The following is a 57,671-nucleotide window of genomic DNA, read 5'->3' as shown; positions in this document are numbered from 1 at the left end:
ACGCGACCATCGCAGCCTTTTCTCATCTTGATGCCCTGAACCGCATCGGCAATCCCGAGACCTCGAAAGAAACGATTGATGGACCGCGCCGCATCCGCATGAAGGCAGGGGCCGCCTATATGGAGCAGCTTGCACCGAAATATCAAAAGCCGACGGACTGGAAAGAGGCTGGCGTGAGCCTTGAGGCTGTCCTCGCTTCTCTGGGCCTTGAGGAAGGCGCGCTGGACCCGACTTTCCCCTCGGTGCTGGTCAACACGGGCAACAGCTTCATTGTCCTTGCGGTCAAAAGCGGAAAACAGCTTGCGAGCCTGAAGCCTGACTTCGCGGCGATTTCCGATATCAGCGAGCGGCTGGATCTGATCGGCTACTATATTTTTACCACCGACCAGAGCGCGACCAAGCGCGACGCCACGGCGCGAATGTTCGCTCCACGTTATGCGATCGAGGAAGAAGCCGCCACCGGGATGGCTGCCGGGCCTCTGGCCTGCCTGCTGCATGATTTCGGCCCGAATGCCAAAGAGATTTACGATATCGAGCAAGGCACGTTCATGACACCGGCATCGCCCAGCCTTATTCATGTCGAACTGGAGACCAAGGGCGGCAAAATCACCAGTCTGATGGCTGGTGGCCAAGGTAAGGTAATGCGGTCTCTCACGGTGACCATCTGACGCGCATCCATGGCACGGTACCGCGCAACAAAAAAAGCCTCTCCCCCGGTGGGGAAGAGGCAGCATGAATTCAGTCCAATCCGGTTAGGGATTAGGAAGGCAGTTTCCAGACATCCGGAGCTGCTTCGAAGCGGGCTTCGAACTTGGCCAGTTCTTCCGAGATTGCCACTGGCAAACGGTCGCCATACTTCTTGAAGTATTCTTTCAGCTCAGCTGCTTCTTCCAGGCCACCGGCTTTTTCAACGTCGGTGATGGAAGCATACTGCTCTTTGGAGAAGTCCAGACCAGCCCATTCCAGATCGTCATAGGTTGGCATGTAACCGAATGGGCTTTCGACGGCATCCACTTTGCCTTCGACACGATCAATAACCCATTTCAGGACGCGCATATTGTCGCCGAAGCCAGGCCAGATGAACTTGCCGTTTTCGTCTTTGCGGAACCAGTTGGTCCGGAAGATTTTTGGCAGTTTCAGATCGCCGCGTTTGCCCATTTCGATCCAGTGGTTCCAGTAGTCGCCCATGTGGTAGGCCATGAATGGCAACATGGCGAATGGGTCGCGACGGATACCGGACACGCCGATGGCGGCAGCGGTGGCTTCAGAGCCGATGGTGGCAGCACAGAAGACGCCATGGTTCCAATCGAAGGATTCATAGACCAGTGGGAAGGTCTTGGCCAGACGGCCGCCGAACAGGAATGCAGAGATTGGCACGCCATTCGGATCTTCCCAAGCAGGGTCGATGATTGGGCACTGATCAGCAGGGACGCAGAAGCGGCTGTTTGGATGAGCGCCTTTTTCGCCGGACTCTGGGGTCCAGTCGTTGCCTTTCCAGTCGATGCCATGTGCAGGTGGCTCGCCGTCCATGCCTTCCCACCATACGTCGCCGTCATCGGTCAAAACAACGTTGGTATAGATGGCATTGCCTGGTTCCAGGCTCTTCATCGCCATTGGGTTGGAATCGTAGGAGGTACCCGGAGCCACGCCGAAGAAGCCGCGTTCTGGGTTGATTGCACGCAGGGTGCCATCAGCAGCAGGCTTGATCCATGCAATATCGTCACCAACGGTGGAGACTTTCCAGTCGTTCATTTCTTCTGGAGGCGTCAGCATGGCGAGGTTGGTCTTGCCGCAGGCAGATGGGAAAGCAGCTGCCAGATAGTCTTTTTTGCCTTCTGGGCTTTCCAGGCCAAGGATCAGCATATGCTCAGCGAGCCAGCCTTCGTCACGCGCCATGGTGGAAGCGATACGCAGAGCAAGACATTTCTTGCCGAGCAGAGCGTTGCCGCCATAACCGGAGCCATAAGACCAGATTTCGCGGGTTTCTGGGTAGTGAACGATATATTTGTTCTTGATTTCGCCTTCACAAGGCCATGGCACATCTTCCTGGCCTGGCTCGAGCGGAGCGCCAACGGAATGGACGCAAGGGATGAAGTTGTCTTCGCCAAGAACGTCGAGTACCGGCTGACCCATACGGGTCATGATTTTCTGGTTGACCACCACATATTCGGAGTCGGTGACCTGTACGCCAATCTCAGCGATTGGGGAGCCAAGTGGACCCATGGAGAATGGAATGACATACATGGTGCGGCCCTTCATGCAACCGTCGAAACGGTCTTTCAGGATCGGGCGCATCTCATTGGGGTCCATCCAGTTGTTGGTTGGGCCTGCGTCGATTTCTTTCTCGGAGCAAATGAAGGTACGTTCTTCAACACGCGCTACGTCACTCGGGTGGGAGCGAGCAAGATAGCTGTTCGGGCGCTTCTCTGGGTTCAATCTGGTAAAGACGCCGGCGTCAACCAGTTTCTGACACAAACGATCATATTCTTCGTCAGAACCATCACACCAGTGAACCTGATCCGGCTTGCAAAGCGCAGCCATTTCGTCGACCCAAGCAAGCAGCTTTGCGTTCTTGGTATTGCTCATGAATTACCTCGATGTCGTTGATTGTGGACCACTCCGCTGCCCCATTGAAACAGCGGGGAAGAGGACGTTACCCCGCTTCTAGCATGTTAGAGATAACCTCCCCTTGATGTATCTCATCCTGCTCAGAAACTGATCGAAAACTACTCTTCTTCACCCCCCACGACAAGCGTATGAACCCTATAAAACGCAGATTCAGCCTCCGTAAGCGTCAATCATGCCTGTTATACCTTAGCCGCATATCAAATTGTGCAAAAACTGCTATGGAAGCGCTGTTTGTAACGATTGAACTGCGTCATTTTGTCCATATTTTCGTGAATTCGCTTCCATTCACGCAGTGTGAGTCTTGCCTCGGCAATCCACTTTGCCCGGATCGGATGGCAGCGCAAACATCGCGACAAGTCAGAGTGTTATAGCGTCCGGGCAATTATATGTGGATTAATGCGTAGGTGCGACCGACCGGCTTTGCCTGCATCCTTTCGTCGTGTTGGCGTCGATTGAACCAAATTGCACCAAGGGCGATCGGATCGCCAACTGGCGGAACAGATCAAACCGGATCAGGGCGACTTTTTCACGCTTGAAAGACGAGATGATTGGCCTTTGTCACCCCTGTCCAGAGACCGCGAGGAGGTGAAGAGATGGCAGGACGATCTTGCCGACGCCGGAAAGGGCGTTTGAAGGGCTGTTGCAGGGCACAAAATACACCTTCGGACCGAAGAGCCTCCGATGCAGCTCAGCGCCATAGACATTATAATATAGGGGCCTGACGCAGACCGCCCATGAAGCCCGTTTGAAACGTGTTAAAATGCCATGATATCGGCACCGGATCGGGGGCCCAATGACGGCGCACACTTTATTATATATAGAGAGCTGTGTGTGGTGGGGCTCACGCACGGCGAAAAATCACGCTCAGATTGTTGGCGGGCATCTCGATCACGGCATCAAGCGCAAGGTCGTTGGCCTTGGCGCAGGCAATGACGTCGTCCAGTTGCCGAATGCCCCAAAGGGGATTGCGGGCCTTCAGGCTCGCATCAAATGCCACATTGCTTTCCACGAACGACACGCCTTGCTGCCGATAGGGGCCGTAGAGGACCAGTGGAGCACCGGAGCTGAGCAACAGCCCGGCTCCTGCCAGCAAGCCTTCGGTTGCAGCCCATGGACTGATATGCACCATATTGATGGCCAGAATGGCGTCTGCTTTGTCCAGAGGCCAGGTATCAGTCGATGCGTCCAGATCAAGTGGTGGCAGGATGGTCTCGAGTTTTTCTTCTGCAATGCGGGCTGAGATGGAAGACCGGGCCTCGGGGGAGGGGTCCGAGGGTTGCCAGATCAAGTCGGGCAAATGGCTGGCAAAATGCACCACATGCTCCCCGGATCCGCTGGCAATTTCCAGTACAGTGCCAGATGCGGGCAGGTGGTCCCGCAAAACCTGCAGGATCGGCTCGCGGTTGCGCAGGGCCGACGGGCTTGTCAGCTTTTGATCTTGATCGGTCATTATAAGTCCCCCTCCATTCGTGGCGTTTCCCGCCTTATCTTACCGCCTAACATGCCTTGATATCGTTGCAAAGACAAATGGCTGACGATTCGCCGCAGACAGCAACAGGCGGCCCGAAAGCCGCCTGTTTTGAAGCAGCAAAGATGGAGAGGCTGCTGGGTGAAAGATGTCTCGGACCCGGATCAGGCACTTTCCGGTGTAAAGGTCATGGCGACCCCGTTGATGCAATGGCGTTTGCCTGTCGGCTGGGGTCCATCGTCAAAGATATGCCCCAGATGGCCGCCGCAATTGCTGCAATGGACCTCTGTCCGGGTCATAAAAAAGCTTTTGTCGACGCTGGTGCCGACTGCATCGGGCAGGGCTTCGTAAAAACTCGGCCAGCCGGTGCCACTGTCATATTTGGTCTTGGAGGAATAGAGCGCCTGATCGCAGCCGGCGCAATGGAACAGGCCAGTGCGTTTCTCGTCGTTGAGTGGACTGGTAAAGGCGCGCTCAGTGCCGTGATCACGCAACACGCGATATTGCTCATCAGACAGGCGCTTGCGCCACTCCGCGTCGCTCAAGGTCAGGGGAAAGCTGCCGGCTTCAGTCGCGTGAGACTGACTTCTTATCAACAGACCTGACGCGCCTGCGCCTAATAGGGCTGCCGCACCGGACAGAAGAAAGGTCCGTCTCTTCATGATGATCTCCTTTGTTGATTTCGAGTGTTGCCGTCTCCCAGACTTGTCATGGAGGAAACGGCCACTGTTCCAAAGATAGGGATCCCGGCAATCAACCGCCAATCACATTGATGACAACACCGATAGACCCGCAAGGCTGAGGGAGCCGCCAATCTCCCTATCAAGTGCAAGGATATGTGACGCGCATCAGGCCCGCTCGAACGGATCCTCACCGATGGTCCGCTTGACACTCATGCGAATTACTAGATGGAAATATCTCAATCTTAACGCAAACTTGTCTTGCTATCAGCGAATTTGCGCATTTCTAGAAAGTTTGAACGAAAATTTGTGAATTTTAAAAATTGCGCGCGTAAAAAAAATATGGTTACCTGCATAGGTTACCAACACGACGAAGGCACCATGATCAGAACACCGAAAATCCGCAACATGGAACAATTCGCCGAGGCGAGTGGTTTGTCCCGCCCGACGGTCTCCAAATTCTTCAACAATCCGGACAGTGTGCGGCCCTCAACGCGCAAGAAGATTGAAGAAGCTCTGGAGCGCTTCGATTATCGACCGAACATTTATGCCATTAATCAGAACCGCCGTCTGACCAAGACAATTGGCATTGTCGTACCCTATTTGACGGACCCCTTCTTCGGCGAAATTGCCCGTATGCTGGCCGCCAAATGTGTGGCCGAAGGCTATTCGCCCTCGATGTTCAGCTCGAACGGCACTGCGGAGCAGGAATGTGAAATCTTCGACAATTTGCGCTCCATGAAGCCGACAGGCGTGTTGCTTGCGCCCCTTGGACGGCTGTCTGATCAAAGCGCGGTTGCAGCCTTCTGCAAGGATGTGCCTACTGTTCTTTTTGATAGTAATATCAGAGATTTGGGTCTTTCTTTTGTTGGCTCAGACAATACCCAGTTCACCGCGCTGATGGTTGAGTATCTGCATCGAACCGGCGAACCTCCGGCCTTGTTGGAAATGAAAACGCCACCAAACCCGAACGCGCGAAAACGCCGTCAGGGCTATGTCTCGGCGATGGAATATCATCGTCTGGCGCCGGAGATCGTCCAGATTGATGGTGAGGGCTGGCGGCTGGAAGATATCGGCTATGCGGGTGGTATGAAGGCCTTTGCCGACAAGGCGTTCAAGTCCCGAACCGTGCTCTGTTCCAACGATCGCCTGGCCATTGGCTTCCTGGCCGCCTGCCATGAAAAGGGTCTCAAAGTGGGCATTGGTCCCGATGTGGACATTCGTGTTGCCGGGCAGGATGATCATCCCTTCTCGCGCTTCACCTACCCGCCCTTGACGACGATCGCTCAGGATTATGAGTCGATTTCCAAGCGCGCAGTTGAGGCGCTGCTCGATGCTGTGAAGGAGGAGCAGGTTCCGACCGAGCGGCCAGATATCTTTTTTGAAGGCAAACTGATCATGCGCAAATCGGCGTAATCTCTATAAAATTTACGCGCGTAAAAAAATAGTTGACCGCGCGATATGGATGTGTTTTCATTTCCCCCAGACGAAAAGCAATCTAGGGAGGAAGAATAGATGCTTTACAAAAACGTCCTGGGCCTGACCACGGCCCTGACCATGCTTGCAACTGGTGCAATGGCGGCTGATACCACCTTGACCATCGCGATTGTGAACAACGGTCACATGATCAACATGCAGAAAGTTGCAGAAGCTTACACCGAGAAAACCGGCGTAAAACTCAACTGGGTCTCCCTCGAAGAGGGTGTCCTGCGTGAGCAGGTCGCATCTGATACCGCCACCGGTGGCGGTCAGTATGACGTGATCAATATTGGTATGCAGGAAACCCCTGTCTGGGGTGCCGCTGGGTGGATCGAGCCTCTGAAATTTGGGGCAGACTACGATGTCGACGACATGCTGCCTGCCATTCGCAACGGCCTGTCCCATGAAGGTCAGCTCTATGCTGCGCCTTTCTATGGCGAGTCTTCGATGGTCATGTATCGCAAGGATCTGACCGATGCTGCTGGCGTGACCATCAAGGACAACGACAGCTGGGAGAACATCAAGAAGGCTGCTGCTGCGATCCACAATCCGGACAAGGGTGTCTATGGCGTCTGCTTGCGCGGCAAGCCGGGTTGGGGTGACAACATGGCGTTCCTGACCGCCATGATCAACTCTTTCGGCGGCGCATGGTTCGACAAGGATTTCCGTCCGACCATCAACACCGAAGAGTGGAAAAAAGCCATCAGCTTCTATGTTGATCTGCTCGGCACCTATGGCCCTCCAGGCTCCGAAGGCAACTCCTTCAACGAAATCCTCGCCCTTTACAATGAAGGCAAATGCGGCATGTGGATTGACGCCACGATTGCAGCGTCCTTCCTGAAGGTCGATGGTGTTGACTATGCTCAGGCTCCAAATGCCGGCAACCCGGTTGGCGCCAACTGGCTCTGGGCTTGGGCAATGGCGGTTCCTGCCGGCACCCCACAGAGCGAAGAAGCAAAAGCCTTTATCGAATGGGCAACCTCCAAGGATTACATCCAGGCTGTTGCCAGCCATCCGGACTTCGGCTGGGGATCTGTTCCAACCGGCACCCGCAAGTCGACTTATGCTCAGCCAGAATTCCAGAAAGCTGCCAAATTTGCAGCAGCTGAGCTGAAAGCCATCGAAACGGCTGCACCAGAAGCAACCGATCTGAAGCCATATGTCGGTGTTCAGTTCGCTGCTATTCCGGAATTCCCGGAAGTTGGCTCCGCTGTGGCTCAGGAAATGGCTGCTGCTTTGTCCGGCGCAAAATCTGTCGAAGAAGCCCTTGAAGCTTCGCAGGAAGCTGCTGAAGCGATCATGAAAGAAGCTGGCTACTTCGAGTAAGCTCTCCCAACTCCCAGACAAGAGGCTCGGCTCTATGCCGGGCCTCTACCCAAATCGGGTAGGTGATTGGCCCCGTTGGCCACGTCTCGTCATGGGACGAGAGCTTGACACCCCACAAGTATACCGCAACGTGGACGGTGACTGAAACAGGTCGCAGGAGCGTTACCGATATGAATAATCGAAAACTACCACGCCTTCTTCAGACGCCGGCCGTATTGCTGTTGCTTGTCTGGATGTTGGTGCCTTTGAGCATGACGCTGTTCTTCTCGTTCATTCGTTATGTTCTGAACAATCTGCGTCGCCCCGAATGGACCTCGCCTTCAATCGACAACTGGCGCGGCTTTGGCAACTATGATTTCGTGCTGCATTCGAAAGACTTCCTGTTCGCCATTCAGAACAGCCTGTTCATCGTTGGCAGCATCCTGTTTCTGACGGTGATTCTGGGTGTCCTGATCGCGATCCTGATCAACAATGCCTTTCCGGGCCGCGGCATCGTTCGCGTGCTTTTGATTTCGCCATTCTTCGTCATGCCTGCCGTGAATGCAGTGCTCTGGATCAACATGATTTTGGATCCTGTGCTGGGTTTGCAGGGGATCGCCATCGAAGGCATCAATGGCGTGATCATGAGTTTGAAGGATGCGCCCATCGTTGGCTGGTTCTTCTCGCTATGGCCGACATTGGAGCCGATTTCCTTCCGCGCAACGCAAACCTCCGCCTATGCCGTGATCATCATGGTGACCTGGCAGTGGACGCCCTTTGCCGTCCTGATCTTCATGACCTCCTTGCAGTCTGAAGACCAGCAGCAGAAGGAAGCTGCAGTTCTGGATGGTGCTGGTCCATGGTCGCAATTCCGGTTCCTGACCCTGCCGCATCTGGGTCGACCGATTGCCATCGTGGTGATGATTCAGGCCATTTTCCACCTGTCCCTCTATGCCGAGATCGAGATTGTCAGTCGCGGCAACGGGAACAAAAATCTTCCCTATCTGATCGGTGAATTTGCCAACAACAACATTGGCGCTGCCAGCGCTACGGGCATCTTTGCGGTCATTCTCGCCAACATTGTCGCGATTTTCCTTCTGCGCATGGTTGGCAAAACTCTGATGGAATGAGGAGCGGATCAATGGCTATTGTTGCACAATCCTCGACACTGGGACGCTCAAGCCGCATGCTGCTGGCTTGGGGCGTGGGACTGACCTTCTTCTTTCCGATCTTCTGGATGGTCCTGACCAGCTTCAAGACCGACGCCGACGCTGTGAAGCCTGAATATCTGTTCTACTTCACGCCAACGCTCGAAAACTACACCAACATGACCGAGAATTACGACTATTGGCGCTTTGCCGCCAACTCGGTCATCACCTCTGTCTTTGCGACCCTCTTCACCCTCACGGTGGGGATTCCCGCAGCCTATGCAATGGCATTCAATCCGAGCCGCCACACCAAGGATGTCTTGATGTGGATGCTCTCGACCAAGATGCTGCCAGCGGCTGCCGTGCTCTATCCGATGACCTTCCTGACGAAAAACTTCCTCGGGATTTTCGATACACACTTCCTGCTGATCATCGTGCTCAGTCTGATCAACCTGCCAATTGTGGTCTGGATGCTCTTCACCTATTTCAAGGAGATCCCCAAAGAGATCATCGAAGCGGGCAAGATGGACGGTGTTGATACATGGGGCGAAATCAAGGAAATCCTTGTGCCACTTGCATGGGGGGGCATCGCTTCAACGGCCCTTCTCTGTTTCATCTTTTGCTGGAACGAAGCTTATTGGACCGTCCGCCTGACGACGACGGACGCGGCCACCCTGTCCAAACTCATTGAAGGCAACCGTGCCCCCGAAGGCTTGTTCTTCGGTCGCCTGTCGGCGGTATCCGCGGCAGCCGTGGGTCCGATCATCGTGCTCGGCTGGTTCTGTCAGAAACAATTGGTCCAGGGTTTGACCTTTGGCGCTGTGAAGTAGGAAAAGATCATGGGACGTATTAAACTTGAAAACGTGACCAAGAAGTTCGGCGATCTCGCGGTCATTCCAGAACTCAACCTGACCATCGAAGATGGGGAATTCACGGTCTTTGTCGGCCCATCGGGCTGTGGCAAGTCGACCCTTCTGCGCCTGATTGCCGGTCTGGAGGATGTCACGGCCGGCCGGGTGCTGATCGATGGGGAGGATGTCACCGAGATCCCCCCTTCCAAGCGCGGTCTGGCGATGGTGTTCCAGACATATGCCCTCTATCCGCACATGACCGTGCGCAAGAATATCGCCTTTCCGTTGCGTATGTCCGGCATGAGTGAAGCCGAGCAGGAAAAGCGTATCGAGGCGGCTGCCAAGGCGCTCAACCTGACCGACTATCTCGATCGCAAGCCGGGCCAGTTGTCCGGTGGCCAGCGGCAGCGTGTCGCCATCGGTCGAGCCATCGTGCGCGACCCGACCGCCTTCCTGTTCGACGAGCCACTCTCCAACCTCGATGCCGCTCTGCGTGTTGGCATGCGCCTTGAGATCAGCGAGATGCACAATCGTCTGGGCACCACGATGATTTATGTGACCCACGATCAGGTTGAAGCCATGACCATGGCAGACAAGATCGTCGTGTTGCAGGCCGGTGTCATCGAGCAGGTCGGCTCACCGCTTGAGCTTTATCGCACCCCACGCAACAAGTTCGTTGCCGGCTTCATCGGATCGCCAAAGATGAACTTTCTCGAAGGCGAGGTGGCAGCCAAGATGGGAGCCCATACGATCGGCGTTCGTCCTGAGCATATTCGTGTTGCGTCTGAACCGAGCGAAGGCTGCTGGAAAGGCACGGTCGGTGTGGCAGAACATCTCGGCTCGGACACCTTCATCCACGTGCATGACGTGCCCGGCTGTGACCCCATGACCGTTCGCATGGGCGGTGATATGGAAATCAACAATGGTGACAAAGTCTATCTGACGCCTGAAGCAGGCCAGATTCACAAGTTCGATAAAGAAGGGATGCGGGTCCAATGAAACGTCTTGCAGGCAAAAATGCGTTAATTACGGGTGCAGCGCGCGGCATCGGTCGCAGCTTTGCCGAGGCCTATATTCGCGAAGGCGCAAAGGTCGCCATCGCGGACATTGACCTGGAAAGAGCGCAGCGCTCCGCCGCCGAACTGGGCGACAATGCGATTGCCATCAAAATGGATGTCACCAGTCAGGAAAGCATCGATGCGGGCGTTGCCCAGGCCATCGATGCCTTCGGCCAGATCGATATCCTGATCAACAATGCCGCAATATTCACCGCCGCCCCGATCGTCGAAATCGACCGGGACGACTTCCAACGGGTTTTTGACATCAATGTCAGCGGCACACTGTTCACGCTGCAGGCCGTCGCCCGCCACATGATCGACAAGGGCATCAAGGGCAAGATCATCAATATGGCCAGCCAGGCGGGACGCCGCGGCGAAGCTTTGGTTGCCGTCTATTGCGCAACCAAGGCGGCCATCATTTCCCTGACCCAGTCGGCCGGTCTCAATCTCATCCAGCACGGCATCAACGTCAATGCCATATCTCCCGGTGTCGTCGATGGCGAGCATTGGGATGGTGTCGATGCCTTCTTTGCCAAATACGAGAATAAGGAACCGGGTCAGAAAAAACGCGAAGTCGGATTGAGCGTGCCATATGGGCGTATGGGCACCGCAGAGGATCTGACGGGCATGGCTATTTTCCTGGCGAGCGATGACGCCGATTACATTGTCTCGCAAACCTATAATGTGGATGGTGGACAATGGATGAGCTAGTTTCCCTTAGCAACGATACGCTTGAGCAAGTGCCAAACGGCGTTGCGGTTCCCAGCTATGATCGCTCGAAGCTGACGCCGGGGATTGTCCATATCGGTCTTGGCAACTTCCATCGCGCCCATCAGGCCTGGTATTTACACCGGCTGATGGAGCAGGGGCTGGCCCATGACTGGGCGATCATTGGCGCAGGCGTGCGCCCGGCCGATGCCGCCCAGCGCGAGCGGTTGCTGGCGCAGGATTGCCTGACCACCCTCGTTGAGCTTGACCCTTCGGGCAAGTCAGCTGAAATCACCGGCGCGATGATCGACTTTATTCCCGTCGAGCCGGACAATGCCGCTCTGATCGCCCGGATGGCGGAGCCTGATATCCGCATTGTGTCCTTGACCGTGACCGAAGGGGGCTACTATTTCGATCCGGCCACCGGCGAGTTTGACTGCAATCACCCGGACATTGTCCATGATGCGGAGAATCCGGCCACACCGAAAACCGCCTTTGGGGCCATCATCGCGGCTTTGAAACTGCGCCGAGCTTCCGGGGCAGGGCCCTTCACCGGTCAATGCTGTGACAATCTGCAGGGCAACGGGGCCATTCTGCGCCGCACAATCGTGTCCCTTGCCCGCATGTCAGACCCGGATCTCGCCGCGTGGATCGATGCCAATTGCAGCTTCCCCAACTCGATGGTGGATTGCATCGTGCCCGCCACCGGTCCAAAAGAAATGGCCATGGCACAGTCCTTCGGCATCAAGGATGCCGCGCCTGTGACCCATGAGAATTTCCGCCAGTGGGTGATCGAGGATGACTTCTGTGCAGGCCGTCCGGATTATGACAAGGCCGGAGCAACCTTCTCCAACGCCGTGCATGATTTCGAGGTGATGAAACTGCGCATCCTGAATGGCGGTCATCAGATGATCTCCATGCCGGGCGATCTGCTCAGCATCATCACCATTTCGGGCTGCATGGAACATCCTTCCATCCATCGCTTCTTCAAAAAGGCGATGCAAGAAGAGGTTCTTGCCAATGTCAAGCCGGTTCCCGGCATGGATCCGGCAAGCTATCTCGACCTGATCGTGACGCGCTTCTCCAATCCGGAGATCGTGGACACCACCAAACGCGTGGCCTTTGACGGCTCCAGCCGTCAGCCGGGCTTCATCATTCCGTCGATCCATTCCGCCCTTCAGAATGGACAGCCAACCGACGGATTGGCTCTGATGAGTGCCTTGTGGCTGCGTTACTGCCTCGCCAAACGAGACGATGGCAGCATCATAGAGCCCAATGATCCGAATTGGGACGCTCTGCAAGCAGTGGCCAGAGAAGCCGAAAAGAACCCGGTTCTCTGGATCGAACAGCAGCAATATTATGGCGACATTGCCAAAAACACCCCATTCAAGGACAGTTTTGTCAAATGGGTGAGCATGCTGGAAGACAAAGGCATAAAAGAAACGTTGGATGCCTATGGTGGTGGGACCGCCTGAGGTCAAGACGACCCCTGTTGATCAAGCAAACTGGGCCTCTCTGTTTCAGAGAGGTCTTTTTGTTTTGCGGCAGGCGTGCGGTTTGTTGCCGCCAGTGACCGGCGTGACGGGGCGACGAGACGTCTCACAGGCCACAAAAACGCGGGCCATAACTTCACCAGCCATTGAACGAAAAAGAGCAATCGCGCGGGCGACTGCTCTATTTGGTATCTGTCGTACGATGGTGGCTGAAACGCTTTGATAAATCTGCGCTCAGGCGCTGACCCGAAGCTTTGATGCCTTTTTCTCGAAATGAGCGACGATAAAATCGGTTGTCTGCGCGGCATCAACTGGCTTGCCCAGATGAAAGCCCTGTCCATAATCACAACCCAGATCCTTCAGGATCGACATCTGTTCCATTTCCTCGATGCCTTCAGCGGTGGTGTGCAGACCAAGGCCTTCTCCCAGCGATAGGATGGTCTTGACGATCCGCATCTGCTTTTCGTCGGTATTGACGCTGGCGATGAAGCTGCGGTCAATCTTGATGCGATCGAAGTAAAGATTGGAGAGCTGCAACAGGTTCGAATAGCCTGTGCCAAAATCATCAAGGGCAATCCGGACACCGGCATTGTGCAGGCTCTTAAGCACGAAGCTTGCGGTCTCCATATCGTTGACCAGCGAGGATTCCGTGATTTCCACTTCCAGACGATGCGGCGGAAGTCCGGCCTCCCCCAAAACCGACAGGATGCGCAGACCGACCAGACGGTCTGACAGCTGCAGCAGAGACAGGTTGAAGGACAAGGTCAGATCCGCGGGCCATGTCTTGGCATCCTTACAAGCCTGCAACAGCAATTGGTCCGACAATTCGGTGATCACACCCATATCTTCGGCAAGCGCAATGAACTTTTCAGGCGAAACCGGACCGTGCCCATTGCGGGTCCAGCGAGCCAAGGCTTCAAACCCGCGCAATTCGCCGGCTTTCAGGTCAAACAGCGGCTGATAATGCGGCTTGATCTCGTTGCGGGCCATGGCTGCCAGCAAATCCTGCTCGAATTGTGAACGCTGAAGTTTCAATTCCAGCATCTCTGGTTCAAACGTGGCAACGCAATTCTTGCCCGACCGCTTGGCGTGATACATGGCGATGTCAGCATTGTTGATCGCACCGGTAAGGTCGCGGCTGTCTTGCGGATATTTGGCCAAACCGACCGACACGCCAATATGGTTGGTGATGCCGTCAATGACAATGGGTTTGAGAATGCTGTTTCTCAGATTCTCGGCGACGGCCTCAAGATCTGGCGTTTCAGCAAGATTGACAACTGCGAGAAATTCATCACCGCCCAAACGGAAGGCCAGTTTGATCGCCTCATTCGAGGTGATGCGTTCTGCCACTTGCTTGAGCAGGCGGTCGCCGCCTGCATGGCCTGTCAGATCGTTTATTTTCTTGAACCCATCCAGGTCAAGGGCGATCAGGCCATAGGATTTGGCTTCGCTTTGTTTTTTCTTCCTGCCAATCCCACGATCGGTCTTGTCGATAAAGCTTTTGAGATAATGGCGGTTGGGAAGACCGGTCAGGCTGTCATGGCGAGACAACCAGTCAAGATCGCTCTCGGCGCGGGCACGGCGCTTGCCTTCCTCGGACTGTTTATAAAGATAGCGGTAATAATTGAAGGCGCCGGCCAAACCAAAAACCACGGCTGCCAGAAACAGTTCATCCAGCTCCCATCCTTCATGGGTTTCCATGAGGGTCACAAGCGATTCAAAGGCATCATGTTGTTCTCCATAGATCCACACCATAACGGCGAGGAGGGAGACCAGTGCAGGCTCGAGATGTTTGGATGAGAGCAGTTTCCGCCACATGATTTTTCTTTGTCCGCTGGATGTATCTCCACCCAAGGATAAGGAGCATAGGTTCCTTTTGTGTTAAACTGCGTAGATGTGGCGGGCGGGCTTTCTTGTTGGTTAACAAGGCGAAAACAATTAAAGCTCCGTGGCCAAAACCGCCGTTGCCTTGCTGCGATCTGACGGCGATCTGGAGCCACATCTCACGCTCTGGCTGGGTGCCAGAAGAAGGGGCTCTCGCACAGTGTGTTAATCAACCGATCGCTTTGCCTTGACCCACAGGGTGAGGCCTGCGAGACCGAAAATCAAACAGATGCCTGCAATGATATCGGCAAGTCGCACCCTTGCATCCATCTCTTCGATGCGTTCGAGCAAAGGGGTGATCTCCCGTGCGACCGCTGTGCGGATCTGCGCTTCCGTGAGGCCGTTCCCGGTGCCCGACGCAGCCGTTTCTTGTGGTGCTGGATGAAGGGAGGATTGTGGCACATGGGAGGGTACTCCCTCGGCTCCAAACCGTTCCGCCTTCAAGGCGCGAGAGGAAACATGGCCGTCACCGCTATTGATCGTGACCGTCAAGGGAGCCGTGACGGTGTGAGGCACAGGGAAGCGGAAAGCGCCCTGATCATCGGTCTTGCCCTCGGCAACAATCTTGCCCTCCATTCTGGCCAACCAGCGCACATTTTGAGGGCGACCTCCGCCAACAAAAAAGCCATAGCCGCGCACCACGTCGCCCTCGACAGTCGCGAACAGTTTAAGGCTATGGGCAATGGCGGGAGCGGACGCGCCAAGGCACATCAACAGCAGGCAGATCAGGCGGACAAGTGGCAGGATTGAAGGGCGGAACATCAAAAGGATCATCCCGGTTTGATCGGTTGGTCGGTGGCTGGATCACCTCTATGACTGCGCGCTTTTACAATGGTGAAGGCGGACAGACAAGAAGCACCAATGGCGCATAGCCGCCCCCGGCCGAAGCCGGAAGCCGCTGGCTGGTTTATCGGAAAGCCCGGATCATTGTGCGGATTTGGCATTCACCCAGATCAGGGCGCCAAGCTCGACCGGTACGCTCTTGCCGTCTGGAGACGTCATCGGCTTGTCGCCATCGATCAGCGCGGCAAAGCCCCACCAGCCGGCAAACGGCATGGCATAGGAGAAGGTGCCATTGGCATCGGCCTTGATTACCTGCGTGATATAGGCATCATTCGGTGCCTTGATGCCCTGATCATTGATCACTTCCACCTCGATTTCGGCAAAGGGTACCGGTTCACCGCCCTTGGTAACAATGCCGGTGAACAGATTGCCGGTCCAAAGGCCGGTCGGATTGCTCAGGGGCACGATCTCGACAGGGAAGCCAACGCTCGCATCCCAGCCATCACCCGAGGCGTAGCTGTCGACGACGACCTTCGAGTAATGGATGATATATTTGCCTTCCGCGGGCTCCCAATAAGGGGCAGGCTCGATATAAAAGATCGAGGCCCCGGGCTCTGCCAACTCGTGGGTAAAGCTGTAAGTCATTGCTTTGCCGACTGGTTTTTCCACAAGCTTGCCGCTCAGATCGCGCTTCTCCCCGTCTTTCAAAATGCCCACCGCAGTCGGCTTGGCCATGGTCATCACCGGGCCGCCTTCGAAGGGATGGGTGAAGACGAGGCTCACATCCACTGTACCGCCATCGGCCAAAATGTCTGCCGATGGAATGATTTCCTGAAAATGAGCGGATGCCGGGAAAGCAACAGGAGCAAGGAGCAAAGCCAACGTGAGGGCGCGGGCAGAAGAGGTCATGCAGAGAGGATCCTTTGTGGGAGGAGGAAAGTGGGTATGAATTATCGGCAGATAAATCATACGGACCCTTTCTGCACAATACGTAGTTTTTTTGCTTCTTCTGATCCAGGCTCTTTACTGGTAAGCTCACCACCGGCTGAAAAGCCAAGAAAACAGCGAAAGGACCGGGGAAGAGATGAAGCGCATCACGATTACGCTTTCCGATGAAATTGCCGCAGACCTAGACCAATATATGGGGGATAGCGGTGCAAAAAATCGGTCAGAAGCCATTCGCGATCTGGTTCGCCGGGCAATGCTTGACCGCCATGACGGCCCGGATGATGCGGATTGCTTGGGAATTGTTTCCTATACTGTCGATCAGACAAAGCGCAATCTGGGTGCCCGGCTGGCCAAGCGGCGGCTTGATGCCCATGACCGTCATTTGACCTCTCTGTCTGTACCGCTGGATCATTCCACCGCGCTGGAAATCGAGGTCACGCAAGGCAAGCTCGGTGACATTGCCTCTGCCGCCGAAACGCTGTTTCTGGAGCGCGGAGTGGCCCACGGAGCCCTGTCTCTGGTGCCAATCAGTGCCAACGGCAAGCATCACGTCCATGAAGATGAAGAGGAAGCGTCTCCCCATCGTCATATACATGTGCAGCAAGCCTTTCAGAAATCGCAGCAAGGCAAATAGCAACAAGGCATTTAGCGTTAAGCGACAAGCGCTTGACCACTGCACGGACATGGTTTGGGGCACCCTGACCCTGACCCTGACCCTGATGGGGGCATGGTAACCTTTGCCTGTGCCTTGCGTGGGCGCAGTTGCGTACCCTCTAGCCCAGTGACCGCCCCACATGCAGCTCAAGATCCAAGGTCAGGATCTTGCCCTGATGCCGTCGGGATATCCGTCCACCCATGGGGTCGGGCAACGGATGCGGCTATGCGCGTTCACACAAGTCTTCCACGTCAAAAATGACATGCTTTCGCCATAAGGCTTGTATAGTAACCATTACGACACTAATTATTAGAGTTGAAATCAACAGCAGGAGACTCTATTTTAATATGTGTGGAATTTGCGGCGAAGTCAGGTTCGATGGCACTCACGTTCCCCTCGAAAAAATCCAGACCATGACAGACCGCCTCGCCTCGCGTGGCCCCGATGCGTCAGGGACCCATGTCGAAGGCCCGTTGGGTATGGGACATCGGCGCCTGAAGATCATTGACTTGTCCGATGCGTCCAGCCAGCCCTTCATTGATGAAGACAATGAGCAAGTCATGGTCTTCAATGGCTGCATCTACAATTATCCCGAACTGCGCGCCGAGCTGCAAAAGGCCGGTCATCGCTTCAAGTCGCATGGGGATACGGAAGTCATTCTCAAGGCCTGGGCTCAATGGGGAGAAGACGCCCTGCCGCGCCTGCAAGGCATGTTCGCCTTCGTCATTCATGAAAAGCGTACTGGCCGGATCATCATGGCCCGCGACCGGTTTGGCATCAAACCGCTCTATCTGAATGAAGGCCCCGGACATATCCGCTTTGCCTCCAGCCTGCAATCGATCCTTGCCGGAGGCGATGTCGATACGTCTATCGACCGCGCAGCCTTGCACAATTACATGACATGGCACGCGGTGGTGCCTGCACCCCGCACGATCCTGAATGGTGTGCGCAAACTGCCTGCAGCGACCCTGCGCATTATTGATGCGAAAGGCAACTCGACTGAGAAGACCTACTGGCAGCCAACCTTCGAGCGCAGTGCGGAAGATGAAGCCCGCTCGGAAGGCGAGTGGTGTGATTTGCTGCTCGAAGAATTGCGCAAGTCCGTTCGCCGCCGCATGGTCTGTGATGTGCCTGTTGGCGTGCTGCTATCCGGTGGGGTGGACAGTTCGCTGATTGTCGGCCTGCTGGCTGAGCAGGGGCAGGAGGGTCTGGCGACCTATTCCATCGGCTTTGAAGATGCCAACAATGAGAAAGGCAACGAGTTCGAATATTCCGACCTCATCGCCAATCACTATGGCACCAACCATCACAAGATCCACATTCCGTCCGCCGAAATGATGGAGAATCTGCCTCACGCCATCAAGGCGATGTCTGAGCCGATGGTCTCCTATGACAATATCGGTTTCTATCTGCTCAGCCGTGAAGTCTCCAAAACCATCAAGGTGGTGCAGTCGGGTCAGGGGGCTGACGAGGTCTTTGGCGGCTATCACTGGTACAAGCCGCTGCAGAGCGCTCCGAACCCGATTGAAAGCTACGCGCTGGCCTTTTTCGACCGCGATCAGAAGCGCATGGCCCGCCATCTCAATCCCGATTATCTCGCCGACCGCAATGAGAGCCTTGCCTTTCTTGCCGAGCATTTTTGCCGTCCGGGTGCATCGGATCCGGTCGACAAGGCCCTGCGCCTCGACACCAACGTCATGCTGGTCGATGATCCGGTCAAACGGGTCGACAATATGACCATGGCCTGGGGCCTTGAGGCCCGCGTGCCGTTCCTCGATCATGAGGTGGTGGAACTGGCCGGGCGGATTCCCAGCAGGCACAAACTGGCCCATGGCGGCAAGGGTGTGTTGAAGGAGGCGTCCAGACAGGTGATCCCGTCGGCGGTCATTGATCGACCCAAGGGCTATTTCCCGGTGCCGGCGCTGAAATATATCGAAGGCCCCTATCTTGAAATGGTCAAGGATGCACTTGGCTCGCAAGCTGCCAAGGATCGCGGTCTGTTCCAGCAATCCTATCTGGATCGGCTGTTTGATGCGCCTTCGGATCACATTACGCCCCTGCGCGGCTCCGAGCTGTGGCAGGTTGCTTTGCTGGAATTGTGGCTGCAAGCGCAGGAGGTCTGATGCAATGAGCACCGACCGGGAAAAACAGAAGCAAACGCCTCAACAGCGTCACGTGGCTCAACACCGGCTGCAGCGCATCAGGCAGGAAGGCATGAGCTCGCTCCATGCCTCCCACGAAATCAGACGCACCAACGTGGCGTTGGATTGCGGCTGGGGTCGCCTGATCTTCGGCAACACCTTTGAAAATGCCGAGGAGCTGATCGAGGTGATGCGAGAAGAGAAGTCTGAGCAGAGAGACATCGCCTTCTATGTCCGCGATCCGCATGTTGTTTTGGCCCAAGCCCCACAGGAGTTTTTCCTTGACCCGTCCCATACCTATCGCCTGGATCTGGCCAATTATCGCCCAGCCCGCGATCGGCGGCAGACCTTCCATATTCGTCGGATATCCACCCAAGCCGACGCCGATGCCACAAACGTCATCCTCGCAGAAAGGGGAATGATTACCATCCCGCCGGAATTTTTCTGGTCACACAGGGATGCTGGCACGGTTACCATGCTGGTGGCTGAAGATGCCCAGACCGGCGACATTCTGGGATCGGTGATGGGAATTGATCACGAAAAGGCCTTTGACGATCCGGACAAGGGCTCGTCCCTCTGGTGCCTTGCGGTCTCTCCCACCGCGCCCCATGCGGGCCTGGGGGAATCCCTGCTGCGCCGTCTGGCCGAACAATTCAAGGCCCGTGGCTCTTCCTATATGGATCTGTCGGTGCTGCATGACAACGAACAGGCCATTGCCCTTTACGAGAAGCTCGGTTTTCGCAGGGTCAATGTCTTTGCCATCAAACGCAAGAACCAGATCAACGAAAAGCTGTTTGTCGGCGATCAGCAGAAGACGGGCCTCAATCCCTATGCCCAGATCATCGTTGATGAGGCGCTCAGACGCGGCATTCATGTCGAGATTCTCGATGCGGCCTATGGCCTCTTCCGTCTGACCTATGGCGGCCGTTCGGTGCGGTGCCGCGAGTCACTGACCGACCTGACCAGCGCTGTCACCTTGTCCATTTGCGACGACAAGCGGATGACCCGCAAGCTGGTTGAACAGGCCGGTGTTGCGGTTCCCGCGCAACTGGATCTTGCCGAAGGGGCCGATATTTCGAGCTTTTTGCGCAATCACGATTCCGTGGTCGTCAAGCCCTCGCGCGGTGAGCAGGGGCAGGGCATTGCAGTTGGTGTCAGCAATTATGACGCGGTTTTGGCCGCCATCGAGCGTGCCCGCAAAGTCTGCCCCGATGTGCTGCTGGAAGATTGCTATGAGGGCCATGACCTACGTCTTGTTGTCATCGATGACAGGGTGGTTGCCGCCGCCCTGCGCCTGCCAGCCAAGGTCATTGGTGATGGCAAAAAGACCGTCCGCCAATTGATCGAAAGCCAGAGTCGCAGGCGCGCTGCGGCGACCGGGGGCGAAAGCACCATCCCGATCGATGCCGAAACCGAACGATGCGTCATCGAAGCGGGTCTGGGCATGGATGACTGTCCTGAACGGGGCCGGGAAATCACCGTCCGCAAGACCGCCAATCTCCATACGGGCGGCACCATTGTCGATGTCACAGAAGAAGTGCATCCGCGATTGATTGATGCCGCGGTTAAGGCTGCCAAGGCGATTGACATCCCTGTCACCGGGATCGATTTTATGGTAAAGGATCATCGTCAACCGGACTATGTCTTCATCGAGGCCAATGAGCGGCCGGGCCTTGCCAATCACGAGCCCCAGCCGACTGCGGAACGCTTTGTCGATCTCCTCTTTCCGCGCTCGATGCCCGCCGCAGTCCGGCAGCAGCAACAGAACCGAGACGCAACCGAATAAGGCCTGAAAGTCATGACATTGCTGGCAATTGATACCGGCTATCTGCAATCCATCCTGTCACAGTTATTGGAAATCCCGAGCCCGACCGGCTATACCGACACCATCGTCCGCTTTGTAACCAAGGAACTGGAGGCACTGGGCCTTGAGGCCGAACTGACCCGGCGCGGTGCCATCTGCGCCATCCGACAGGGATCGCGCCGCAAGGGTGCCCGCGCGATTGTCACCCATCTTGATACGCTGGGTGCGCAGGTCAAGATGCTGCAGGACAATGGCCGTCTGGCGCTGGTGCCGGTTGGCCACTGGTCAGCCCGGTTTGCCGAAGGCGCTCGTGCTACAATCTTTTCCGAAGACGGAGCCTATCGCGGTACCATCCTGCCGTTGAAGGCGTCCGGTCACACCTTCAATGAGGAAATCGATCAGGCTCCGATCGGCTGGGACCATGTGGAATTGCGTATCGATGCGCTGGCCCGCAACCGGGATGATCTGGAAAAGCTGACCATCGATGTCGGCGACATTGTTTCCATCGATCCGCAGGCCGAATTCATCGACAACGGGTTCATTGTTTCTCGCCATCTTGACAACAAGGCTGGTGTCGCTGTGGCCTTGACGGCCCTCAAGGCCATGCAGGATGCCGAATTGCGAACGCCGGTCGACATCCATTTTCTGTTCACCATTGCCGAGGAGGTCGGCGTCGGCGCGTCTTCCGTGCTCACGCCGGAGGTCGCGTCGATGATCTCTGTCGATAACGGCACCTCGGCTCCGGGGCAGAATTCCGACGAGTTTGGCGTCACCATCGGCATGGCCGACCAGACCGGACCGTTCGACTATCATCTGACCAAGAAGCTGGTTGACCTTTGCAAGGAAAATGACATCCGGTTCCAGAAGGACATCTTCCGTTATTACCGTTCGGATTCCGCCAGTGCCGTGGAGGCCGGGGCCGATGTCCGCACCGCTTTGATCACTTTTGGCGTTGATGCCTCCCACGGATACGAGCGGATCCACATGCATGCCTTAAGGTCGTTGTCAGAACTGATCACCGCCTATGTCGGCAGTCCGGTGGAGATCAAGCGGGATTTCGAGCAATATGCCGAAGGCATCACCGGCTTCACCAAACAGAAGACCGACGACGCCGAGCAGGATCTGACCCGTGATGTAGACAATGAGGAACTCGGACCGCAAGCCTGAACGAGGTGCCCGCCAAAGCGAGACGACTGAGGCGGGGCGTGAAGGCTGAAGCGGGAAGGCGTGCGCAGGGAGTGAGTGGGGAGGCTTGCTCTGCTGTGCGCGTTCGTTCGCTCTGTCTCTAGACCACGTTGCGGTCGCGATAGGTCTGGAGAAAATCGCGCACCCTTTGGTCTTCCGGTTCTTGCGCAAAAATTTCTTTTGGTGGCACACAGGTCACCAAACGGCCTGCATCAAGAAAGGCCACCCTGTCGGCCACATGGGCGGCAAAGCCCATTTCGTGGGTCACCACCACCATGGTCATGCCTTCCGATGCCATTTCCTTCATCACGCTCAAGACTTCGCCGACCAGCTCCGGGTCGAGCGCCGAGGTCGGTTCATCAAACAGCATCACCCTTGGTTCCATCGCAATGGCCCGGGCAATGGCCACGCGCTGCTGCTGCCCGCCGGAGAGATTGGCCGGATAGCTCTCTGCCTTGTCGGACAAATGCACCTTGGTCAGGGCTTCATGGGCTTTGGTGCGGGCCTTGGCTCGGCTGAGGCCTTTGACGCTGACGAGCGCCTCGGCCACATTGTCGAGTGCCGACATATGCGGCCAGAGATGAAAATGCTGGAACACCATGCCGATCTGCTGGCGCTGGCTGCGCAACGCCTCGCCCGTCAGGGCCTTGCGCGGGGATGCGCCTCCCTCTTTCCAGCCAATAAGATCGCCATCCAGCCGCACTTCGCCTTGGTCATATTCCTCAAGAAAATTGAGACAGCGCAGCAAGGTCGACTTGCCCGACCCGGACGGACCGATCAGGCACAGGACCTCGGAGCGATGCACATCAAGCGAAATCTCGCTCAGTGCGGCGAAATCATCGAAATGTTTCGACAGCTGACGCACCGCGATGATCACATCGTCGGACGGGGAGGAATAGGGCATGGATGTCTCGGTCAAATCTCTCTCCAATCAGGCGCGGCGCAGGTGACGGGTCACGCGCGCTTCCACCCTTTTGCCCAGCCAGTTGGCCCCCAGCACCATCAGCCAATAAAACAGCGACAGCGCAAGGAACGGCTCGACAAAGGAAAAGGTTTCCGCTGCCATGGTCTGGGTCTCATAGAGCAGCTCAGGCACGGTCACCACGGACAGGATGGCGGTTTCCTTGGTCAGGATAATGAAGAAATTGGTCAGCGGCGCAGTGATCGGCACCAGCATTTGCGGCAGGATGATCCGCCAGAGGATGCGCTTTTCCGACAGGCCAACACAGCGCGCCGCCTCGATCTGGCCTTGCGGCACCGCATTGAAGCCGGAGCGGAAAATTTCGGCAAAATAGGGGCTGCCATAGAGGATGAAGCTCAGGATCCCCGCTTCCACCGGCTCCAGCACCAGCCCGATATAAGGCCCGCCATAATAGAGGATGAACAGCTGGATCATGAAGGGGGTGCCGCGGATCACCTCGACATAGGCATAGATCAGCCAGCCCAGTGGCCGCGGCCCCCAACGATTGAGGCAGGCGAGCGAAAAGCCAAACACCAACCCGCCAAGCGAGCCCACCAACCAGCACAGAATGGTCACCCCGAAGCCGGACAACAAGGCCGGGCCATAGCGGACAAAAAGATCAAGCTCCATATCCGCTCCTATCCGACCTGCAATTTGCGCTCAATCAGACGACCACCGATTGACAGGATCCAATTGATGACAAAATAAATGACCGCTGCCGCCAGATAGATTTCCAGCGGGCGATAGGTCTCGCCAGCGATATTCTGCGAAATACGGGTCAATTCACCAATGCCGACCACGCTGGCCAGCGACGATACCTTGACCAACAGGATCAGTTCATTGACCAGACTGGGCATGCTGATGCGGATGGCTTGCGGCACCAGAATACGTTTCCAAAGGGACAGGCTCGACATGCCAAGGGCATGGGCCGCTTCGCTTTGCCCCGCCGGGATCGCCATCAGCGCACCACGCAAAATCTCTGCCGTATAGGCTGCCGAACACATGCCAACCGCCAAAATGGCCGCCTGCACGGCGGGCAGATCAATGCCGATATAGGGAAGCATATAATAGAACATCAGCAGCTGGACGAGCAAAGGCACGCCGCGAAAGAAGCTGATATAGAGGGCGGCACCATTTGACAGAAGGTGCCCTTTAGACATTCGGCCGGCGCACAGGAAAATGCCCCAGACCAGAGAGATGGCCATACCGGACAGCGAGATCAGCAGAGTCCATCTGGCGGCTGCCAGCAAATAGGGAAAATTGTGCAATATCGTGTCGAACGAAAAGCTCAATTGTTCGGACTCCGCATCGTTGCTCGCAAAAAGGCAAAAGGAAAGAAGCATCCGACAGAGATTTGCCGGATGCATGCGCGTGCTTATTTAACGACCGGCATCTCGGTTGGCAACTCCGGATTGGCTCCGAGCCACTTTTCGTTGATTGCCTTGAGGCGGCCATCCTTGTGCATTTTCAACAGAGCCTCATTGATGGCGGCAACCAGCGTCGCGCTGTCTTCGCCATGACGGGCCACCCAGCCAAAATAGGCTGGCTCACCAAAGGGGGGCAACACCAGTTCAAACAGACCCGGACGCTGGGTTGCGGCATAACCCATCAGGCCCACCGCATTGGCAACGCCCTGAATGCGGCCTGCCGCCAGATCGGCCAGGGCTTCGTCGATATTGACATAGCCGCGCACATCAGCCGCAGGAGAAACGCTGCCAGCCAGCTTTTCCAACTCAGCCAGCTCGGCGGAGCCTTTCTGCGAGCCGACTTTCTTGCCAGCAATGTCTTCAGCCTTCGAGATACTGTCGTCGCCTGCTTTCTTGGCCAGAGCCACAGTGGCGTTGCCCATTGGCAGGGTGAAGGCATAGCGCTTCATCCGTTCAGCGGTCATGGTGACGGGGGCATGGACAAAGTCGAATTTGCCTGCTTCCAGTCCCGGCAGGATCGACTGCCATGGCAAATCGAGATATTCCACTTCGACGCCCAGTTCCTTGGCCACTTCATCAAACATGTCGCGGCAAATACCCTGATATTCGCCATCCTTGAGCATGTCATAAGGGGCATAGTGCATTTCAGTGGCAGCAGTGATTTTGCCTTTTGCCTTGATGTCGGCCAACAGGTCGGCCTGAGCGACAGAGGCAAAGCCAAAGCTGACGGCAGCAGCGGCAACAATGCCAAGAAACTTCATTTTCATATTTGGTGTCTCCCGATTGGATCATGAGAAGTTGATGGCAATAAATTTCGTTTGCTGTCGGAATTCTTTGATCAAAATACCGCCAGAAGGGCGAAAATGGTCTTTTGCACAAGTGATTGCCTGCCTTATGCGCAGGAAGACGTAGCGATTGCACCAAACATGGAGGAAGGATTGGGGTCATGCATCCCCGAATTATGTGTAGCGATATATCCATGGCTGAATTAGGCAAGTTGAGCAGACAAACAAAGATACAATCCGAGACACTTTGATACGGGCAAAAGCGGCTCTGTTCCCATAGTATGAAGGCAATGATATCATGGTTTCGAATATAACTAATTATGGGGATTGATCATGCAAAACTGGACCAAACCGCTCTTTGGCGTCCTGCTTCTGACCGCCAGCAGCCTGCCTGCCATGGCAGGTTTTGATGAGGATGTCGACAAGGCCTATGCTCCTTATCGGGTCGCGCTATTCAAAAGCAATCAGAACGATGCCGAAGCCACGAAGATGGCCATTGGCAAGTTCCTGAAAATCTGGGATGGCACCATCCTGACCAGTTACACCACGGCCCCCGCCCGCTATGAAGGGGAGGCCAACTGGTCAAAGACCCTCACCGATATCAAAGCGATTGCGGTGAAGGCAGACGCCGCCACCAAAGAGGGCAAGGTGGCCGAAGCCCACGAAATTCTCGAAGCGATCCGCGATGAGCTGGACGGCTTGCGGGACCGCAACGGCATTCGTGTTTTCTCAAGTTACATCAATGCCTATCACAGCGAGATGGAACATCTCCTCAATGTGAAGCTTTCCAAGGAGAGCTGGAGCCCGAAACTGGCGGGAGACATCCACGAGCAACTGGGTGTGCTGGCCTATCTCGCCAAGGACATCACCGCGCATGTTCCTGTGGCCTATCAGGATCAGGACGCATTCAAGGCGCTGCTGAATGGCCTGCATCAATCAATCAATGGCTTGCGTGCTGCGCTTGACGACAATGACCCGATGGCGGTCGCCAAGGCCATCAAGAGCTTGAAGCCCGCCTATGCCAAATTGTTCCTCAAATTTGGCTGATTTTTCGTGTTTATGCCTTGCCGGGATTTGTTGCGAAACGCAGCTCGACCAGAGTGAATGTCGAACAAAAAGGGGGCTCTGTGCCCCCTTTTCTTGCCTTTGCATCAGGCAAAGATCACACTGGTCAGCACCACCGTTACGATGCCGCCCAGCACTGGCAAGGCCGTCCGGCGGACAATCTCGATCGGGCTGCATTGGCCCGCGTCGCTCACCGCGATGATGACGCCTGCAACCGGTGACATGGAGCGGGCGAGACCGGCGGTCAACTGCATCGGCAGCAGCATGGCAACCGAGGTTGCGCCAAAGCTCGATGCGATATTCGGCGCCAGATGGCCAAAGGAAAAGAAGGCCGCATTGCCCGATCCGGTAATCACCGCGATTACCGTCACCATCGCACACATGACCAAGGTCATCGCGGTGATGCCAAAGCCAGCCCCCTGGGCACTCTGGATCAGGAAGTCGACCATGCCGATGGTTCTGAGGCCAGCGGCAAAGATCTCGGCACAGACCACCAGCGACACGATGCGGGCAAACATCTGCCCCATACCGTCAAAGAAGGCCATGAAGCCCTTGCTGACCGCCTTGCCGTCGCGATGGCGGATGATCTCACAAACAAGCGCGATCAGCGCGCCGATCAGCATTGCCGTGACCACATTCAGCTTGACCGAGCTGATGACCAGCTTGGAGAAGATCAGGATCAGGGTGAGCGGGATCATTGGCAAAAGCGCATAAAAGGCAGGCGCTGCTGGCTTGTCCGTTGCGCCCTCTGCCTGCAAGCGTGGACCATCTGCGGCAACCACATGCCCGGCTTTGCCATCAAAATAGCGTCCGCTGACATAAGTCAGAATGGTGATGACAGCGATGGCAGCGAGACCGACTGGCAACTGATGCTGGGCGAAATAGACCGCCACATCCAGCTCGGCGGTTTTGGCCGCAAGGTTGGACGCCCCGGACGCTGGCCCCAGATCGAGCACGGCGGTCGTGCCGATCATCGCAGCGGCAGCAGCCCGGCTGACCCCAAGGCGCACCAAGGTGGGGAAAAAGGTGACCAGCAACAGCATGGCAAGGCCCGCTGCACTGGGAATGAAGATGTTGAGAAACTGACCCACCGCATAGCCCAACGCCAAAACCATATAGGGCGCATTGAGCAAGCCCAAAGGGCGAATGGCCACATTGACCATCGCATCGGTCGCCCCGATATGATCCATATATTTGGCAAAGCCACCCGCCGCCATGATGATCATGCCAAGGCCTGCGGCCCGATAAGCCAGAGACCCCCGGACATAGTCGAATATATCAAACAGCGACAGCCCGGTCGACTTTGCCTTCTTGAACAGGATGGATGTGTCCGGGGCCACAAACAGGGTCAGAGTGAGCAGCAACAGACCCGCCAGCAGCAGGACCGTGTGGGCCTGATATTTCTTGATGATGAGCCAGGCCACGCCGATGGTGACCACGAGGCCGATGAGGAAACCTAACATATAATCCTCCCAGAATAATTCAGGTTCGTTGATTGCCAGAAATCAATTGGGCGTCAGCGGGACGGAAGCGATGTCTCCAGAATCGGAGCAAGAACGGCCTCATAGCCTTCCGCATCTTCCAGATAAGGGGCGTGGCCCACATTGGGCAACGTGATATGGGTGGCCTGTGGGGTCAGGGATTTGAGCTCAGCTGACAGATCGGAGCGCACCACCGGGTCCGCACCGCCAAACAAAATCCATGTCGGAAGGCGGATCTGTTTGTAGAAAGGGCGTAAATCGGCAAATTGTAGCATCCGGGTTGCTGAATATAGCCCATCCGCGCGGGTGCCTGCGGCAACATAGGCGGCGAGCTCCAGTGCGAAGGGATCAACCGGATGGGCGACCATATGGGTCGCGCGGCTGCGTCCATAGGCCTCGGCCCCCTGTTGTTTGAGAATGTGGATCCGCTCGACCAGCTTCTCGCTTGGAGGCGTGTCTGCGGGTTCACCATAGCCAGCATGGCTGCAGGAAATGACCAGCCGGTCGAGCAAAGGCACCGGATCCGCCGCAATCCGGGCTGCCAAAGTGCCGCCCATCGAATGGCCGACAAGGGTCAGAGACGGCAGCGCCAGCGCCTTGATGAAGCCGCGCAATTGCTCTGCAAACATCTCAAGATCCGGTTCCATGTCTGCCGACTGGCCATAGCCCGGCGCATCCCACGCAATCACGCGCGCCTTGGCGCTGAGGCCAAGCATCTGAAGCACCCAGCTATCCGCACTGCCAAGCAGGCCATGGAGAAACAAGATGGGCTGGCCTGTCCCCTTGTCGCGGTAGGAGATCGGCAGGCCGTTGACATCGATGCAGCGCCGCTCTGGCAGCTGTTGCATCAGGTCCGTGACAGAAGGGGACCATGAAAGGGTCGCGTCTGGCGACATGATGAGCCTCTTGTGCATTGAATATTGAACTGCCCATCACTATAGGTGTGATCCCATCATATGGATAATGCATAGGTTAAATGATATTATGCAATTTCCTGATAAGGTGAGGAGGGGCAAGGTGAATATCAAAGCACTTCAGGCATTCAACGCGGTGGTTCAGGAAGGCACGGTCAGCAGTGCCGCCAAGCTGCTCAATCTCAGCCAGCCAGCGGTCAGCCGTCTGATCGCGGTGCTGGAGGCGGAATTGCGGCTGACCTTGTTCAAGCGGGAAAGGCAGCGCCTGCATCTGACCGATGAGGGCGTGGCCTTTGACCGCGAAGCGCGGCGCATTCTGGCCGGGTTGCAGGAAATTCCGCGTATTGCCGATGAAATCCGTGCGCACCGCCTCAAACATTTGCGCGTTGTCACCATGCCCCGCGCGGCGCTTTCGATCATGGCCCCGGCCATGGCCCGATTCACCAAGAAGCATCCAAGCGTCAAGGTCTCCCTCGATATTCGCTCCCACCGGGATATCGAAAGCTGGATCAATGGCAGGGAATATGATTTGGGTTTTGGCAATGTGCCGATTGCCCATCGCGCGGCGACCAGCACGCCGCTGGCCCGCGCCGCACTCGAAGTGTTGATGCCAACCGATCACCCCTTTTGCAAAAAAGAGGTGATCGCGCCGGAAGACCTGAGATGCGAGACGCTGATCCAGCAATTTCCCGGTATGCTGCTGCGCAAGCAGACCGACGCTTTGTTTGAAGCCCATGAGGTGAAAATAGAACAGGAAATTCTGACCGGCTCATCGCAAATGGCCCAGCATCTGGTGGCCAATGGGGCGGGGTTGACCATCATCGATCGCCTCAGCATGCTGGCCATGGATGACCGCCGGGTGACGACCCGTCCGCTGAACCCGACGCGCTGGGTGGCCTTTGGGGTGATCCGTCACCGCAGCGATGACCCCGACCCGCTGGTCGAGGCCCTGACGTCTCTGCTGCGAGACGAAATCGAGACACGTGCCGCCGAAGGCTCGATCATTCCCGTCGGACCGGGGGGCGAGCGCTTGGTCGATTGAAGCCCATCACCATGCGAGGTGATGGGACCCCGCCTGATCGGTGCGCTCAAAGCCATGGGCACCGAAATAGTCCCGCTGCCCCTGAATGAGATTGGCTGGCAGACGCGTCTGGCGCAGACTGTCGACATAGCCCTTGGAGGCGGTCATCACCGGCAGCGGAAGGTCCGCAGCCAGACCGGCAAGGATCATCTGCTTGAGGCTTGGCAGTTTGTCTTCGAGCTGTGCTTTGAACCATGGCAGTGCCAGAAGATGAACAAAGTCGTCCGTCCCTTCAATCGCACCTGCAATATGATCGAGCAACGGGGAGGCCAGAATGCAGCCCGCACGCCAGCCGCGTGCAATGGCCGGCAGATCAAGTCCGAACTGATGGTCCTCAGAGGCCGTCTTCATCATTTCCAGCCCTTGGGCAAAGCCGATGATCCGCCCAACCAGCAAACTGTCCCGCATCCGGGTCAGTATCTCTGCATCAAGCGGAAGCGGATCAAGGGAGGGGCTTTCGAAACTGGCAGACAAAGCCGACCGCGCCGTCGTCATGGAGGAAAGGATCCGGGCATCCAGTGCCGCCGTAATGGAAGGCACTCCGACACCCAAATCCAGCGCTGTCTGGGTCGTCCATTTACCGGTGCCTTTCTGACCCGCCCGATCAAGAATGATATCGACCGCCGCAAGGCCCGTTTCCGGATCGTCCTTTTGCAACACAGCTGCACTGACGCCCAGCAGGTATGAGCGATCCTCGCCCTGGTTCCAGCCTTCGAAAATTTCACCGATGGTTCTGGCTGGTTGGCCATAGACGCGGGCGAGCAGGTAATAGATCTCGGCAAGCAGCTGCATTTCGGCATATTCGATGCCGTTATGGACCATCTTGACAAAGTGGCCAGCGCCCTTTGCGCCGATATAACTAACGCATGGCTCCCCGTCTTCTGCCGCCTTGGCTGCCACTTTCTTGAGGATTGGCTCCATCTTGTCAAAGGCAGCCCGGTCGCCACCGGGCATCAGGGCCGGGCCATTGCGCGCCCCGGCTTCGCCGCCGGAAACGCCCATGCCGAAAAAGTGGATCTTGTCCGCTACAAGTCCCTGATGTCGTCGCTCGGTCTCAAGGAAATGCGAGTTGCCACCGTCGATGATGCAGTCGCCAGCAGACAGGAGCGGCTTGAGATCGGCAATGGCCCGGTCAACCGGTATACCGGCTGGCACCATCAACAAGATCTGTCGCGGCACCGAAAGGGTCGCTACCAGATCGGACAAGGTGGCGGCGGTGGTGATCCCGTCCGTCCGCTCACCCAGCCTTGCCAGAGTGGCCCGACGGTCCGCATCCAGATCAAAACCGGCGACGCGTACCCCATTGCGGGCGAGATTTTCCGCCAGTCCCAGCCCCATGACGCCAAGACCGATAACGGCAAAATCAGCATGTTTCATTTTATTTCCACCAAAGAGCGAGTGTCGGGAAGGCGATCAGCAGGGCAACCGCCAGAATTTGCATGGCGATGAAGGGCAACACCGAACGGAAAATGTCGTTCAGCGTGATGCCTTCCGGTGCAACGGACTTCAGATAGAAGGCCGCAGGACCAAAGGGAGGTGACAGGAAGGAGACCTGCATGTTCATCGCAAAGACCACCCCGAACCAGACCGGGTCGTAGCCCAGCTTCATCACGATCGGTACGAATATCGGCATGGTCAGAAGGGCCACGCCCACCCAATCGAGAAACATGCCCAGCATGAACAGGATAGCCATCATCAACAGGATGATCGCCAGCGGCGACCCATCGCCGAAATTGAGGATCAGCGTTTCGACAAAGTGAATGCCACCCATCAGGTTATAGACACCCACCAGCACGCTGGCACCAATGCCGATCCAGATAATCATGCCGCAGGTATTCAGGGTCTGGATGGCGCTCTCTTTGAGCAACTTCCAAGTCAATTCCCCACGGACCCATGTCGAGAACGCGATGCCGAAGGCACCAATGCCTGAGGCTTCCGTCACCGAGGCGATGCCTGCATAGATGCTGCCCAGCACGGACATCGCAATGACCACTGGCAAAGCCACGCCTTTGAGAGCGGCAAATTTCTCCGCGGTGGACATTTCCAGCTCATCGCCGGTGGCAATCGGAGCCATCGCCGGATTGAGATAACAGCGGGTCAGAACATAGATCACGTAGAAGGAGGCCAACATCAAGGCAGGCAGGAAAGCCGCCGTGAACAGATCGGAAATCGAGACATTGGCAATCAGGCCATAAATGATCAACACGATCGATGGCGGCACCATGGTGCCAAGGGTCCCACCTGCGGCAACCGTCCCGATCGCCAGATTGCGATCATAGCCAAGGCGCAGCATTTGCGGCAGGGCCAGCAGACCCAACAGCACGGTTTCCCCGCCAATGATGCCTGACATGGCCGCCAGAAAGACAGCGACAATCAGGGTCTGGACTGCCACACCGCCGCGCAGGCTACCGCCCACCATCCGCATGGCGTTGAACAAATCCCGTGCAATGCCTGACCGGTCAAGGATCGACGCCATCAGCACGAACATCGGCACGGCGACAAAAACGTAAGAGGTGGTGAAACTGAAGACCCGGCTGGCAGTGATCATCGCCGTTTCCGGTCCCACCCAGAAGATGGTGAAGAAGGCGGCAACCAGACCGGTGACAAAGGCCAGTGGCATGCCGGTGGCCAGCAGAGTGAGCATCATGCCCAGCAACAGAATGCTGCCCCAAGCGATGCCAATGGAACTGAGATCGAAAAGTTCAGGCATCAACTTTCCTCCGGATATGATGAACCAGGTGCAGGGCGGTCTGGACGACCATCAGGGCCAGCACCAGAAAGAGAAAACTCTTGATAATTGCCGGGAAGGGCGGATCCCACGCACTGCCGCTGGTCTCCATGCGGAACGCGCCCCAAGGGGTGTAAAGGGCCTCATAGGCGACCAGCCCCGCTGCATAGGCCAGAATGAGCGCATAGATCAGCAGCAGGGTTGAAATCAGGATGTCGAGATAGCGCCGCACCTTGGCGGACACGGTGTCATAGATCAGTCCGATGCGGATATGCTTGTTGTTGGCCATGCAATGGACACCGCCATAGGCAAACAGCAAGGCACACAGGAGTGTGGTTGTCTCATGCACCCAGAAGGTCGGCGAATTGAACACATACCGCGCGACAATCTCGAATATGATGATCAGGCAGGAGACGAAAAACAGCAAACTGAGCGTATGGCCGACTCGAATGATGGCCCGATCCAGCAGGGTCAGAACCGGCGATTGAACCGGGGCAGGGGATGCTGGGTCCCGCTGATTGTCTGATGATGTTTTTTCTGGTTCCATTTGCCTTCCTCCGCCGCAAATTCACTGGCCGAACCCGCAAGGTCCGGCCAGCAATCTCTCGCTCGCCTGTTAGATCAGGCCGGTTTCCTTGAGATATTTGGAAATCACTTCATAGACTTTTTGAGCGTTTGGAGACTTCTGTGCAAAGATTTTCCATTGCTCCTGCGCGATTTTGCGGAATTTTGCCCGCTCTTCCGCAGACCAGTCATGAATGGTGATATCGCCAGACGCGCGGGCTTCTGCCACAGCTGCCAGATCTTGCATTTTCAGCTTCGAGGTGATCTGACGGGCAAAGTCACGCACGGAAACGCGCAGGATTTCCTGCAGATCTGCTGGCATGGAGTCCCATGTCTTCTTGTTCATCGAGACTTCGATGGTCGGCAGGGAGTGGAAGCCCGGATAGACCGGATGCTTGGCCACTTTATGCATGCCTTGCTGGTGGTTGGTCGAGAAGACGGTATAGTCGGCGGCGTCAATCACACCCTTGTCAAGCGAGGTGTAGACTTCGGAGCCGGGCAGGTTCACCGGAGCGGCACCTGCTGCAGCAAAGACCGACTGGACCAGACCTTCAGGCGCACGCAGTTTCAGGCCCTTGAGATCGTCAACGCCATCAAGCGGCACTTTGGAAACAAAGGCTTCAAGACCGGTTGCAGAGGCACCGATGAACTGAACACCATAAGGAGCCAGCAGCTCTTCATACAGTTCGCGACCGCCACCATGCTCGATGAAGAGCAGCATTTCGTTCGGATCGCTCCACGCACCAACCGTGTTGCCAAGAAGGCCAAAGGCAGGGTCTTTACCGGAGAAATAGCCGGTTGCGGTCACATGGCCACTGAGCACACCCGCCTTGATTGCGGTCAGGGTTTCAGTGTGCTTGACGATTGAACCGACCGGCAGCATTTCGATTTCAACACGGCCATTGGTCATGACGCCAACGCGAGAGGCCCATTCCTGCTGGATGACATAGTTCGGGTTGCCCGAATTATCGCTCGACTGGAATTTCAGCTTGTAGCTGTCGGCCGCCGCCACAGGGGCAGCCAGAGTGGCAGCAAAGGCGGCTGCCAGTGCAAGAGTAGAGAATTTCATATCAGTAACCTCCCAGGTTTCTCGATTGAGATAGAATTCAGTGTGATCCGGATCGGATCATGCAATGGACCCGGTCCATGTCTTGACCTGATTTTATGGAGCTCATTCCTCCCGTGTCTGAGCGTCATGTGATAGATGAGGCAGGATTTCCGCAACGGCCTGTTCCACAGACAAAGTCACAGGCACGGTCAGGACCGGTTCATCTTCTGCGGGTTCCTGCAGATCCCTGAACTGGCTATCAAGCAGGCTGGATGGGAAAAAATGCCCCTGCCGTTGCATAAGACGTGGCAGGATCTGATCGCGGGTCCCTGCGATATAAACAAACAGGCCGCCGGATATCCGCTCAAACAGCCGATCCCGATAAGCCCGCTTCAAAGCGGAACAGGCCAGTACCAGCGCCTCGCCTCGGCTTTGATGGTCAAACAGCAAGCTTTCCAGAACCGTCAGCCATGGTTCTCGCATGGCGTCGGTCAAGGGTTTTCCCTCGGCCATGGCGAGAACATTCTCAGCCGGGTGCAAGGCGTCCGCATCCCGAAAGGCGCAGCCCAGTTTATCGGCCAACGCACTTCCTACCGTGGTCTTGCCAGACCCGCTCACTCCCATAACGACGATGATCATGCCTTCTCCGCGCAATGCAGTCGTTCCTCTCCCGTCACCAAAATGATAGCGCTATCATTTTGGGATCATAATAACCGAGCTTCCTCGGCTACCGGAAACTATACACCAAGAAAAATGATAGCGCTATCATTTTGACGACAATCTATCATGCCCCTTTTCTCCCTGTGGATGGAAGGCATATTGCCTAAGCCCCGAGCTACTGTTAGATTGGGTGAGAAGCCTTGCAGATTCAATTCTCTATCGCTGAAGCGAGCGAAGATGCCGCAGGGCTGGAACCAGATCAAGAGACCATGATGGCTGACGAAAGTTCAAGGCGTTCAACGAGAAGAGCCACATTGCAGGATGTCGCCAAACATGCAGGCGTCAGTCCCATCACTGTATCCCGAGCCATTCGACAACCTGACAAGGTTTCGCAGAAGGCACGTGAGCGGGTGAGGGAGGCCGTGGCGAAACTCGGATATATCCCGAACCTCTCGGCCAGCCGGTTGGCCTCGGCGAGAAGCTACACTGTTTGCGCAATCATTCCTTCGATCACCAACATCGTTTTCGCCGATGTCATGCGGGCGATTGATGACGTCTTTTCCGCCACCAACTATCAGGTTCTGATTGGCAACACCCGCTATTCCCCGATTGAGGAGGAAAAGCTAGTCTCCAAGTTTCTCGAACACAATCCCGATGGCCTGATCTTGTCGGGGGTTGATCAGACAGACACCTGCCGCAAGACACTGGAGGCCGCTGGCGTCCCCATCGTCCAGATCATGGACTATGATGGTCAGGCCATCGACATGAATGTCGGCTTGTCACATTATCAGGCGGGCTATGACATCACCCGCCATTTGATCGATCGTGGTCGCCGCCATATCGGCTTCATTGGTGCCCAGATGGATCCTCGCACCCAGAAAAGGATGCAGGGCCACTTTCAGGCGCTGAAGGATGCCGGACTGGACAATATCGAGGGGCGCTCCATCTCTCACGCACCATCCTCAGTCAAGATCGGTGGTGACCTGTTCCATGATCTGCTCTCCAAGCAAGCGGACCTTGATGCGGTTTTCTGTATCAATGATGACTTGGCGATGGGGGCTATTTTTGAATGCCAGCGCCGTCAGATTGCGGTACCTGACCAGATCGCCATTGCCGGTTTCAACGATCTCGAACCCTCGCGCTGCATCAATCCACCTTTGACCACCATCCGCACCCCGCGTTATGAAATGGGTCACAAGGCGGCAACCATGCTGGTCGAATGTATGAATGGCGCCAGCCTGTCGGCTGATGAGGCAAAGATCGACATCGGCTATGAGCTGATCGTGCGATCCAGCACCTGATCAATCCGGCAGCATTCAAACTTTCACATCAACGATATCGCAAAGCCCCGTTCTCTACCGGGGTATTAGCGATGGCGATCTCTCTCTCTTTATTCGGCTGGACGCCTCCATATTGTTCCTGCATAGTCGAGGGCGAAGAGAAGAGGCTCAAACCGGGCTGACCGCAATGCTATGAGGGACCGCGCGTGGCATCTGACGTGTGGATGCCAAGACTTGGTGCCTTCCACAAAGAGACAATCTGTTCCAAGGATAGACATGGCCGATCCGATCTCCGAACTGATTTTTCGCGTTGCCCTGCGTGATCGGTCTGCCTTTGCTGCGCTTTATGAGGCAACCAGTGCGAAACTCTTTGGCATCTGTCTGCGTGTCTTGAAAGACAGGGCTGAGGCGGAAGAGGCGTTGCAGGAAGCTTATGTGAAGGTCTGGAACAACGCCTCGCGCTTTACTGTGACCGGCAACAGTCCGATTTCCTGGCTCGCTGCGATTGCGCGCAACAATGCCATTGACCGGCTCAGGGCACGGCGCCCGGAGACGGTCGAGCTTGATGAGGAACTGGCCGGAGCAGATGACAGCCCCGATCCGGAGCGATTGGTGATCAGTGCCGAAACGGGTGCACGCATCACTGCCTGCCTTGAAGAGCTTGAGACCCGGCGCGCCGATGCGGTGCGGGGGGCCTATCTGGAAGGATACAGCTATCAGGAGTTGGCAGAACAATTCAGTGTGCCCCTGAATACAATGCGGACGTGGCTGCGGCGCAGCCTCATCTCTTTGCGAAAGTGTCTTGAAGCATGACGGTGGACAAGAAAATGGATCGCGATGACCGGCTGCTCGCGGCGGAATATGCCCTTGGCGTATTGCCCCATGCGGAGCGTCAGCGCTTTTCCGCACGTCTGGAGCAGGAGCCGGATCTGCGTGCAGAGGTCGATGTCTGGGAAGGCCATTTCGAACCGCTGACCAACGAGATCGAAGCGACCCCGCCTCCACCGGCCATGTATGGTCTGATCGAGCAACGCCTGTTCGGTGCGTCCTCAACACCCGCCACGCCCAAGGGGCTGTGGTCAAGCATCGGTTTCTGGCGAGGTCTGGCCTTTGCCTCACTGGTTGCCATTGCTGTGATGGCCTCCTTGTTATTTGCCACATTGCGTCCCACGGATGCGCCGGAGGGAACCTATGTCGCCAACCTTTCGGGTGAGACGAATCTGGTCCAGCTGGTTGCGCTCTATGAAGCCAGTTCCGGGCAATTGCGGCTCAACCGGACAAAGGGGGAAGCGGCTGCTGAGCGGGATTTTGAGCTGTGGCTGATCGAAGGGGACAACGCCCCCATTTCCCTTGGCGTGCTGCCAAGAGAGGCGCATGCCTCGCTACAGGTGCCCGCTGCCTTGCGCGCCAAAATGCCCGGTGGTGTGCTGGCAATCAGTGATGAACCGGCAGGCGGATCCCCAACTGGTCAGGCAACAGGTCCGGTTCTGGCGGTCGGTGCTATTTCTCAGATATGAAAATTTTTAAAAAAAGCTGAAACTCATATGACGGGTCTCTCGTGTCTATTGATGTCCGCAAAAAAGCGGTCGTGAAAAAAACATTTTGGAGAGAGACACAATGACCTTTGCACGTACGACGACCTTTCTTGCTGCCACTGCCATCGCCATGACCTCCGCCGTAAGCCTCGCTTATGCGGACGATCACAAAAATCCGATGGTCGGTGGTGCTGCTATGTATGAAACCAAGAATATCATCGAAAACGCCGTGAACTCCAAGGATCACGAAACCCTTGTCGCTGCGGTGAAAGCAGCTGGTCTGGTCGATACTCTGTCCGGCAAGGGGCCGTTTACCGTTTTTGCGCCAACCGATGACGCCTTTGCCGCTTTGCCCGCAGGCACGGTAGAGACATTGCTGAAGCCGGAAAACAAGGATCAATTGACAAAGATCCTGACCTGTCACGTCGTGGCTGCCGACGCCATGTCTGATGCCATCATGAAGATGGTGGATGACGACAAGGGTGCCCACCCGGTCAAAACCGTGGGTGGCTGCACCTTCACTGCCATGTATGATGGCGGCACGGTCATGCTCAAGGATGGCAAGGGCAACGTCGCCAACGTGACGATCGCGGATGTGGAACAGTCCAATGGCGTCATCCACGTCATCGACAAAGTCCTGCTGCCTGCATCCTAATCTGCATGGATCAACCGACCGGATATCAGAGCATCTCCGGTCGGTGCTCGCCTTGGTGCCATTCCCGGCACCACAGGCTGTGCTCTTGACGCACAGCTCACAGCCATCTTCACAGATCAGTCGCCTTGCACCGGGGTGCCGTCACTGTGGGTCGACAGCGGTTCCCAGTCCGGATCCAGACATTCCCTCATTTGCTTTTCGCATCCGTCATCCTCTATCGGATCCAGCAGCATGTCAGGCATGGGAAAGGCACCTTTGTCTATGCAATGCTGATATCCGGTGTCGCAGGTGTCAGACCTGCCAAATCTTTCTTCACACACCGACATTTGGGTTTCGCACAGGGCCCGCTTGGCGACTTCTGCGCTCTCGCCGCCAGCGATAGCCCGTTGGACGAATGGGAATGGCAGCATAAAGGCTGCAATCAGACCCCACAGTAGGGATTTACGAAGAATCATCCACATCATTGCCTCCCGGCTGGTCGTCTGTCTCAACGGTCATCCAAGTGTGCGCTCGTGCTGCAGTCTGGGCAACTGGTACAAATGAAGCGGGACAATTTGCAGCCTTGTTGCAGTCTCACCGCCAGAGCAAAATCGAACCCGATGTGAAGCAACTGTCAACTGAGTGCCAAAGGGAGGCGATTTCATGCTTATACGGTCTGGGTTTATTCTGGTCGCAAGCCTCGCGGTGGTTTCGACCATCTCGTGGTCCGATGCATATGCATGCAAGGACAAAAATGATTGCTCTGCTGGCGAGATTTGCTGCATGAGCCCCATGGGTGGGCGCGACCATCTCTCAACAGGGGGCAAGGTCGTGCAGGGATATTGTGCCAAAGCAAAGGTCTGCGCGCGGGATGACGGAACATCCGTTGTCTATGGTGATGGCGCTGAGTGCCCTCCGGGTCAGAGCGTGAAGGTCAAAACGACCGCATCCGGCGCCAAAATCAAAGGTTGCTTTTAACCGATAGCTCCCGATTGCTTCAGAGATCAGGGTCAGGTATCAGTCAGGCATCAGTCAGGTATCAGTCAGGTATCAGTCAGGCATCTGGAGAAAACAGCCCTGGACGCCCCATCGCCTCAGGGTCAAGGGTAAAGACCCCTATCAACCGGTTCTGATTTCATCCACCGGTATGCCCGTCAGGCTGGCCAAGTGCGAATGATAGCAATTGCCGGCTGCGCGGATGCGTGTGCGCATTCTTTCGTTGCCCACGCGGCAGTGCCCGCCAAAATAGCCCTCCAGAATCACCTGCCACTATCGTTTTCAAAAAAAACTTTATGGTCCTGCTCTCAGACGCCATCTCGACGCGTATGGGGTCGCCATGCTAGACCTCATCGAGGTCAGCCGGGGCATGCTCACGGCGAGCCGCCTCGATCCAGACCCCATCCCAGTGCGCTTTGCACAAACCTCCATCGAAAAGACAACCGGCCAAGAGCCGCATCTGTTGCCCGATCTGGGCGGTTCTCTTGCCAATGACTGGTTTGCAAACGTGCTCGGACTGCCTACAGTCTGGAGTCCCCATCTCTATGCTGCCTGCGGCCAGCATGCGCCAAATGAGCCAATTCTCAAGCCCTGCTCCGCGAAGCCCTTCTGGCGGTGAGGGACTGTTCTGGGATATCGCGCTCAGCAACGACACAATCGAAGAGGACCTGCCTTCATGACACAATTGCTCCCGCTGGTGCTCATTCTGGCCCTTGCCGGCGGCATTGCCGGTATCATTTCCGGCTTGCTGGGTGTTGGTGGCGGGATTATCCTCGTCCCGGCCTTCTTTTATGCCTTTACCAGCCTTGGATATCAGCCTGACCAGCTGATGCAGATCTGTGTGGCGACATCCACTGGCACCATCATCTTCACGTCCCTTCGCTCCGTGATGGCCCACCACAAGAGGGGGGCGGTGAGTTTCTCACTGATCAGAAGCTGGGGGCCATTCATCGCGATCGGTTCGATTCTTGGGGTCTTTGCCGCGGCCTCTCTGCGGTCACAGGAACTTCAGTTTGTCTTCGGGTGCATCGGTGTTCTGATCGGGCTCTACATGTTGCTGGGCAAAAAGGACTGGCGGCTGGCCGATCAATTGCCCGGTCGCATCCTCAGCTCTCTTTATGCGGCAATCATCGGATTTTTCTCGGCGCTGATGGGCATTGGCGGCGGTTCCTTCACTGTGCCGTTGCTCAGCGCCTACAATGTGCCGCCCCACAAGGCTGTTGCAACATCCCCCGGTTTTGGCCTGATGATCTCGATTCCCGCTTTCATCGCCTTTCTGGCCACCGGCTGGCAGATTACAGGCAAACCGCCCATGACCATTGGGTATGTCAATCTGCCCGCCGTCGTGATGATTGTGGCCACGACGATGCTGACCGTTCCGATTGGCGTCAAGATGGCCCACGCCCTGTCACCCAGACAACTGCGTCTGGTTTTTGCCTGCACCATTCTGCTGCTGGCGGGTAACATGCTTCGAAAGGCAATCATGGGATGACCAGCGAACTGCCGCCTTTTGCCAACCAGTCGACATTCGACAAAGCCAAAGCGGCGGAGCCGACGCTTTGGTGCAATCCCAATTATCAACCCTCCAGCGACGGGGAAGCCGCCCAGACGCTGGAACAGGTGCATAAAGACTGGGCCATGCTGGCACCCTTGTTGCAAAAACTGTTCCCGGTCCTTGAACAGAGCGGAGGTCAGATCCAATCCGAGCTGATCGAAGTGGAGAGCCTAAGGGCTCCACTTTGCTATGAGGATCCAAAGTTTGGTCGCCTGTTTGTCAAGGGCGACCACAATCTGCCGGTCGCCGGGTCGGTGAAGGCGCGTGGCGGCCTGTTCGAAGTCCTGATGACCGCGCGCCGACAAGCCCTTGCGGAAGGGTTCCTTTCGGAAAATGATGACATCTGCAAACTGGCGTCAGACGCTGCGCGCGCCTTCTTCTCGCAGCGCACGATTGCCGTGGGCTCAACGGGCAATCTCGGTCTGAGTGTCGGTGTGGCCGCCAAGACCCTCGGATATAACAGCATCGTGCATATGTCATCCGACGCCAAGACGTGGAAGATCGAACGGCTGCGACGCTATGGTGTCAAGGTCATGCAGCATCGCGGCGACTATAATCATGCGGTTGCCGTGGCAAGGGATGCAGCCCGGTATGATCCTCTGGCCTATTTTGTCGATGACGAGCATTCAGAGCTGTTGTTCCAAGGCTATATGGCAGCGGCTGGCGAACTGGACATACAGCTGCGCGAGGCGGGCATTGTTGTTGGTCCTGATCGGCCCTTGTTTCTTCATTTGCCCTGCGGCATCGGCGGAGCCCCCGGCGGCATTGCCTACGGCGCGCGCGGTCTGTTCGGGGCGCATGTTCATTGCTTTTTTGCCGAACCTTGCCAATCTGCCTCAGCCATGCTGCGCATGATGCATGGCCGGGACGCCCGGATCTCAGTCTATGATGTTGGCCTGACCAATCGGACAGAAGCCGATGGCATGGCAGTGGCAACCATGTCGGATCTGGTTGCTGAACGCATGCAGACCCGGCTGGCTGGTGTTTATACGGTTGGCGATGAAGATCTGTTTCGCTGGGTCGCCACGGCCTATCATGGCGCTTCGCTGCAATTGGAACCTTCTGCGACCATCGGCTTCGCGGGGCCGCACTTCATTGCCAACAGTCTGGAGGGACAGGCATTCGCTGATCGGCATCTGCTCAGTAAGCCCCTCTCGAACGCCATTCATGTGGTCTGGGCAACGGGAGGAACCTTTGTGCCGGAATTGAAATTTCAGGCCTTTGTTGACCGGGGTATGGAATTGGGACACCCTACCAGTCTTTCAAAAGAGACTGCGACATGAGCTCCGATCCAGCCAACGCGCTGCCAGTGAGACCAACAATTGTCAGTGAGACCGATAATCGGTTGCGCCTTGATGATTGACGCCAATGGGAAAAGCCCCGTTATCGGGGAACGGGAAGAAAGAAGAAAGACGAACAGGCTATGACCGAGACACTTATCCTCGGAGCGGGCATCGTCGGACTCAGCTCCGCGCTCGCCCTGCAAGAGCGTGGACATTCCGTTGCCCTGCTCGACCGGCAACAGGCCGGTATGGAGACCAGTTATGGCAATGCAGGGATCATCCAGCGAGAGGCGGTTGAGCCTTACAACATCACCCATCATCTGCCGACGTTGCTGCGCTATGGCCTCGGGCTGACCAATGACATTGTCTATCATTGGCGCGATCTGCCCCGACTGTTGCCCGCGTTGGCGACCTATTATCGCTATTCTGAAGCTGGCAAGCATGCAGAAATCTCCAAAACCTACGCCCAGCTTGCCTATCGGGCAACGCGTGATCACGCCCCCTTCATTGATGCGTCAGGGGCGCAAGACCTGATCCGCCGCGACGGCTTTTTCTCGATCTGCCGTGATCAGAAAGCGATGGATGCCAAGGCGTTGGAGGCCGACTATCTTCAGACCCATTATGATGTGCCGTTGCGCGTGATTGATGGCCAGACGCTGGCCAAGGAAGAACCGGCAATCACCACACAGCTGGCCGGTGCGATCCATTGGTGCGACAGCTGGAGCCTCACAGATCCTTTGGCGTTGACAATGGCCTACAAGGCCTTGTTTGTGCGGCGTGGAGGACAGCTGCTGCAGGGCGATGCGATGAGCCTGACCCCGGAAGGGGCGGGATGGGCGGTGACCACCGCCGAAGGCAAAATCACAGCATCCGATATTGTCATCGCGCTGGGCCCATGGGCTCCGGACCTTCTTGAAAGGCACGGCTATCGACTGAAAATGGTCTGGAAACGGGGCTATCACAAGCAGTATGACGTGACGGATGCTCCCACCCGACCCCTGCATGATTTTGCCAATGGCGTTGTACTGGCCCCGATCGGTGACGCTTTGCGCATTGTGACCGGCGCGGAACTGACCAGACGGGATCGAGGCGTCAATCTCAAGCAGCTGCGCCACGGTTTGAACAGCGCCAGACAGATTCTGAAGGTCGGAGAGGAAAGACCGGACGATGTCTGGTTCGGCCATCGCCCTTGCCTGCCGGACATGCTGCCCATGGTAGGGGCCGCTCCGGCCCACAAGGGCCTGTGGTTCAATTTCGGCCATGGGCATCAGGGCTTGACCCTCGGGCCGACGACCGGATTGATCCTCGCCGACATGATGGAAGGCTCGGCTGCGCACTGGACCCGGGCGCTGATGCCACAAGGGCGATCTGTCCTCGCCCACTAGATACCTGTGCACGGCTTCAGAATGTCGGGATCTCAATAGGCCTGACTTTTAGAAGGTGAGCGGGGCGTTGTTCTTGACCTCCTTCATGACGAAGAAGGTGCGCGTTTGGCGCACGCCCGGCAAGGCAATCAGTTGCTCTCCGTGCAACTTGTTGAAATCGTTCATATCGCGGGCTCTGATCTTGAGCAGATAGTCAAAGTCTCCAGCCACCAGATTGCAGTCCAGAATGACGGGCATCCTGTTTGCGGCCTGTTCAAACTCGGCGAAGCTTTCTGGCGTGGAGCGGTCAAGAACCACGCCCACCATGACCAATGCCCCCATGCCGACCTGTTCGGGATTGATGCGTGCACTCACCCCTTCGATATAGCCATCGTCAAACAGGCGTTGGGTGCGACGATGGCAGGTCGCGGGACTGACATTGACCCGGCTTGCAAGGTCCGCATTGGACAGGCGACCTTCCTCTTGCAGCGCTCGCAGGATGTTTCGGTCTATCCGGTCCAGTTCTGGCATGAAAGAATCTTCCAAATCTGTTCAATTTATGGAGAAGATCTGAGAATATGGATAAAAATTCGATAGTTCAAGGAAATTTATGAGGAAAATTAGAGAGCACCTTTCATGGAAAAATTGCTAGCGTTTGGGGCAATTCCAACAGGAGACCTGCTCATGTCGTTACTTGATAAATTCGAGAAATATCCCCTGACCTTCGGTCCCACGCCGATCGAATATCTGCCACGCCTCACGGACGCATTGGGCGGAGATGTTGAGATCTATGCCAAGCGCGATGATTGCAATTCCGGCCTTGCCATGGGTGGCAACAAGCTGAGAAAACTGGAATATATCGTGCCCGATGCGATTGCCTCGGGGGCAGACACACTTGTCTCCATCGGTGGGGTGCAATCCAACCATACGCGCATGGTGGCGGCGACGGCCGCCAAAATTGGCATGAAATGCGTGGTCATTCAGGAAAAATGGGTGCCGCACTATGATGCGGTTTACGATCGTGTGGGCAACATCCTGATGACCAAATTGATGGGGGCTGACAGCCGTCTGGTGGATGACGGATTTGACATCGGTATCCGCAAAAGCTGGGAAGATGCCATCCAGTCGGTCAAGGATGCCGGGGGCAAACCTTATCCTATCCCGGCCGGGGCATCGGTGCACAAATTTGGCGCTCTTGGCTATATAGGCTTTGCCGAGGAAGTGGCCCAGCAGGAAGAAGAGCTTGGCTTCAAGTTCGACTATATCGTCGTCTGTGTGGTGACCGGTTCCACGCAAGGGGGCATGATTGTCGGTTTTGCGGCGCAGGATCGCGCGGATCGTGTGATAGGCATCGATGCCTCTTTCACGCTTGAACAAACCCGTTCACAGGTTCGCTCCATTGTTGATAACACTGCAGAGCTTGTCGGGTTGGGCCGCAAGGTGCGAGAAGATGAAATCGTGATCAATCCGGACTATGCCTACCCGGCCTATGGTGTCCCCTCGGATGAGACCAACGATGCCATCCGCCTTGCGGCCCGCACTGAAGCAATGATGACGGACCCTGTCTATGAAGGCAAAAGCATGCAGGGCCTGATTGATCTGACCAAGAAGGGCTTTTTCCCGAAAGGCTCGAAGGTGCTTTATGCACATCTGGGTGGCGCACCGGCCCTCAATGGCTATAGCTACTATTACAAAGACGGCTAGAGTGATTAACTGCGTCTCAAGCGGTGCATCGGCCCCTTGAGACGCAGGGACGGTTGAAGCATCGTCCAGATTGGATCAGCCACCGGAGAGAATGAATGAGCCACGACCACCTCAAGACCATCGAACAGCGCCTGTTGTGGCTCTCGCATTGGATGATCCATCACGCCAATCATATTCGCCCCAAGACCGATGACATCAAGATCGGTGGCCATCAGGCCAGCTCGACCTCGATGGTCTCGATCATGACCGCACTCTATTTTTCGGCCCTCAAACCCGAAGATCGCGTTGCGGTCAAGCCGCATGCCTCTCCGGTCTTTCATGCCATGCAATATCTGATGGGCAATCTCAGCCGTGAGCGGATGGAGAATTTCCGTGGCTTTGGCGGGGTGCAGTCCTATCCGTCGCGCACCAAGGATAGCGATGATGTCGACTTCTCCACCGGCTCGGTCGGCCTTGGGGTGGCCATCACCAGCTTTGCCTCTCTCATTCAGGACTATATCGCAGCCAAAAACTGGGGACAGGATCAGGCCTTGGGCCGCATGGTGGCTTTGGTGGGCGATGCCGAACTGGACGAGGGCAACATTTACGAATGCCTGCAGGAAGGTTGGAAGAACGACCTGCGAAACTGCTGGTGGATCATCGACTATAACCGACAGTCCCTTGATGGCATCGTCAGGGAGGGCCTGTTCGAGCGGATCGAAAAGATCTTCGATGCGTTCGGCTGGGACGTGGTCCGGGTCAAATATGGCAAGCTCCAGCGAGAGGCCTTCGAAGAGCCGGGCGGCAACAAGCTCCGCGACTGGATCGACGCCTGCCCCAATCAGCAATATTCGGCGCTGACCTTCATGGGCGGCGCGGTCTGGCGCAAGCGTCTGATGGATGATCTGGGCGATCAGGGGGATGTGTCCGCTCTGATTGATAAGCGGTCAGATGACGAACTTGCCGCATTGATGGAAAATCTTGGTGGCAACTGCGTCACCACGATGGCCGATGTCTTCGCTTCTGTGACCCATGACCGGCCGACCTGCTTCCTTGCCTACACCGTCAAGGGGTGGGGGACGCCGATTGCCGGCCACAAGGACAATCACGGCGGCCTGATGAACAAAAGCCAGATGGCAGACTGGCAATCCCATATGGGTGTCCCCAAGGGCGACGAATGGGACCCCCTTGCTACAATCGACAATGTCGAGGCCTTCAAGGCCTTTCTGGATAACGTGCCCTTCTTTGCCAAGGGCACCCGCCGCTATCACGACGACAAAATTGCTGTGCCAGCCATCGAGCTGACCACAGAACGTGCCATCTCGACACAAGGCGCCTTTGGCAAGATCCTCGATGATCTTTCCAAGGGGGACAGCGAGTTGGCGGCCCGCATTGTCACCACATCACCGGATGTGACCGGTACAACCAATCTTGGCCCGTGGGTCAATCGCCGCAAATTGTTTGCGCGTAAAGCACTGGCAGATGCCTTTATCGAGCATCGCATTCCCTCGACGGCAAAATGGGTGTTTGATCCGGCTGGGCAACATATCGAACTAGGCATCGCGGAAATGAACCTGTTTCTGCTGCTGGGTGCCGCAGGCCTGTCCCATTCCCTTTTCGGCAAACGGCTGATTCCCATTGGCACGGTGTATGATCCCTTTGTCTGCCGTGGTCTGGATGCACTCAATTATGCCAGCTATCAGGATGCCCGCTTCATGATTGTCGGCACGCCATCCGGTGTGACCCTTGCCCCTGAGGGCGGGGCGCATCAGTCGGTCGGTACACCGCTGATCGGCATGAGTCAGGATGGGCTGGCGGCCTTTGAACCGGCCTTTGCCGACGAGCTTGGCATCATCATGCAATGGGCCTTTGACTATATGCAGCGCGATGGGGAAGGGGACCCGGATGAACGCACTTGGCTGCGCGATGAGACCGGCGGTTCGGTCTATCTGCGCCTGACCACCAACCCGATCGAGCAACCGGTCAAGCGAGCCAATGACACCTATCGCCAAGGGGTGATTGACGGCGCCTATTGGCTGCGCGAGCCGGGCCCCAACTGCGAGGTGGTGATTGCCTATCAGGGCGCGGTTGCCAGTGAAGCGATCAAGGCGGCTGGCGCCATCGCCGAAGCCCGTCGCGACATCGGGGTGCTGGCCGTCACCTCGGCAGACCGCCTCAATGCCGGCTGGACCGCAGCGCAACGCGCCCGCTCCCGTGGCAATCTGGCGGCCTATTCCCACATCGAAAGCTTGCTCAGTGCCTTGCCATCCCACTGCAAGATCATCACGGTGATCGACGGCCATCCGGCCACATTGGCCTGGTTGGGCGGTGTGATTGGTCATCAGACCATCTCGCTCGGGGTCGAGCATTTTGGCCAGACGGGCACCATCGGCGATCTGTACCGCCACCACGGGATTGATGCCGCTGCGATCGTAGAGAAGGTACAGGGCCTGTCCCATGGCAAGGACATCAAGTCCGGTATCGTGAGGGCGCTGAATTAGCAGGCAAAGAACCGGGCTTTGCAGGGTTTCTCCTCTGCTGGATGTGATCTGATATGTGGAACGCTCAATGATGGCCCTCAAGACACTTGAAGATGTTTTGCAGAAGGCGCGAGACAGACTCCATACTTGGCAACTGGCCGACGGATCGTGGGACCGGCCGGTCTATAATGATGCGCGCACGACGGGTTTCTATCTGCAAGGCCTACAGGCCATGGGCAGATATGACACTTTTCCTGTTGTGCCGCTGGAGCTTTATCTGGCCAACAGTCAGCTTGCCTGCGGTGCATGGCCAGCCCTGCCTGATGGCGTGGCGGATCCGGATGTCACGGCCATTTGCGCGATTGCGCTGGAACAGGCACAAACCCGAGAAGGGCGCGAGGCGGGTTTGAAGGCGCGGGACTGGCTGGACAGTCAGCCAACCCCGCAACTGGATGCTTTCTGGCTGGGGTATTTTGCCTTCACGGGCCACCTCTCCTATGACGATATTCCCTTCTGTCCCACATGGATTGTCTCCCTGCCGCACTGGTGGCATCCGAATATTTATGACATCGGGGTTTTGAAATGGGGCTTGATCCCGCTCAGTATCATCCAGAGCGGGTTTGCCTGCACTGCCCCCCACACCAAGACCCGCATTCCGACGGCGCAATGGCAGTCCAACTGGCTTGCAAGTGCCCGCCGCAATTTCGGTAGAGGTCCCCGTCTGGTTAATGGGGTGCTCAAGGGTGTCAGTGCCCTGATTGGAACACCAAAGCACTTTGAAAAGGCTATCCAGTGGCTGCTGGACCATGTGGAAGAGGATGGCACTTTCTTCTCGCTGGTTCACATGACAATCTTTTCTGCTCATAGCCTCTATTGTGCCGATGCCGATGCCCATCGAGCGGTCATTGATCGGGCCTTGAGGGCGCTTGAGACATGGCAGGTCGACACCCCGGATGGCCGAGCGCAGGGCTTTTGTGACTCGGCCACATGGGACACAGGCCATGCCCTGCGTGCCCTTGAACATATGTCAAAGGAAGACTCAGCCGAAGCCATCGCCAGAGGCAGCGATTTCTTGATATCCAGCCAGAGTTTTCATGTGTTTGATGTCGAGCACAAACTGGTGACCCGTGATCGCAGCTACGATCCGGCGAAAAGCGGTGCCTGGACGTTCCACCGCTATGGGCTTTATTGCCCTGATGCCGATGATACTGCTTTGGCCGTGATGGGTGTGTTGACCAATTGGCAAAACACGCCGGAGCAACGGCGCTCGGTCCTCTCGGCCTTTCATTGGCTCTGGGCGATGCAAGACGGGAAGGGAGCATGGGCCAGCTGGAGCAGGGGGGAGAAAAACTGGGTTAAATTCCTAAGAGGGGGCGCTTGGTTCATGTATGATCCGTCATGCCCCTTCATCACCGCCAGAAATGTCTGTTTGAATGCCCAGTTGATTGCCCGGACCTATGCGGGGCTGGAGGCGCACATCCCCAAGGCGAGGCAAGCCATGCAGGACGGGGTGGCCTATCTTCATGCATCCCAAGAAGAAGACAAATGGGTTTGCTCCTGGTTCGTCCATTATCTCGCGGCCACCTGCGCGGCCATTGAAGCCCTTTGCAGTGCGGGAGAAGCCGATTCACCAAGCGTCAAGCGGGCCGTCCGATGGCTCAAGAGCATCGCGCAGGAAGATGGAGGCTATGGCGAAAGCATCGGCTCATTCCATGCCAAGCAGTATGTACCAGCGCCATCAAGCACCGTTCATACCGCATCTGTCCTGATGTGTTATGTAGCGGCAGGGGAGGCTGGTTGCCCTGAGGCGCAACAGGCCGCCCAGTGGCTGATCCGGCGACAAGAAGCCGATGGCGGATGGCATGACATAGACTTTTTTTCCTCCGGAGTCGCTGGGGTCTGGTATTGCTGTTACGCTGGTACTGCGACCTTTTATGCAACCCTTGCTCTATCTCTCTATCAGGAAAGCCTTGAAGCCCGTGGACCTTCAGCCGTCCAGAACGGATAGGACTTGCCATTTTTGTCAAAGTCGACAAATATTTCGATATAAGGTATTTAAAAAGCATATATATTTTTCGGGCAGGATGCATGAAGCAAATTATTCGTTCCGATTTATTGATCACAGGCGCGGGCGTTGCCGGATTGACCGCCGCTCTGGTGTCCCTTCAGTTGGGCGCTTCCGTTACAATCGTTGAAAAGCAGCAAGGTTTCGCAACATCTGGCAACCGTGTTTTCATCCTGTCTGACTATACCCGGCGGATTCTCGAAGCCCTTGGTATCTGGGACGATTTGCAGGGAAAAGACTATCCAATCACCACCATCCGGATCTATGACGGCCTTGGCACAGCCATCAAAGACCATGGCTTTGGCTGGATGCAATCTCTGTCCTTCAGCCATGATCGCAGCCAATCGGAAAAAGTTGGCTACATCGTCAGGGAGCATGTCTTGATGGAGGCTCTGATCGCCAGAATTTCTTCCTATTCATCCATCACTATTCTGTTCGATTGCGCTGTCGAAACCTACGAACTGGCGCAGAAGGGCTGTCTGGCGCGGTTGGATTCGGGGAAAAGCCTGTCCGCAGGGCTGGTTCTGGGGTGTGACGGAAAGAATTCCCATACTGCGGCTAAGATGAACATCAAGCGCACGCAAAAGGCCCGCAATCAGCATGCCTTTGTCTTCACGGTCTCCCATGCCATGCAGAACAGGCGCGCGGCGTACCAGACCTTTTTCAAAGGCGGGCAACTGGCTGTGTTACCGCTCAGTGTGTCCAAAAGCTCCATCATGTGGAGTGTCCCCACCGCAGAGATGCTGCGCTTAAAGGCTTTGTCGAAACAGGATTTTATGGCTGCTTGTGCGCCCCACTTGAAACGTCATCTGGGTGACTGCGCTCTGGCAGGCGAGATCGGCAGCTTTCCTCTCAACACCAGTATGGCCAGCGCATTTGTTGCTGAGCGACTGGCATTGGTTGGTGATGCTGCCCACACCTTCCACCCGATCACCGGACAGGGCGTGAATTACACCTTCCGAGACATCGCAGAGCTGATTCCGGTGATCCGGCAGGGTTTGACGAACCAATGGGAAACAACGGATCTGGCGGCTGCTTTGGATATTTACAATGCGCGGCGCACACGCGATGCCCGGTTGATGTCTGCCACCACCGATATGCTGCTGTTTGTTTTCTCCCTGCGTGGCTTCACAATGACCTGCTTTCGTCGTCTGGGCTTTGTGGTGATGCACAGTCTGCCTCTGTTGCGCTATTTGCTGGTGCGATTGGCCAGTGGCAGCCACATGAAATCGCATTCCCTTGAGCCGGACGCGCCGTTGCTTGCTCTCAAGGATAAATAGGGATGGCGAGGCAAGCGGCTTTTCTGGCTCGACTTCTTGTGCTGATTGGTTTGACCCTGACCTGTTCGATCCATGCGTTTGATGTCAGAATAGAAGCCGACATGAGCGCCATCATCCAGCGCCCAAAGGCTGTGGAAAAGCACGAGCTGAGCGGTTGGCAGAATCCGTCAGCCGCTCTGCTGGTCACTGCGAAAGACGCCTCAGCCGCGGACTATCTGACCTTTCTGAGCAATCTGGTTCTCGACCTTCAGTTCGATCCCAACATCGAACAGGTCGTCTCGATCTTTTCCGTGCCAGCCTCGTCGCCAGATCAGGATCTCGAGCAGGCTTTGGGGGGCAAGGGCGACGCACAGACGGTTCTGAGTGCCTTTCGGCAGAACAATATGCTGGCTCAGTCTCTTCTTGGTCCCGATCTCAGAACCAGTGTCATCATTCTTCAGGGCCCCAAGGAAGGGCTGGAAGCATCCTTGAAGCCCCATCTATCCTGTGAAAATCCCAACCAGCACTGTGTCAAAGGCATCGGGATGATTTCGATCGAGCAGGCCATCACCAGCCAGCTGACCTTTGAGAACAAGTATTTGCCCGCCATAACCGGGCTGGTTGTTTTTGCCATCCTGTCCTTCTGGTTTCGCAGCGCAAAGACCGGTTTCCTGCTCCTCGTGCCCCCCGCCATCGGGGTGATCTGGTATGTTGGCGCACTCTCCTTTTTCGGCATCCCCCTCGACAGCTTCAACAGCCTAATTCCCAGCATCGCGCTGACCCTCGGGCTTTGCGATATGTTGCATATCAAGCGCGCCATGCACCACAGGATGGCCACACGGCGCGATGCCAGAGCGGCAATGGTTGATGTGCTGCCTGCCATCACCTTCACCACTCTGACCACAGCAGCAGCCTTTGGGTCACTGGCCTTCGAGGGTAGCGAGATTTTGAATCGTCTGGCCCTCTGCGGTGCATTGGGCATGGTCTGCTTGTATGGCGCAATCCTGCTTGTCAGCGACATCTGCATTGCTGCAACTCCGGCCGCCATAGCCAAGTCGGATTTCAAACGAAAATCACTGGCGCACCTCCTGAGGCTCATCAGAGCCACCATGCGCAGCAAACGGGTCATACAATTCGCATCCTTCAGCTTTATATCCCTCGCCTTTGTCGTAACTGTGCTGACCCCGGTCAACTTTCAGTTTGACGAAAATCTGCCCGACGGATCCGTCAAACAGGGGCTGCATGTCGCAGCCAAGGCCGATCTCGCTCTGGCACCGGTCTTCGCAACCATACCCAATATCACTGTAGAGAATGCCAGAGTTGTTCTGGACCGGCTCTATCATCAAAGACTTTCCAAAGCCCAGATCGATCCTTTGCTCAGAAATGTCACGGAGCACAATCGTCTGATTGCGCCAATCCACATGCCGATTGCCTCCGATGCCCGGCAAATGAATGCCTTGATGCAGGATGTGAAAAGTCGAATTGGTCCAAACTATCAGGCCGATATCACCGGCTATCCTGTTCTGGTCGCTGATTCAGTCACCCGCTCCATCAAGCGATTGCAAATTGTTCTGGCCATCTCAGTTTTGTTGCAGTCGGCCTTCTTTGCGGTGCTCTATCGCTCTGCTCGCATGGGATTGGCCGCTCTGGTCGCCAACGCCCTGCCGTTGCTGCTGGTCCATGCTCTGTTTGCCCTGACTGTCGGTTCCATCAATGTCGCAATGGCAGTTGCAATGATCATTGCGTCAGGCATTATTGTGGATGATACGGCGCATTTGATCTGGAACAGCAAGCAAAGGGCGGACAAGCAATTTTCCATTCGCCAAGGCATCCTTGCAACCCATGAGCCGATCACGTTGACCAGCCTCGTGCTGATCATCAGCTTTGGCCTGCTGCTCTCCAGTGCCTTGCCCGGCCTGTTTTTGATGGGGGCCGCAATTGCCCTTGCCTTGATTGCAGCATGGATCGCAGATTTGCTGATCTTGCCAGCCTTACTCAAACCAACCTTACTCAAACCAGCCTGTCGAGGACCTGTCTTTCCAAGGAATGAACGCGATCATGACCAATAAAAACCTGATGCCATTTGCCCGGCTTGCAATGATCATATGCGTCACCTTGGCTGTCCTGAGGCCATCCCATGCCACGCAAGCGGTCAATCTTCTCCCCACGACGCCCATCGGCGCGACCGAAGGGGAGCTGCTGAATGCTGCCGAAGTGGTTGACCTTTACACGGGGCAATGGCGCGGGTCTGGATCTGTCACCCAGACAGAAGATGGCATCACCCGCACACTTCATTGCCAGATCACCGGCACCAATCCCAAAGCCACCCTGCTGGAGTTGAAGATCCTTTGCGCTCGTCTAGGGCACAAAAGGTCCATCACCTTGAAAATGGTGCATGATCGTCAGGATATTCTGCAAAGCTTCATCACATGGTCTGCCCCGCCGCTCAAGGAGGAGCCTGTTGTGAGCTGGTCCGGTGCCATCCTGACCCTCCAAGACAGCCGGAATGGCCAGATGACATTGCTCGCCGAGCAGGACAATCTGATAATGACCCTCAAGTCGCCGGAGATCATTGCCGAACCCATCATTCTGGAGCCCTATAGACCGTAACACGATCCCGTCTGACTATTGCCTCTGCAGACCAATTCAGCCAGCTTCCATCAGCACCAAACAAAGTTGCGACCAATGCAGTTAACTGCTAGATTTGAGATATTCAAATATTTGTGATCTTTGGGCAGTGTCCCAGTCTCGCGCTATTTGCATCGTCGGTTTGAACGGGGCTGTTATTTTTGCCCAATTCTATTGACGTTTGAACTCCATTCAATTTGTTTCTTTCTGATGTCATTTGCCGCATGCCCAACGTTACATTTGTATTTGCCCGCACAATGGCCAAAGCTGCTGGCATGTCGTTATCGGAAGATGGCTGCCTTTGGAGCGATGGTGAAATTGTTCACCGGGTTGCTCAACCGGCGGACGGGCGTCTCATCGGCACGGAATATTTCGATCTGATTGAATGGATACGCACCCATCAGAGAGATGAAGTGGCACTTGTTGCCACCTATGCCAATTTGCTCCAAGCCGAAGATCTGGGTGTTTTGGGGCTGGCGATCAAAACTGCGCCGACCCTACGCACCTCTCTGGCGCGTCTTGAGCGCTATTATCGTTTGGCCACAGACACAGCCATCTACCGATTAAAGGAAGAGACAGATCGTGCGGCGTTGTTGTTTGAAGAGCAAACCGAGCATCACACGGCGCTTGATCTGCGCAATGAATGTGCGCTAGCAGCTTTTGCTCGCAATATGTACCAGTTTGTTGGCCCATCGCTGACACTGGATTTTGTTTCGTTCCGCCATGCGTGCCGCTCCGATCCGCAACGATATGCAGACTATTTCAAATGTCCTGTCATTTTCGAGGCAGAGCAAAATAGCATCGCGATGCATCCCACTATGTTGGATTTGCCCAATCGTGTGGGGGACAAGGCGGTCTTCGACTTCATGGTCGGCCATCTCGAAACAGAAATCGAATCTCTTGCCGACACCTCCGCCACGCGTAATGAACTGCTCCACCGCTTGACTGCGAACTTGAGCAGTGGCGTGCCGCATGCAGCGGCGATGGCTCGCGATATGGGCATGAGTGAGCGAACCCTCTACCGCCGCTTGTCCGAGGAAGGGATGACTTATCGCGATGTGGTTGAACAGGCACAATCTGCGCTAGCCAGAGAGTTGCTGCGCGAGAGCAAAGCGTCCATTGCCGAAATCGCCTTCCTGACCGGCTTCTCGGAACAGAGCACCTTCAGTCGCGCCTTCAAGCGATGGGAAGGGCAGGCGCCCGCGCGCTACCGGCAAGCGACACCTTCCTGAATACGCATATATACCATTGGCAGAAACTGCAATGATGTTGGCGGATGCTGCCAAGTCTTGCCCCCACCATTTGGGTTAACGTCTCCCTATCGCAAATGAGAGCAAACGCCGCTGGCGTCAGGCTCTTGAAGTTGCCAAGAGGGGTCTATCCATGCATACCAACAACTATCGAGACAGTGGCGGAGGCACGGCCAATATGGCTGCCTTGCTTCGCGGCATCAATCCTCCCAAGACAGACGCGCTGAACGAGACGTCTGATCCGTCCGCGTATGCCAATGCCCTGTCGATTGTCACCCACGATCTGAAGGGACCTTTGGCCAATCTGTCGCTGCTCATCGAATCCATCGAGGACAGCGCAGAAGCCGGCAGCCGCACCGCTCGCAATGCCGCCAAGGCGGATGTGATCATCTCCCAGCTGAGCAAAATGCTCAGTGCGGTGCTGGAACGGGCCCGCGAAGGGCGGGACCCGCTCTCCTGCCGTCAGGACAGGGTCAACCTGATCGACGTGCTGGAACTGGCCATGGCGGTCAATCAACCCCGGGCACGACTGCGTGGGATCACCTTTGAAAGCTGTGCCCTTGATCAGGTGACTGTTTCCGGCGATCAGGAGCTGCTGTTCGAAGCGGTCGACAATCTGGTCGGCAATGCGGTCCGCCATAGCCACCCCAACAGCAATATCCGGTGTGAAGTGGGGCTTGAGACCGATGGCACGGCTTACCTGCGGGTCGACGATGAAGGACCGGGCTTTCAGGAGGGCGACTTGCACAGGGCCTTTCGCCCCTTCACCCGGCTGTCGGCGCGGGCAAGGAACGGGGAAGAGAGCAGTGGCCTTGGCTTATGGATCACCCGCCTGATCGCCGAACGCCATGGGGGGCGCGTGGCAGCCCACAACAGACCCGGCGGGCAGGGGGCTTCAATGACCCTCTGGATCCCCGCCCAACGCCCTGACGCGCAGGACAGACGGCAAGAGCCTTCGCGCCCGAATGCCTGTGGCCTCAAGCGCTATCAGGTCGGGCCAAAACAAAAGCTCATCCAGCCTCCAATGGCTGGCTGACCCCTGACCTTCGGCCTCCAGCTGAGAACTGCCGGGTGCCAACCCAACTGGAAAGTGGACTGCGAACAACAAGCCGTGGGCGTTGATGCCCGCGATCGGGAAAGCTGTGTCCTGACCAACGGCTTTTCTCCTCTCTGCCTTCAAGACCAAGCCAAAGAAAGACAACCTTTTCTTCAACAGTTTCAAGGAGCAAATCATGACCATCAAACACGATCATCACCACGAATGCGGATGCGATGTCACGCAAGAATCCGTTGATCTGGCTCGCCGTCGCCTTTTGGCGCGTGCCGCAGGGGCCGCCGCTGTCGGTGCCGTTGGCATGGCCTCATCTGCTGGCACTGCCATGGCCGCCACCAAAGAAGCCATGGCGCTTTATGCTGACCCAGAAAAGCCGGGCTTGCCGCAAGTGGATATGGACATCGAGCCGGGCCGCACGGCTCTGGTTGTCACCGATCCGCAGATCGACTTTTTGTCAGAAAAAGGCGTGACCTGGGGTGTGGTTGGCGAAAGCGTGACCGAGCAGGGCACCGTCGACAATATCGAGCGCTTGTTCAAAGCGGCCAAAGCTGCTGGCATGCCGGTCTTCATCTCACCGCACTATTATTACCCCCATGACCATAAATGGCAGTTTGAGGGGACGCTGGAAAAGACCATGCATTCGATCGGCATGTTCGATCGTCTCGGGCCGCTGAATGTCGAGAATTTCGAAGGGTCCGGTGCCGACTGGATGCCGCAATACAAGAAATATATCGAAGATGGCGAGACCATCGTCTGCTCGCCGCACAAGGTCTATAGCCCGGCGCAGAATGACTTGAATCTACAGCTGCGCAAGCGCGGCATCGACAAGGTCATTCTGGCTGGCATGTCGGCCAATCTCTGCACCCAGGCCCATCTCTATGATCTGCTCGAGCTTGGCTATGAAGTCGCCGTGGTGCGCGATGCCACCGCCGGGGCCAAGGTGCCCGAAGGTGACGGCTATCTCGCGGCGATCATCAATTTCCGCATGGTCGCCAATGGCGTCTGGTGGACCGATGACGCCGTCAAACGCATCGCCAAATCGGCCTGATTGTGACTTGCTGTCGAAGTGGCCAGAAAACCCCGTTGGTCGCTTCGACACTTGGCTGCATCTGGTTTGAAAACCGGTATCTCCCGGCCGAGTGAATGCTGGAGGAACAGATCAATCCTGCAAACCCTATCCAAAACCGTGTAAACTTGAGTATGATACTCTTGATTTAAAAATGGAATGCTTGTAGTCGATAACCTGAATTTGGTATTCATAATTAGGAAGTATTATGTCCCTCAGGTCCATCACTCTTGTTGCCAGCGCTGCAGTCGCCATCGCCTCTTCTGCCGTGCATGCGGAACCAACAACCTACCCTCTGACGATCGAGAATTGCGGTCAGTCTGTAACGTTCCAGAAGGCACCTCAGAGGGCTGTTGCTCTGGGGCAGAACAGCGCTGAAATCATGTTGCTGCTCGGCCTTGAAGACCGCATGGCTGCAACCGCCTTCTGGCCGAACAAGGTGTTGCCTGACCTCTCTGAAGCCAACAGCAAGGTCGATCTGCTCTCTGTTGAATTCCCGACATTGGAAGCCGTGCTTTCAAAGCAGCCGGATTTCGTGGCAGCGATGCTGACAACCCTGCTTGGCCCTGACAGCAAGGTGGCCAAAAGAGACGATTTGACTGCGCTC

The 57,671-nt window shown here is 56.3% G+C and carries 51 protein-coding genes (2 of these 51 running past the window's edge); 32 read left to right on the top strand and 19 right to left on the bottom strand.

Annotated elements, in window-relative coordinates; all coding sequences use genetic code 11:
• Positions 1-668: the 3' portion of a PhzF family phenazine biosynthesis protein gene (locus tag DSD30_RS01030; protein ID WP_114007748.1), read on the top strand. 244 nt of this gene lie to the left of the window's left edge; 668 of the gene's 912 nt are visible here — the last part of the coding sequence; its start codon lies beyond the left edge, outside the window; its stop codon occupies positions 666-668.
• Between the two features lie 91 nt (positions 669-759).
• On the opposite strand, the gene DSD30_RS01025 is transcribed toward DSD30_RS01030, so the two are convergent.
• From DSD30_RS01025 to msrB, 3 genes are all read right to left on the bottom strand, one after another.
• Positions 760-2,586: a phosphoenolpyruvate carboxykinase (GTP) gene (locus DSD30_RS01025; RefSeq protein WP_114007747.1), complete on the bottom strand. Its 1,827-nt coding sequence runs from the start codon at positions 2,584-2,586 to the stop codon at positions 760-762.
• Positions 2,587-3,469: 883 nt separating this feature from the next.
• Positions 3,470-4,078 carry a DUF938 domain-containing protein gene (locus tag DSD30_RS01020; protein WP_114007746.1) on the bottom strand — a complete coding sequence of 203 codons (609 nt, stop codon included), beginning with the start codon at positions 4,076-4,078 and terminating at the stop codon, positions 3,470-3,472.
• A gap of 182 nt (positions 4,079-4,260) precedes the next feature.
• Entirely contained in the window at positions 4,261-4,761 is a 501-nt protein-coding gene (gene msrB / locus DSD30_RS01015; protein WP_425359447.1) for a peptide-methionine (R)-S-oxide reductase MsrB, read from the bottom strand.
• Positions 4,762-5,157: 396 nt separating this feature from the next.
• On the opposite strand from msrB, the gene DSD30_RS01010 reads away from it, so the two are divergent.
• The 7 genes from DSD30_RS01010 (at position 5,158) to DSD30_RS00980 (ending at position 12,800) form a co-directional block, all read left to right on the top strand.
• Positions 5,158-6,192 carry a LacI family DNA-binding transcriptional regulator gene (locus DSD30_RS01010; protein WP_114007744.1) on the top strand — a complete coding sequence of 345 codons (1,035 nt, stop codon included), beginning with the start codon at positions 5,158-5,160 and terminating at the stop codon, positions 6,190-6,192.
• Between the two features lie 99 nt (positions 6,193-6,291).
• A complete protein-coding gene (locus tag DSD30_RS01005; RefSeq protein WP_114007743.1) occupies positions 6,292-7,581 on the top strand; it encodes an ABC transporter substrate-binding protein in 1,290 nt (429 codons plus the stop codon).
• A gap of 170 nt (positions 7,582-7,751) precedes the next feature.
• Entirely contained in the window at positions 7,752-8,690 is a 939-nt protein-coding gene (locus DSD30_RS01000) for a carbohydrate ABC transporter permease (protein WP_114007742.1), read from the top strand.
• A gap of 11 nt (positions 8,691-8,701) precedes the next feature.
• Positions 8,702-9,538, top strand: coding sequence for a carbohydrate ABC transporter permease (locus DSD30_RS00995; RefSeq protein ID WP_114007741.1), 837 nt, complete (start codon positions 8,702-8,704; stop codon positions 9,536-9,538).
• 9 nt (positions 9,539-9,547) lie between these two features.
• Positions 9,548-10,558: an ABC transporter ATP-binding protein gene (locus DSD30_RS00990; protein ID WP_114007740.1), complete on the top strand. Its 1,011-nt coding sequence runs from the start codon at positions 9,548-9,550 to the stop codon at positions 10,556-10,558.
• Complete coding sequence (locus DSD30_RS00985) at positions 10,555-11,328, top strand: L-iditol 2-dehydrogenase (RefSeq protein ID WP_114007739.1); 774 nt, start codon at positions 10,555-10,557, stop codon at positions 11,326-11,328. Before DSD30_RS00990 ends, DSD30_RS00985 begins: the two co-directional genes overlap by 4 nt.
• Entirely contained in the window at positions 11,316-12,800 is a 1,485-nt protein-coding gene (locus DSD30_RS00980; protein WP_114007738.1) for a mannitol dehydrogenase family protein, read from the top strand. Before DSD30_RS00985 ends, DSD30_RS00980 begins: the two co-directional genes overlap by 13 nt.
• 252 nt (positions 12,801-13,052) lie before the next feature.
• On the opposite strand, the gene DSD30_RS00975 is transcribed toward DSD30_RS00980, so the two are convergent.
• The 3 genes from DSD30_RS00975 to DSD30_RS00965 form a co-directional block, all read right to left on the bottom strand.
• On the bottom strand, positions 13,053-14,636 hold the full coding sequence (locus DSD30_RS00975; RefSeq protein WP_114007737.1) for a putative bifunctional diguanylate cyclase/phosphodiesterase: 1,584 nt from the start codon (positions 14,634-14,636) through the stop codon (positions 13,053-13,055).
• Positions 14,637-14,867: 231 nt separating this feature from the next.
• Positions 14,868-15,464, bottom strand: a complete 597-nt coding sequence (locus tag DSD30_RS00970; RefSeq protein ID WP_114008552.1) for a cobalamin biosynthesis protein CbiL — start codon at positions 15,462-15,464, stop codon at positions 14,868-14,870.
• Positions 15,465-15,626: 162 nt separating this feature from the next.
• Complete coding sequence (locus DSD30_RS00965) at positions 15,627-16,394, bottom strand: DUF4198 domain-containing protein (protein WP_114008551.1); 768 nt, start codon at positions 16,392-16,394, stop codon at positions 15,627-15,629.
• Between the two features lie 175 nt (positions 16,395-16,569).
• Between DSD30_RS00965 and nikR the strand changes: the two genes are divergently transcribed.
• The 4 genes from nikR (at position 16,570) to DSD30_RS00945 (ending at position 22,200) form a co-directional block, all read left to right on the top strand.
• Positions 16,570-17,067, top strand: coding sequence for a nickel-responsive transcriptional regulator NikR (nikR, locus tag DSD30_RS00960; RefSeq protein ID WP_114007736.1), 498 nt, complete (start codon positions 16,570-16,572; stop codon positions 17,065-17,067).
• 368 nt (positions 17,068-17,435) lie between these two features.
• Positions 17,436-19,211 carry an N-acetylglutaminylglutamine amidotransferase gene (locus tag DSD30_RS00955; protein ID WP_114007735.1) on the top strand — a complete coding sequence of 592 codons (1,776 nt, stop codon included), beginning with the start codon at positions 17,436-17,438 and terminating at the stop codon, positions 19,209-19,211.
• A 4-nt stretch (positions 19,212-19,215) separates the two neighbouring features.
• The gene (gene ngg / locus DSD30_RS00950) at positions 19,216-21,015 is read left to right on the top strand and encodes an N-acetylglutaminylglutamine synthetase (protein ID WP_114007734.1); all 1,800 of its coding nucleotides are present in this window, start codon (positions 19,216-19,218) and stop codon (positions 21,013-21,015) included.
• A gap of 12 nt (positions 21,016-21,027) precedes the next feature.
• The gene (locus DSD30_RS00945; RefSeq protein WP_114007733.1) at positions 21,028-22,200 is read left to right on the top strand and encodes an osmoprotectant NAGGN system M42 family peptidase; all 1,173 of its coding nucleotides are present in this window, start codon (positions 21,028-21,030) and stop codon (positions 22,198-22,200) included.
• 118 nt (positions 22,201-22,318) lie between these two features.
• Here the strand turns inward: DSD30_RS00945 and DSD30_RS00940 are convergent, their stop codons facing one another.
• The 4 genes from DSD30_RS00940 to DSD30_RS00925 all read right to left on the bottom strand — a co-directional run bounded on the left by DSD30_RS00940 (position 22,319) and on the right by DSD30_RS00925 (position 25,373).
• On the bottom strand, positions 22,319-23,122 hold the full coding sequence (locus DSD30_RS00940) for an amino acid ABC transporter ATP-binding protein (protein ID WP_114007732.1): 804 nt from the start codon (positions 23,120-23,122) through the stop codon (positions 22,319-22,321).
• 27 nt (positions 23,123-23,149) lie between these two features.
• Complete coding sequence (locus tag DSD30_RS00935; protein ID WP_114007731.1) at positions 23,150-23,809, bottom strand: amino acid ABC transporter permease; 660 nt, start codon at positions 23,807-23,809, stop codon at positions 23,150-23,152.
• An 8-nt stretch (positions 23,810-23,817) separates the two neighbouring features.
• Positions 23,818-24,471 carry an amino acid ABC transporter permease gene (locus tag DSD30_RS00930; RefSeq protein ID WP_245418322.1) on the bottom strand — a complete coding sequence of 218 codons (654 nt, stop codon included), beginning with the start codon at positions 24,469-24,471 and terminating at the stop codon, positions 23,818-23,820.
• Positions 24,472-24,554: 83 nt separating this feature from the next.
• Complete coding sequence (locus tag DSD30_RS00925; RefSeq protein WP_245418321.1) at positions 24,555-25,373, bottom strand: transporter substrate-binding domain-containing protein; 819 nt, start codon at positions 25,371-25,373, stop codon at positions 24,555-24,557.
• 351 nt (positions 25,374-25,724) lie between these two features.
• Between DSD30_RS00925 and DSD30_RS00920 the strand changes: the two genes are divergently transcribed.
• Positions 25,725-26,438: a hypothetical protein gene (locus tag DSD30_RS00920; protein ID WP_114007728.1), complete on the top strand. Its 714-nt coding sequence runs from the start codon at positions 25,725-25,727 to the stop codon at positions 26,436-26,438.
• A 104-nt stretch (positions 26,439-26,542) separates the two neighbouring features.
• On the opposite strand, the gene dcuC is transcribed toward DSD30_RS00920, so the two are convergent.
• Positions 26,543-27,919: a C4-dicarboxylate transporter DcuC gene (gene dcuC / locus DSD30_RS00915; protein WP_114007727.1), complete on the bottom strand. Its 1,377-nt coding sequence runs from the start codon at positions 27,917-27,919 to the stop codon at positions 26,543-26,545.
• Positions 27,920-27,972: 53 nt separating this feature from the next.
• Positions 27,973-28,833 (bottom strand): alpha/beta fold hydrolase, encoded by an 861-nt coding sequence (locus DSD30_RS00910; protein WP_157967504.1) that lies wholly within the window; start codon positions 28,831-28,833, stop codon positions 27,973-27,975.
• Positions 28,834-28,954: 121 nt separating this feature from the next.
• Here DSD30_RS00910 and DSD30_RS00905 point away from each other — a divergent pair, with 121 nt between their 5' ends.
• On the top strand, positions 28,955-29,893 hold the full coding sequence (locus tag DSD30_RS00905) for a LysR family transcriptional regulator (protein WP_198662763.1): 939 nt from the start codon (positions 28,955-28,957) through the stop codon (positions 29,891-29,893).
• Between the two features lie 6 nt (positions 29,894-29,899).
• Here DSD30_RS00905 and gndA read toward each other — a convergent pair whose 3' ends face one another.
• The 5 genes from gndA to DSD30_RS00880 all read right to left on the bottom strand — a co-directional run bounded on the left by gndA (position 29,900) and on the right by DSD30_RS00880 (position 34,911).
• Entirely contained in the window at positions 29,900-31,309 is a 1,410-nt protein-coding gene (gndA, locus tag DSD30_RS00900; protein ID WP_114007724.1) for an NADP-dependent phosphogluconate dehydrogenase, read from the bottom strand.
• Position 31,310: 1 nt separating this feature from the next.
• Entirely contained in the window at positions 31,311-32,642 is a 1,332-nt protein-coding gene (locus DSD30_RS00895) for a TRAP transporter large permease (protein WP_114007723.1), read from the bottom strand.
• Positions 32,635-33,207 (bottom strand): TRAP transporter small permease subunit, encoded by a 573-nt coding sequence (locus DSD30_RS00890; RefSeq protein ID WP_114007722.1) that lies wholly within the window; start codon positions 33,205-33,207, stop codon positions 32,635-32,637. The genes DSD30_RS00895 and DSD30_RS00890 overlap by 8 nt, the downstream gene beginning before the upstream one ends.
• A 69-nt stretch (positions 33,208-33,276) precedes the next feature.
• Entirely contained in the window at positions 33,277-34,293 is a 1,017-nt protein-coding gene (locus DSD30_RS00885; protein WP_114007721.1) for a TRAP transporter substrate-binding protein, read from the bottom strand.
• A gap of 102 nt (positions 34,294-34,395) precedes the next feature.
• A complete protein-coding gene (locus DSD30_RS00880; protein WP_114007720.1) occupies positions 34,396-34,911 on the bottom strand; it encodes a gluconokinase in 516 nt (171 codons plus the stop codon).
• A gap of 293 nt (positions 34,912-35,204) precedes the next feature.
• On the opposite strand from DSD30_RS00880, the gene gntR reads away from it, so the two are divergent.
• The 4 genes from gntR (at position 35,205) to DSD30_RS00860 (ending at position 38,402) form a co-directional block, all read left to right on the top strand.
• Positions 35,205-36,233: an HTH-type transcriptional regulator GntR gene (gene gntR / locus DSD30_RS00875; RefSeq protein WP_114008550.1), complete on the top strand. Its 1,029-nt coding sequence runs from the start codon at positions 35,205-35,207 to the stop codon at positions 36,231-36,233.
• A 255-nt stretch (positions 36,234-36,488) separates the two neighbouring features.
• Positions 36,489-37,025, top strand: a complete 537-nt coding sequence (locus DSD30_RS00870) for a sigma-70 family RNA polymerase sigma factor (RefSeq protein ID WP_114007719.1) — start codon at positions 36,489-36,491, stop codon at positions 37,023-37,025.
• A gap of 14 nt (positions 37,026-37,039) precedes the next feature.
• Positions 37,040-37,729: an anti-sigma factor gene (locus DSD30_RS00865; protein WP_157967503.1), complete on the top strand. Its 690-nt coding sequence runs from the start codon at positions 37,040-37,042 to the stop codon at positions 37,727-37,729.
• 148 nt (positions 37,730-37,877) lie between these two features.
• On the top strand, positions 37,878-38,402 hold the full coding sequence (locus DSD30_RS00860; protein WP_114008549.1) for a fasciclin domain-containing protein: 525 nt from the start codon (positions 37,878-37,880) through the stop codon (positions 38,400-38,402).
• 116 nt (positions 38,403-38,518) lie between these two features.
• Here the strand turns inward: DSD30_RS00860 and DSD30_RS21955 are convergent, their stop codons facing one another.
• The gene (locus tag DSD30_RS21955; RefSeq protein ID WP_280955299.1) at positions 38,519-38,644 is read right to left on the bottom strand and encodes a hypothetical protein; all 126 of its coding nucleotides are present in this window, start codon (positions 38,642-38,644) and stop codon (positions 38,519-38,521) included.
• Between the two features lie 1,073 nt (positions 38,645-39,717).
• Here DSD30_RS21955 and DSD30_RS00845 point away from each other — a divergent pair.
• The 4 genes from DSD30_RS00845 to DSD30_RS00830 all read left to right on the top strand — a co-directional run bounded on the left by DSD30_RS00845 (position 39,718) and on the right by DSD30_RS00830 (position 43,600).
• A complete protein-coding gene (locus DSD30_RS00845; protein ID WP_114007715.1) occupies positions 39,718-39,996 on the top strand; it encodes a hypothetical protein in 279 nt (92 codons plus the stop codon).
• Positions 39,997-40,053: 57 nt separating this feature from the next.
• Positions 40,054-40,869: a sulfite exporter TauE/SafE family protein gene (locus tag DSD30_RS00840; protein ID WP_114007714.1), complete on the top strand. Its 816-nt coding sequence runs from the start codon at positions 40,054-40,056 to the stop codon at positions 40,867-40,869.
• Positions 40,866-42,215 (top strand): D-serine ammonia-lyase, encoded by a 1,350-nt coding sequence (locus tag DSD30_RS00835; protein ID WP_114007713.1) that lies wholly within the window; start codon positions 40,866-40,868, stop codon positions 42,213-42,215. The genes DSD30_RS00840 and DSD30_RS00835 overlap by 4 nt, the downstream gene beginning before the upstream one ends.
• Before the next feature lie 140 nt (positions 42,216-42,355).
• Entirely contained in the window at positions 42,356-43,600 is a 1,245-nt protein-coding gene (locus tag DSD30_RS00830; RefSeq protein ID WP_114007712.1) for an NAD(P)/FAD-dependent oxidoreductase, read from the top strand.
• Between the two features lie 48 nt (positions 43,601-43,648).
• Here the strand turns inward: DSD30_RS00830 and DSD30_RS00825 are convergent, their stop codons facing one another.
• Positions 43,649-44,110: an Lrp/AsnC family transcriptional regulator gene (locus tag DSD30_RS00825; RefSeq protein WP_114007711.1), complete on the bottom strand. Its 462-nt coding sequence runs from the start codon at positions 44,108-44,110 to the stop codon at positions 43,649-43,651.
• Between the two features lie 153 nt (positions 44,111-44,263).
• Here DSD30_RS00825 and DSD30_RS00820 point away from each other — a divergent pair, with 153 nt between their 5' ends.
• From DSD30_RS00820 to DSD30_RS00775, 10 genes are all read left to right on the top strand, one after another.
• Positions 44,264-45,283: a 1-aminocyclopropane-1-carboxylate deaminase gene (locus tag DSD30_RS00820; RefSeq protein WP_114008548.1), complete on the top strand. Its 1,020-nt coding sequence runs from the start codon at positions 44,264-44,266 to the stop codon at positions 45,281-45,283.
• A 95-nt stretch (positions 45,284-45,378) separates the two neighbouring features.
• A complete protein-coding gene (locus DSD30_RS00815; RefSeq protein WP_114007710.1) occupies positions 45,379-47,763 on the top strand; it encodes a transketolase-like TK C-terminal-containing protein in 2,385 nt (794 codons plus the stop codon).
• A 70-nt stretch (positions 47,764-47,833) separates the two neighbouring features.
• On the top strand, positions 47,834-49,750 hold the full coding sequence (locus DSD30_RS00810; protein ID WP_198662760.1) for a prenyltransferase/squalene oxidase repeat-containing protein: 1,917 nt from the start codon (positions 47,834-47,836) through the stop codon (positions 49,748-49,750).
• Positions 49,751-49,830: 80 nt separating this feature from the next.
• Positions 49,831-51,087: an FAD-dependent monooxygenase gene (locus tag DSD30_RS00805; protein WP_114007708.1), complete on the top strand. Its 1,257-nt coding sequence runs from the start codon at positions 49,831-49,833 to the stop codon at positions 51,085-51,087.
• A gap of 2 nt (positions 51,088-51,089) precedes the next feature.
• A complete protein-coding gene (locus DSD30_RS00800) occupies positions 51,090-53,135 on the top strand; it encodes an RND transporter family protein (RefSeq protein WP_114007707.1) in 2,046 nt (681 codons plus the stop codon).
• Positions 53,125-53,676, top strand: coding sequence for a hypothetical protein (locus DSD30_RS00795; protein ID WP_157967501.1), 552 nt, complete (start codon positions 53,125-53,127; stop codon positions 53,674-53,676). The genes DSD30_RS00800 and DSD30_RS00795 overlap by 11 nt, the downstream gene beginning before the upstream one ends.
• A 242-nt stretch (positions 53,677-53,918) precedes the next feature.
• Positions 53,919-54,926, top strand: a complete 1,008-nt coding sequence (locus DSD30_RS00790) for a helix-turn-helix transcriptional regulator (protein WP_114008547.1) — start codon at positions 53,919-53,921, stop codon at positions 54,924-54,926.
• Positions 54,927-55,077: 151 nt separating this feature from the next.
• Positions 55,078-55,980 (top strand): sensor histidine kinase, encoded by a 903-nt coding sequence (locus DSD30_RS00785; RefSeq protein WP_114007705.1) that lies wholly within the window; start codon positions 55,078-55,080, stop codon positions 55,978-55,980.
• Between the two features lie 196 nt (positions 55,981-56,176).
• Positions 56,177-57,046: a cysteine hydrolase family protein gene (locus DSD30_RS00780; protein ID WP_114007704.1), complete on the top strand. Its 870-nt coding sequence runs from the start codon at positions 56,177-56,179 to the stop codon at positions 57,044-57,046.
• Positions 57,047-57,272: 226 nt separating this feature from the next.
• Positions 57,273-57,671, top strand: partial view of an ABC transporter substrate-binding protein gene (locus tag DSD30_RS00775; RefSeq protein ID WP_114007703.1) — the start only. Its footprint extends 612 nt past the window's final position; only the first 399 of its 1,011 coding nucleotides appear in the window; it begins with the start codon at positions 57,273-57,275; its stop codon lies beyond the right edge, outside the window.

Origin of the sequence: Cohaesibacter intestini (genome assembly GCF_003324485.1) — a bacterium.
GTDB lineage: Bacteria > Pseudomonadota > Alphaproteobacteria > Rhizobiales > Cohaesibacteraceae > Cohaesibacter > Cohaesibacter intestini.
Note: the sequence above shows the minus strand (reverse complement) of the source record. Positions and strands in the feature narration are given on the sequence as shown.

Coding starts and splice junctions, on each gene's coding strand:
- DSD30_RS01025 (WP_114007747.1), bottom strand. CDS start 2,586: ATGAGCAATACCAAGAACGCAAAGCTGCTTGCTTGGGTCGACGAAATG.
- DSD30_RS01020 (WP_114007746.1), bottom strand. CDS start 4,078: ATGACCGATCAAGATCAAAAGCTGACAAGCCCGTCGGCCCTGCGCAAC.
- DSD30_RS01010 (WP_114007744.1), top strand. CDS start 5,158: ATGATCAGAACACCGAAAATCCGCAACATGGAACAATTCGCCGAGGCG.
- DSD30_RS01005 (WP_114007743.1), top strand. CDS start 6,292: ATGCTTTACAAAAACGTCCTGGGCCTGACCACGGCCCTGACCATGCTT.
- DSD30_RS01000 (WP_114007742.1), top strand. CDS start 7,752: ATGAATAATCGAAAACTACCACGCCTTCTTCAGACGCCGGCCGTATTG.
- DSD30_RS00995 (WP_114007741.1), top strand. CDS start 8,702: ATGGCTATTGTTGCACAATCCTCGACACTGGGACGCTCAAGCCGCATG.
- DSD30_RS00990 (WP_114007740.1), top strand. CDS start 9,548: ATGGGACGTATTAAACTTGAAAACGTGACCAAGAAGTTCGGCGATCTC.
- DSD30_RS00985 (WP_114007739.1), top strand. CDS start 10,555: ATGAAACGTCTTGCAGGCAAAAATGCGTTAATTACGGGTGCAGCGCGC.
- DSD30_RS00980 (WP_114007738.1), top strand. CDS start 11,316: ATGGATGAGCTAGTTTCCCTTAGCAACGATACGCTTGAGCAAGTGCCA.
- DSD30_RS00975 (WP_114007737.1), bottom strand. CDS start 14,636: ATGTGGCGGAAACTGCTCTCATCCAAACATCTCGAGCCTGCACTGGTC.
- DSD30_RS00970 (WP_114008552.1), bottom strand. CDS start 15,464: ATGTTCCGCCCTTCAATCCTGCCACTTGTCCGCCTGATCTGCCTGCTG.
- DSD30_RS00965 (WP_114008551.1), bottom strand. CDS start 16,394: ATGACCTCTTCTGCCCGCGCCCTCACGTTGGCTTTGCTCCTTGCTCCT.
- nikR (WP_114007736.1), top strand. CDS start 16,570: ATGAAGCGCATCACGATTACGCTTTCCGATGAAATTGCCGCAGACCTA.
- DSD30_RS00955 (WP_114007735.1), top strand. CDS start 17,436: ATGTGTGGAATTTGCGGCGAAGTCAGGTTCGATGGCACTCACGTTCCC.
- ngg (WP_114007734.1), top strand. CDS start 19,216: ATGAGCACCGACCGGGAAAAACAGAAGCAAACGCCTCAACAGCGTCAC.
- DSD30_RS00945 (WP_114007733.1), top strand. CDS start 21,028: ATGACATTGCTGGCAATTGATACCGGCTATCTGCAATCCATCCTGTCA.
- DSD30_RS00940 (WP_114007732.1), bottom strand. CDS start 23,122: ATGCCCTATTCCTCCCCGTCCGACGATGTGATCATCGCGGTGCGTCAG.
- DSD30_RS00935 (WP_114007731.1), bottom strand. CDS start 23,809: ATGGAGCTTGATCTTTTTGTCCGCTATGGCCCGGCCTTGTTGTCCGGC.
- DSD30_RS00925 (WP_245418321.1), bottom strand. CDS start 25,373: ATGAAAATGAAGTTTCTTGGCATTGTTGCCGCTGCTGCCGTCAGCTTT.
- DSD30_RS00920 (WP_114007728.1), top strand. CDS start 25,725: ATGCAAAACTGGACCAAACCGCTCTTTGGCGTCCTGCTTCTGACCGCC.
- dcuC (WP_114007727.1), bottom strand. CDS start 27,919: ATGTTAGGTTTCCTCATCGGCCTCGTGGTCACCATCGGCGTGGCCTGG.
- DSD30_RS00910 (WP_157967504.1), bottom strand. CDS start 28,833: ATGTCGCCAGACGCGACCCTTTCATGGTCCCCTTCTGTCACGGACCTG.
- gndA (WP_114007724.1), bottom strand. CDS start 31,309: ATGAAACATGCTGATTTTGCCGTTATCGGTCTTGGCGTCATGGGGCTG.
- DSD30_RS00895 (WP_114007723.1), bottom strand. CDS start 32,642: ATGCCTGAACTTTTCGATCTCAGTTCCATTGGCATCGCTTGGGGCAGC.
- DSD30_RS00890 (WP_114007722.1), bottom strand. CDS start 33,207: ATGGAACCAGAAAAAACATCATCAGACAATCAGCGGGACCCAGCATCC.
- DSD30_RS00885 (WP_114007721.1), bottom strand. CDS start 34,293: ATGAAATTCTCTACTCTTGCACTGGCAGCCGCCTTTGCTGCCACTCTG.
- DSD30_RS00880 (WP_114007720.1), bottom strand. CDS start 34,911: ATGATCATCGTCGTTATGGGAGTGAGCGGGTCTGGCAAGACCACGGTA.
- gntR (WP_114008550.1), top strand. CDS start 35,205: ATGGCTGACGAAAGTTCAAGGCGTTCAACGAGAAGAGCCACATTGCAG.
- DSD30_RS00870 (WP_114007719.1), top strand. CDS start 36,489: ATGGCCGATCCGATCTCCGAACTGATTTTTCGCGTTGCCCTGCGTGAT.
- DSD30_RS00865 (WP_157967503.1), top strand. CDS start 37,040: ATGGATCGCGATGACCGGCTGCTCGCGGCGGAATATGCCCTTGGCGTA.
- DSD30_RS00860 (WP_114008549.1), top strand. CDS start 37,878: ATGACCTCCGCCGTAAGCCTCGCTTATGCGGACGATCACAAAAATCCG.
- DSD30_RS21955 (WP_280955299.1), bottom strand. CDS start 38,644: ATGCCTGACATGCTGCTGGATCCGATAGAGGATGACGGATGCGAAAAG.
- DSD30_RS00845 (WP_114007715.1), top strand. CDS start 39,718: ATGCTAGACCTCATCGAGGTCAGCCGGGGCATGCTCACGGCGAGCCGC.
- DSD30_RS00840 (WP_114007714.1), top strand. CDS start 40,054: ATGACACAATTGCTCCCGCTGGTGCTCATTCTGGCCCTTGCCGGCGGC.
- DSD30_RS00835 (WP_114007713.1), top strand. CDS start 40,866: ATGACCAGCGAACTGCCGCCTTTTGCCAACCAGTCGACATTCGACAAA.
- DSD30_RS00830 (WP_114007712.1), top strand. CDS start 42,356: ATGACCGAGACACTTATCCTCGGAGCGGGCATCGTCGGACTCAGCTCC.
- DSD30_RS00825 (WP_114007711.1), bottom strand. CDS start 44,110: ATGCCAGAACTGGACCGGATAGACCGAAACATCCTGCGAGCGCTGCAA.
- DSD30_RS00820 (WP_114008548.1), top strand. CDS start 44,264: ATGTCGTTACTTGATAAATTCGAGAAATATCCCCTGACCTTCGGTCCC.
- DSD30_RS00815 (WP_114007710.1), top strand. CDS start 45,379: ATGAGCCACGACCACCTCAAGACCATCGAACAGCGCCTGTTGTGGCTC.
- DSD30_RS00810 (WP_198662760.1), top strand. CDS start 47,834: ATGGCCCTCAAGACACTTGAAGATGTTTTGCAGAAGGCGCGAGACAGA.
- DSD30_RS00805 (WP_114007708.1), top strand. CDS start 49,831: ATGAAGCAAATTATTCGTTCCGATTTATTGATCACAGGCGCGGGCGTT.
- DSD30_RS00800 (WP_114007707.1), top strand. CDS start 51,090: ATGGCGAGGCAAGCGGCTTTTCTGGCTCGACTTCTTGTGCTGATTGGT.
- DSD30_RS00795 (WP_157967501.1), top strand. CDS start 53,125: ATGACCAATAAAAACCTGATGCCATTTGCCCGGCTTGCAATGATCATA.
- DSD30_RS00790 (WP_114008547.1), top strand. CDS start 53,919: ATGCCCAACGTTACATTTGTATTTGCCCGCACAATGGCCAAAGCTGCT.
- DSD30_RS00785 (WP_114007705.1), top strand. CDS start 55,078: ATGCATACCAACAACTATCGAGACAGTGGCGGAGGCACGGCCAATATG.
- DSD30_RS00780 (WP_114007704.1), top strand. CDS start 56,177: ATGACCATCAAACACGATCATCACCACGAATGCGGATGCGATGTCACG.